This is a genomic window from Rahnella laticis, assembly GCF_015644585.1.
Taxonomy (GTDB): domain Bacteria; phylum Pseudomonadota; class Gammaproteobacteria; order Enterobacterales; family Enterobacteriaceae; genus Rahnella; species Rahnella laticis.
Genome location: NZ_JADOBI010000011.1, coordinates 115,344 through 173,014, shown reverse-complemented (window position 1 = coordinate 173,014; position 57,671 = coordinate 115,344). Strand labels below are relative to the sequence as shown.

55 protein-coding genes, 1 tRNA gene and 1 pseudogene (2 of these 57 cut by a window edge) are annotated in these 57,671 nt (G+C 53.6%); 24 read left to right on the top strand and 33 right to left on the bottom strand.

Annotated elements, in window-relative coordinates:
* From emrA to IV433_RS20960, 14 genes and pseudogenes are all read right to left on the bottom strand, one after another.
* Positions 1-955: the 5' portion of a multidrug efflux MFS transporter periplasmic adaptor subunit EmrA gene (emrA, locus tag IV433_RS21025; RefSeq protein WP_195815667.1), read on the bottom strand. 221 nt of this gene lie to the left of the window's left edge; only the first 955 of its 1,176 coding nucleotides appear in the window; it begins with the start codon at positions 953-955; its stop codon lies off the left edge, out of view.
* A 25-nt stretch (positions 956-980) separates the two neighbouring features.
* Positions 981-2,435: an efflux transporter outer membrane subunit gene (locus tag IV433_RS21020; protein ID WP_195815668.1), complete on the bottom strand. Its 1,455-nt coding sequence runs from the start codon at positions 2,433-2,435 to the stop codon at positions 981-983.
* 23 nt (positions 2,436-2,458) lie between these two features.
* Positions 2,459-2,980 carry a transcriptional repressor MprA gene (mprA, locus tag IV433_RS21015; protein ID WP_152324850.1) on the bottom strand — a complete coding sequence of 174 codons (522 nt, stop codon included), beginning with the start codon at positions 2,978-2,980 and terminating at the stop codon, positions 2,459-2,461.
* A 174-nt stretch (positions 2,981-3,154) separates the two neighbouring features.
* Positions 3,155-3,496 carry an L-valine transporter subunit YgaH gene (gene ygaH, locus IV433_RS21010; protein ID WP_195815669.1) on the bottom strand — a complete coding sequence of 114 codons (342 nt, stop codon included), beginning with the start codon at positions 3,494-3,496 and terminating at the stop codon, positions 3,155-3,157.
* On the bottom strand, positions 3,486-4,247 hold the full coding sequence (locus tag IV433_RS21005; RefSeq protein ID WP_195815670.1) for an AzlC family ABC transporter permease: 762 nt from the start codon (positions 4,245-4,247) through the stop codon (positions 3,486-3,488). The genes ygaH and IV433_RS21005 overlap by 11 nt, the downstream gene beginning before the upstream one ends.
* Positions 4,248-4,422: 175 nt before the next feature.
* On the bottom strand, positions 4,423-5,607 hold the full coding sequence (locus tag IV433_RS21000) for an MFS transporter (RefSeq protein WP_195815671.1): 1,185 nt from the start codon (positions 5,605-5,607) through the stop codon (positions 4,423-4,425).
* 168 nt (positions 5,608-5,775) lie between these two features.
* The gene (locus tag IV433_RS20995; RefSeq protein ID WP_195815672.1) at positions 5,776-6,207 is read right to left on the bottom strand and encodes a type II toxin-antitoxin system HicB family antitoxin; all 432 of its coding nucleotides are present in this window, start codon (positions 6,205-6,207) and stop codon (positions 5,776-5,778) included.
* 21 nt (positions 6,208-6,228) lie between these two features.
* Positions 6,229-6,411 (bottom strand): annotated as a pseudogene (locus IV433_RS20990) (type II toxin-antitoxin system HicA family toxin).
* A gap of 114 nt (positions 6,412-6,525) precedes the next feature.
* Positions 6,526-7,521, bottom strand: coding sequence for a glycine betaine/L-proline ABC transporter substrate-binding protein ProX (gene proX / locus IV433_RS20985; RefSeq protein WP_195815673.1), 996 nt, complete (start codon positions 7,519-7,521; stop codon positions 6,526-6,528).
* 24 nt (positions 7,522-7,545) lie between these two features.
* Entirely contained in the window at positions 7,546-8,550 is a 1,005-nt protein-coding gene (gene proX / locus IV433_RS20980; protein WP_195815674.1) for a glycine betaine/L-proline ABC transporter substrate-binding protein ProX, read from the bottom strand.
* 104 nt (positions 8,551-8,654) lie between these two features.
* Positions 8,655-9,851 (bottom strand): glycine betaine/L-proline ABC transporter permease ProW, encoded by a 1,197-nt coding sequence (gene proW / locus IV433_RS20975; protein WP_195815675.1) that lies wholly within the window; start codon positions 9,849-9,851, stop codon positions 8,655-8,657.
* Entirely contained in the window at positions 9,848-11,044 is a 1,197-nt protein-coding gene (proV, locus tag IV433_RS20970; protein WP_195815676.1) for a glycine betaine/L-proline ABC transporter ATP-binding protein ProV, read from the bottom strand. Before proV ends, proW begins: the two co-directional genes overlap by 4 nt.
* A gap of 589 nt (positions 11,045-11,633) precedes the next feature.
* Complete coding sequence (locus IV433_RS20965; RefSeq protein ID WP_195815677.1) at positions 11,634-12,347, bottom strand: response regulator; 714 nt, start codon at positions 12,345-12,347, stop codon at positions 11,634-11,636.
* A complete protein-coding gene (locus tag IV433_RS20960) occupies positions 12,340-13,992 on the bottom strand; it encodes an ATP-binding protein (RefSeq protein WP_195815678.1) in 1,653 nt (550 codons plus the stop codon). Before IV433_RS20960 ends, IV433_RS20965 begins: the two co-directional genes overlap by 8 nt.
* Before the next feature lie 319 nt (positions 13,993-14,311).
* On the opposite strand from IV433_RS20960, the gene IV433_RS20955 reads away from it, so the two are divergent.
* Complete coding sequence (locus IV433_RS20955; RefSeq protein ID WP_195815679.1) at positions 14,312-15,667, top strand: 2-hydroxycarboxylate transporter family protein; 1,356 nt, start codon at positions 14,312-14,314, stop codon at positions 15,665-15,667.
* Positions 15,668-15,857: 190 nt separating this feature from the next.
* Positions 15,858-16,418, top strand: coding sequence for an NlpC/P60 family protein (locus tag IV433_RS20950; protein WP_195815680.1), 561 nt, complete (start codon positions 15,858-15,860; stop codon positions 16,416-16,418).
* 63 nt (positions 16,419-16,481) lie between these two features.
* Here the strand turns inward: IV433_RS20950 and mgrA are convergent, their stop codons facing one another.
* From mgrA to IV433_RS20920, 6 genes are all read right to left on the bottom strand, one after another.
* Complete coding sequence (mgrA, locus tag IV433_RS20945) at positions 16,482-17,522, bottom strand: L-glyceraldehyde 3-phosphate reductase (RefSeq protein WP_195815681.1); 1,041 nt, start codon at positions 17,520-17,522, stop codon at positions 16,482-16,484.
* Positions 17,523-17,721: 199 nt separating this feature from the next.
* Positions 17,722-18,705 (bottom strand): class 1b ribonucleoside-diphosphate reductase subunit beta, encoded by a 984-nt coding sequence (gene nrdF / locus IV433_RS20940; RefSeq protein WP_013574094.1) that lies wholly within the window; start codon positions 18,703-18,705, stop codon positions 17,722-17,724.
* Positions 18,706-18,725: 20 nt separating this feature from the next.
* A complete protein-coding gene (nrdE, locus tag IV433_RS20935) occupies positions 18,726-20,888 on the bottom strand; it encodes a class 1b ribonucleoside-diphosphate reductase subunit alpha (protein ID WP_195815682.1) in 2,163 nt (720 codons plus the stop codon).
* Positions 20,870-21,274 (bottom strand): class Ib ribonucleoside-diphosphate reductase assembly flavoprotein NrdI, encoded by a 405-nt coding sequence (gene nrdI, locus IV433_RS20930; RefSeq protein WP_195815683.1) that lies wholly within the window; start codon positions 21,272-21,274, stop codon positions 20,870-20,872. The genes nrdE and nrdI overlap by 19 nt, the downstream gene beginning before the upstream one ends.
* Before the next feature lie 10 nt (positions 21,275-21,284).
* Positions 21,285-21,524 (bottom strand): glutaredoxin-like protein NrdH, encoded by a 240-nt coding sequence (gene nrdH, locus IV433_RS20925; RefSeq protein ID WP_195815684.1) that lies wholly within the window; start codon positions 21,522-21,524, stop codon positions 21,285-21,287.
* Positions 21,525-21,814: 290 nt separating this feature from the next.
* A complete protein-coding gene (locus IV433_RS20920; RefSeq protein ID WP_195815685.1) occupies positions 21,815-22,246 on the bottom strand; it encodes a carboxymuconolactone decarboxylase family protein in 432 nt (143 codons plus the stop codon).
* Between the two features lie 119 nt (positions 22,247-22,365).
* Between IV433_RS20920 and pdxR the strand changes: the two genes are divergently transcribed.
* Complete coding sequence (gene pdxR, locus IV433_RS20915) at positions 22,366-23,859, top strand: MocR-like pyridoxine biosynthesis transcription factor PdxR (protein ID WP_195815686.1); 1,494 nt, start codon at positions 22,366-22,368, stop codon at positions 23,857-23,859.
* 117 nt (positions 23,860-23,976) lie between these two features.
* Here the strand turns inward: pdxR and IV433_RS20910 are convergent, their stop codons facing one another.
* Positions 23,977-24,273 carry a DUF883 family protein gene (locus IV433_RS20910; protein WP_152324869.1) on the bottom strand — a complete coding sequence of 99 codons (297 nt, stop codon included), beginning with the start codon at positions 24,271-24,273 and terminating at the stop codon, positions 23,977-23,979.
* A 301-nt stretch (positions 24,274-24,574) separates the two neighbouring features.
* On the opposite strand from IV433_RS20910, the gene IV433_RS20905 reads away from it, so the two are divergent.
* The gene (locus IV433_RS20905; RefSeq protein WP_195815687.1) at positions 24,575-25,771 is read left to right on the top strand and encodes an MFS transporter; all 1,197 of its coding nucleotides are present in this window, start codon (positions 24,575-24,577) and stop codon (positions 25,769-25,771) included.
* 126 nt (positions 25,772-25,897) lie between these two features.
* Complete coding sequence (locus IV433_RS20900; RefSeq protein WP_152324871.1) at positions 25,898-26,233, top strand: DUF2002 family protein; 336 nt, start codon at positions 25,898-25,900, stop codon at positions 26,231-26,233.
* A gap of 62 nt (positions 26,234-26,295) precedes the next feature.
* On the opposite strand, the gene IV433_RS20895 is transcribed toward IV433_RS20900, so the two are convergent.
* The 3 genes from IV433_RS20895 to pfkB form a co-directional block, all read right to left on the bottom strand.
* Entirely contained in the window at positions 26,296-27,183 is an 888-nt protein-coding gene (locus tag IV433_RS20895; protein WP_195815688.1) for an AraC family transcriptional regulator, read from the bottom strand.
* A gap of 125 nt (positions 27,184-27,308) precedes the next feature.
* Positions 27,309-27,749, bottom strand: coding sequence for a DUF1198 domain-containing protein (locus IV433_RS20890; protein WP_152324873.1), 441 nt, complete (start codon positions 27,747-27,749; stop codon positions 27,309-27,311).
* A gap of 159 nt (positions 27,750-27,908) precedes the next feature.
* Positions 27,909-28,853 (bottom strand): 6-phosphofructokinase II, encoded by a 945-nt coding sequence (gene pfkB, locus IV433_RS20885; protein WP_195815780.1) that lies wholly within the window; start codon positions 28,851-28,853, stop codon positions 27,909-27,911.
* Between the two features lie 185 nt (positions 28,854-29,038).
* Between pfkB and IV433_RS20880 the strand changes: the two genes are divergently transcribed.
* Positions 29,039-29,569: a class IV adenylate cyclase gene (locus tag IV433_RS20880; protein WP_195815689.1), complete on the top strand. Its 531-nt coding sequence runs from the start codon at positions 29,039-29,041 to the stop codon at positions 29,567-29,569.
* A gap of 75 nt (positions 29,570-29,644) precedes the next feature.
* On the opposite strand, the gene ygfZ is transcribed toward IV433_RS20880, so the two are convergent.
* Entirely contained in the window at positions 29,645-30,637 is a 993-nt protein-coding gene (ygfZ, locus tag IV433_RS20875) for a tRNA-modifying protein YgfZ (RefSeq protein ID WP_195815690.1), read from the bottom strand.
* A gap of 279 nt (positions 30,638-30,916) precedes the next feature.
* Here ygfZ and sdhE point away from each other — a divergent pair, with 279 nt between their 5' ends.
* Together sdhE and IV433_RS20865 are read left to right on the top strand one after the other, a co-directional pair.
* The gene (gene sdhE, locus IV433_RS20870; protein WP_152324902.1) at positions 30,917-31,183 is read left to right on the top strand and encodes an FAD assembly factor SdhE; all 267 of its coding nucleotides are present in this window, start codon (positions 30,917-30,919) and stop codon (positions 31,181-31,183) included.
* A complete protein-coding gene (locus tag IV433_RS20865; protein WP_152324876.1) occupies positions 31,164-31,616 on the top strand; it encodes a protein YgfX in 453 nt (150 codons plus the stop codon). Before sdhE ends, IV433_RS20865 begins: the two co-directional genes overlap by 20 nt.
* Positions 31,617-31,643: 27 nt before the next feature.
* On the opposite strand, the gene fldB is transcribed toward IV433_RS20865, so the two are convergent.
* Positions 31,644-32,162 (bottom strand): flavodoxin FldB, encoded by a 519-nt coding sequence (gene fldB / locus IV433_RS20860; RefSeq protein ID WP_195815691.1) that lies wholly within the window; start codon positions 32,160-32,162, stop codon positions 31,644-31,646.
* Positions 32,163-32,272: 110 nt separating this feature from the next.
* Between fldB and xerD the strand changes: the two genes are divergently transcribed.
* The 9 genes from xerD to IV433_RS20815 all read left to right on the top strand — a co-directional run bounded on the left by xerD (position 32,273) and on the right by IV433_RS20815 (position 41,168).
* Complete coding sequence (gene xerD / locus IV433_RS20855) at positions 32,273-33,232, top strand: site-specific tyrosine recombinase XerD (protein ID WP_195815692.1); 960 nt, start codon at positions 32,273-32,275, stop codon at positions 33,230-33,232.
* 25 nt (positions 33,233-33,257) lie between these two features.
* Entirely contained in the window at positions 33,258-33,977 is a 720-nt protein-coding gene (gene dsbC, locus IV433_RS20850; RefSeq protein ID WP_195815693.1) for a bifunctional protein-disulfide isomerase/oxidoreductase DsbC, read from the top strand.
* 6 nt (positions 33,978-33,983) lie between these two features.
* Entirely contained in the window at positions 33,984-35,717 is a 1,734-nt protein-coding gene (gene recJ, locus IV433_RS20845) for a single-stranded-DNA-specific exonuclease RecJ (RefSeq protein ID WP_195815694.1), read from the top strand.
* A gap of 130 nt (positions 35,718-35,847) precedes the next feature.
* A protein-coding gene (prfB, locus tag IV433_RS20840; RefSeq protein WP_195815695.1) for a peptide chain release factor 2 occupies positions 35,848-36,946 on the top strand; the annotation gives its coding sequence in 2 pieces (ribosomal slippage) (positions 35,848-35,922 and positions 35,924-36,946; 1,098 coding nt in all).
* A 9-nt stretch (positions 36,947-36,955) separates the two neighbouring features.
* The gene (lysS, locus tag IV433_RS20835) at positions 36,956-38,488 is read left to right on the top strand and encodes a lysine--tRNA ligase (protein ID WP_195815696.1); all 1,533 of its coding nucleotides are present in this window, start codon (positions 36,956-36,958) and stop codon (positions 38,486-38,488) included.
* Positions 38,489-38,637: 149 nt separating this feature from the next.
* Positions 38,638-38,711: transfer RNA gene (locus IV433_RS20830), tRNA-Gly, on the top strand.
* A gap of 528 nt (positions 38,712-39,239) precedes the next feature.
* Entirely contained in the window at positions 39,240-40,742 is a 1,503-nt protein-coding gene (locus IV433_RS20825) for a colicin E3/pyocin S6 family cytotoxin (protein ID WP_195815697.1), read from the top strand.
* On the top strand, positions 40,742-40,999 hold the full coding sequence (locus IV433_RS20820; protein ID WP_104924547.1) for a DUF7683 domain-containing protein: 258 nt from the start codon (positions 40,742-40,744) through the stop codon (positions 40,997-40,999). Before IV433_RS20825 ends, IV433_RS20820 begins: the two co-directional genes overlap by 1 nt.
* On the top strand, positions 40,992-41,168 hold the full coding sequence (locus tag IV433_RS20815; RefSeq protein WP_195815698.1) for a CPCC family cysteine-rich protein: 177 nt from the start codon (positions 40,992-40,994) through the stop codon (positions 41,166-41,168). Before IV433_RS20820 ends, IV433_RS20815 begins: the two co-directional genes overlap by 8 nt.
* A 477-nt stretch (positions 41,169-41,645) precedes the next feature.
* Here IV433_RS20815 and argG read toward each other — a convergent pair whose 3' ends face one another.
* The 3 genes from argG to IV433_RS20800 form a co-directional block, all read right to left on the bottom strand.
* Positions 41,646-43,010 (bottom strand): argininosuccinate synthase, encoded by a 1,365-nt coding sequence (gene argG / locus IV433_RS20810; protein ID WP_195815699.1) that lies wholly within the window; start codon positions 43,008-43,010, stop codon positions 41,646-41,648.
* A gap of 341 nt (positions 43,011-43,351) precedes the next feature.
* The gene (locus IV433_RS20805) at positions 43,352-43,894 is read right to left on the bottom strand and encodes a cysteine hydrolase family protein (protein WP_255534122.1); all 543 of its coding nucleotides are present in this window, start codon (positions 43,892-43,894) and stop codon (positions 43,352-43,354) included.
* Positions 43,879-44,067: a hypothetical protein gene (locus IV433_RS20800; RefSeq protein WP_195815784.1), complete on the bottom strand. Its 189-nt coding sequence runs from the start codon at positions 44,065-44,067 to the stop codon at positions 43,879-43,881. The genes IV433_RS20805 and IV433_RS20800 overlap by 16 nt, the downstream gene beginning before the upstream one ends.
* 191 nt (positions 44,068-44,258) lie before the next feature.
* Between IV433_RS20800 and IV433_RS20795 the strand changes: the two genes are divergently transcribed.
* The 3 genes from IV433_RS20795 to IV433_RS20785 all read left to right on the top strand — a co-directional run bounded on the left by IV433_RS20795 (position 44,259) and on the right by IV433_RS20785 (position 45,898).
* Positions 44,259-44,612 (top strand): DUF1971 domain-containing protein, encoded by a 354-nt coding sequence (locus IV433_RS20795; RefSeq protein ID WP_195815701.1) that lies wholly within the window; start codon positions 44,259-44,261, stop codon positions 44,610-44,612.
* 3 nt (positions 44,613-44,615) lie between these two features.
* Positions 44,616-45,383 (top strand): class I SAM-dependent methyltransferase, encoded by a 768-nt coding sequence (locus tag IV433_RS20790; RefSeq protein WP_195815702.1) that lies wholly within the window; start codon positions 44,616-44,618, stop codon positions 45,381-45,383.
* Positions 45,384-45,469: 86 nt separating this feature from the next.
* Positions 45,470-45,898: a TOBE domain-containing protein gene (locus IV433_RS20785; protein ID WP_195815703.1), complete on the top strand. Its 429-nt coding sequence runs from the start codon at positions 45,470-45,472 to the stop codon at positions 45,896-45,898.
* Between the two features lie 34 nt (positions 45,899-45,932).
* On the opposite strand, the gene IV433_RS20780 is transcribed toward IV433_RS20785, so the two are convergent.
* Complete coding sequence (locus IV433_RS20780) at positions 45,933-46,409, bottom strand: Lrp/AsnC family transcriptional regulator (RefSeq protein ID WP_195815704.1); 477 nt, start codon at positions 46,407-46,409, stop codon at positions 45,933-45,935.
* Between the two features lie 131 nt (positions 46,410-46,540).
* On the opposite strand from IV433_RS20780, the gene IV433_RS20775 reads away from it, so the two are divergent.
* The gene (locus IV433_RS20775) at positions 46,541-46,957 is read left to right on the top strand and encodes a DUF2000 domain-containing protein (RefSeq protein ID WP_195815705.1); all 417 of its coding nucleotides are present in this window, start codon (positions 46,541-46,543) and stop codon (positions 46,955-46,957) included.
* 67 nt (positions 46,958-47,024) lie between these two features.
* Here IV433_RS20775 and IV433_RS20770 read toward each other — a convergent pair whose 3' ends face one another.
* The 3 genes from IV433_RS20770 to IV433_RS20760 all read right to left on the bottom strand — a co-directional run bounded on the left by IV433_RS20770 (position 47,025) and on the right by IV433_RS20760 (position 49,751).
* Complete coding sequence (locus IV433_RS20770) at positions 47,025-48,209, bottom strand: sugar transporter (protein ID WP_195815706.1); 1,185 nt, start codon at positions 48,207-48,209, stop codon at positions 47,025-47,027.
* A gap of 166 nt (positions 48,210-48,375) precedes the next feature.
* A complete protein-coding gene (locus IV433_RS20765; RefSeq protein WP_195815707.1) occupies positions 48,376-48,924 on the bottom strand; it encodes a M15 family metallopeptidase in 549 nt (182 codons plus the stop codon).
* Entirely contained in the window at positions 48,921-49,751 is an 831-nt protein-coding gene (locus IV433_RS20760) for a gamma-glutamyl-gamma-aminobutyrate hydrolase family protein (RefSeq protein ID WP_195815708.1), read from the bottom strand. Before IV433_RS20760 ends, IV433_RS20765 begins: the two co-directional genes overlap by 4 nt.
* Before the next feature lie 482 nt (positions 49,752-50,233).
* Here IV433_RS20760 and IV433_RS20755 point away from each other — a divergent pair, with 482 nt between their 5' ends.
* The 3 genes in view from IV433_RS20755 to IV433_RS20745 are tightly spaced (at most 3 nt apart) and all read left to right on the top strand, a layout consistent with a single transcriptional unit that may run on beyond the window.
* Positions 50,234-51,568, top strand: coding sequence for an MdtA/MuxA family multidrug efflux RND transporter periplasmic adaptor subunit (locus IV433_RS20755; RefSeq protein WP_165061679.1), 1,335 nt, complete (start codon positions 50,234-50,236; stop codon positions 51,566-51,568).
* Positions 51,565-54,759: an efflux RND transporter permease subunit gene (locus IV433_RS20750; protein WP_195815709.1), complete on the top strand. Its 3,195-nt coding sequence runs from the start codon at positions 51,565-51,567 to the stop codon at positions 54,757-54,759. The genes IV433_RS20755 and IV433_RS20750 overlap by 4 nt, the downstream gene beginning before the upstream one ends.
* A gap of 3 nt (positions 54,760-54,762) precedes the next feature.
* A protein-coding gene (locus IV433_RS20745) for an efflux RND transporter permease subunit (RefSeq protein WP_165061685.1) crosses the window boundary here: on the top strand, positions 54,763-57,671 show its 5' portion. It continues 217 nt past the right edge of the window; only the first 2,909 of its 3,126 coding nucleotides appear in the window; the start codon lies at positions 54,763-54,765; the stop codon falls past the right edge of the window.

Sequence of the window (57,671 nt, the reverse complement as noted above, 5' to 3'; positions counted from 1 at the left end):
GCTGAACCACTTTGATCCAGTTGCCGGTCGCATTTTGTGCCGGAAGCAGTGAGAACGCTCCGCCGGTGCCCATATCCATACCGACCACTTTGCCGTGATATTTCACGTCATCGCCGTACATATCGCTGACGACGGTGGCAACCTGACCAATACGCATATTCGCCAGCTGAGTTTCTTTAAAGTTGGCATCAACCCAGATGTGATGAGCAGGAACAACGGCCATCAGAGACGTGGTCGGGCTGATTTGCTGTCCGATCTGAACCGCGCGACGGGAAACAAAACCGTCAATCGGGCTGCGGATTTTGGTACGTTGCAGGGCGAGCCATGCGTCACGAACCTGCGCGGCGGCCTGCAAAACTTGTGGTTGCTGATCAACCGGCGTGTTCAGCACCATCGCCTGATTCGCGTTGTATTGCTGCACGGCGACATCATATTGCGCTTTCGCGGTATCCACGGCGTCACGGGCGTGTTGAAGTTCTTCACGGCCAATGGCGTCAACGTTGCCCAGCACGATACGGCGTTTCAGGTCAGACTGCGCCTGTTGCAGTTGCGTCGCACGCAGCGCGATATTTGCCTGATACTGTTTGCCGTTGATGATCAGCTGATGCGTCTGGCGCACGCTGTTAGCCAGCGCCGTTTTAGAACGTTCGAACGCCTGTTCCGCATCGGTCGGATCGATAGTCACCAGCACGTCGCCTTTTTTGACAAAGTCGGTGCTGTCGAAATTGACGTCAGTCACGCTACCTGACACCTGCGCCATAATCTGAACCTGATTACCGGCAACATACGCATCATCGGTAGACTGGAAATGACGTAACACCAGCAGCCAGTAAAACAGGTAGGCGATGGCGATAATAATGAAAATCCCGGTTAACAAGAGCATCGCGACTTTGCGCGTTTTCTTCTTATTTTTCGGAGCTTGCGGCGTTGCCTGAGTTTCGGCATTTGCGCTCATGGTCTTCTCCACACTGAGTCTTTTATTATGATTTTTGGTTCGCAGCCGGGGCCTGATAGCCACCCCCGAGCGCACGAATGAGACTGATTTTTGCCTGCATCAGCTGACTGCTGGCGGTAAGTTGCGCCTGTTGCTGTTGCAGGAGCGCTGACTGGCTGGTTAACAGCTCATCCCGTCCGATGACGCCAGCGTTGTATCTTGCATCCGAAACGCGATACACCTCTTCCAGCGATTTAGCGGCAGAAGAAGCCTGCTGCAATTGTTCAACGCTGCTTTTCGAGAGGGTAATGGCATCCGCAGTTTGCTGGATGGCGCTCAGGATGGTCTGGTTATATGACTCAACGGACTGGTCATATAACGCGGACTCTTCGCCCAGTTTGGAACGCAGTGCGCCCGCGTGGAATATCGGCAGCGAAATCGCTGGGGTGATATTCCAGGCCTTGCTGGCTGCTTCCAGAAGATTTGGGCTGGTGCCGCCGTAGTTGGTGGTCGTCAGACCGCCAAAGGCGCTGATGGAAAGGCTTGGGTAGAACTCTTTTTTGGCCGCACTGACTCGCTGGGAATAGGATTCCACCAGATCACGCTGTGCAGTGATGTCCGGGCGTTTACCCAGCAAATCCAGTGTCAGCTCGCCAATCGGTGCCAGCGCTTCAGCCGGTGGCAATGCCACGGCGTGCAGCCCGTTCATCGCGTCAGGCCCCTGACCCGCCAGCGCGGAAAGCTGATGTCTCAGCTGTTCGGTCTGGGCTTTCAGGTTGATGATTTGCTGTTTAGCACTGTCGGCCTGAGCCTGGGTTTGTTGCGGAATTTCAATGCCATAGACACCGGCCTGATACTGCGCTTTGCGCAAATCCGCCAGATGCTGATTGTTATCCACTTCGTGTTGCAGAACATCCTGCAAAGCCAGATTGGCCTGCAACTGATAATAGGCTGACGCTACCGAACTGGTCAGCGTCAGCGCAGCTTCTGCCTGCTCGGCGCGGGCGGAATCCACCTGTGCTTTCGCGGCATTCACCTGATTGCGGTATTTACCCCACCAGTCAAACTCATAGCTCAGATTCAGCCCGAGGCTGTTGCTGTTGTCGTAGATTGGCGCTTCGGGATAGCTGGTCAGGAACGGCGGGATCGTGTTTTTCGCCACACGTTCACGTCGCATCGAACCGTTCAAATCCAGATAGGGGCCATTGGCTGCATCTGCTTCGCCCATCACGCTCTGCGCTTCGCGCACGCGAGCCGCGGCCTGACGCAATGACGGCGAGTTTTGCAACGTCGTGGTCATCAGGTTATCAAGCTGCGGGTCATTAAGACTACGCCACCACTGTGGGCCGATGGTCAGAGAACTGACTTTTGCCTGCTGCAGATGAAGCTGTTGGGTATCCAGCAGCGACGACTGAGGAGCAATATTATTACTGGAGGCGCAGCCAGCCAAAATCAAAACGGCAAACAGCGGCGTAAGCCTCCAGCGAGCTTGGAGTGACATGTGTGGTTTACCTGAACAGAAATTTAGAATTGTTGTAGTGCTGTCGCATCCATCTGATCAAGGCGAGTTAACAGTTTGCGCGTCAGGGTTTCTAACTGCTTCTGCTCATCTGCGTCCAGGGTTGACCAGAGAAAATGCAGGCTCTTATGTTGAGGCGGCAGTAACTTCTGGATAAAAGCTTCACCATCGGCCGTCAGGTGCAAATGCAGACACCGGCGGTCATTGTCGCTCTCACGACGTTCAATCCATCCGCGTTTTTCCAATTCATCCGCAATACGGGTGGCATTGGTGCGGGAAGAACCCAGCGCTGAGCTTAGCTCCGAAGGCTGAATACTGTGGCTTTCCTGCGCATCAAGCGTGATCAGGGCCATAAACAGCGTTTCGTTGATGCCTTGCGCTTTCAGCATCTTATTGCGGTTTTCCAGCAATTTACTTTGCATGTGCATACACAGGCGGGTCAGCAGGATTTCCTGATAAGGGAAATCTTTTTGCTTTTTAGCCCGGAAATTTAACATGTGTTCAATTGGCGCGAACGAACTGTCCATATGAGAAGCCTCATTAGTTACAGATGACATAGTAACGATGGTAATTAATAATATCAATGTCATGAATCACCAATTCTTTAGCAATTAGTGTGTTTCATAACTCCAGTGAATTATTCGATGTTTAAAGTATTCGGCAAAGTTTGCCCGGTTGTTGCCTTACGGTAAAAAACGACCTCAGCCCGCCAGCAGCATTACCTTGAACACCAGGCCGTAGACCACGGCCCCCGTCAGTGTTGCGATAATAATGCTTTTGGTTCGCCAGAAAATCAGTGCGAGCAGCACAAAACCGGCCAGTGAAGGCAGCAGTTTTTGTTGGTCGCGGAGAATTTCCGGGGTGCTGGACACCACCAGTAACGCACAGATTGAGGCGATACCGATGCTGTCGAGCACGCGGGACAGCGGGCCGCTTTTCAGCGTCCCCGACTTCTGCCGTGCGCCCATGCGCAGTGGCAAATATCGAAAGAGGTAATTGACGGCGCCGACCAGCAGGCAAACCAGAATGACATCAGTGCTCATCCGGGGTGACCTCCGTCGCGCTCGCTGAGGCTGCGGGTTGCAGCAGGGCGGCCAGACATCCGGCGCCGAGGCCGCATCCGATAGCGGCAGGAATCGACCAGAACAACAGCCCGCTGAGTGCACCGGCCAGCGAGGCAACAAACACCCTACTTTGCTGGCGCTTAAAAGCGGCGAGCAGGAAACTCAGGAAAAGGGCGGGCAGCATGAATCCGAGCGCGGCTTCAATGGCAGGGTAATTTTCCAGCGGGCCATTGCCGAAAAGTGCGCCGACGGCGGTGCCGAAAACCCACGAGAGCCAGGAAGAAAGCGCGATGCCACACATCCAGTTCTCGCTCCAGCTGCGTTTATCACGGACGAGTTTGGCGGTGGCGGCAGCAAAAACTTCGTCGGTCAGGCCAAACGCCCAGAGTGCGGTTTTTTTACCGCTGAGTTTTCCCGCAATACGGTTGCGCAGCGAAGGGCCGTAGAGAACATGGCGAACGTCCATGGCCATCACGGTAAGAGCGGAAACCCAGAGAGACATCCCGGCGCTGAGCAGCGCGGTGATCACAAACTGACTGGCGCCAGCATAGATAAGTATGGAGAACAGCAGACTTTCAGCGGGCGTGAAACCGAGTTTGACTGCGCTGAGGCCGAACGCAAAAGCGATAGGAAGATAACCAATCACGATAGGAAGGCTATCGGTAATACCTTGTGCGAAAGTGGAAACGCGGACGGGGTCAGGCGCTTCGAGATCAGGGTTGCTGTGCATGGGTATTTAAAACATTGTGAAAACCGGGAGGATGCCGGCGAATAATTTATGGCGTAAACATTACCAGACTGTAAGTATTGTTAACACCCTTTGGTTCAAATAAATTTCCAATATGATTATTCGCAAGCTAATCAGGAGGGGTGATGATTCCCTCCTGATGTAATTTCGTACGTTATCAGGCGAGCTTGTGTTTATACCCTTTTAGCCAGACCAGTAAATTCAGTACGCACATGATGGTGCCTGCCACCGAGACCCCATACCAGCCCGCGGTTTGATAAGCCGAAGCCGACACCAGAGACCCTACCGCGCCGCCAATAAAGTACGTTGTCATGTAGCCTGCAGTCAGGCGGTTACGCGCTTCCGGCATCGATTTGTAAATCACACTTTGGTTGGTGATGTGCACGCCCTGAACCGAAAGGTCCAAAACGATGATGCCGACGATCAGCGAGATCACCGAATGCTGACCGTAAGCGATCGCCGCCCAGGACAGTAAAAGCAGCACCAGTCCCGCCGTTGTTGTCAGATGCGCTTTGCCTTTGTCGGCCAGATGTCCGGCGCGTGTAGCCGCCAGTGCGCCCGCTGCGCCGACCAGACCAAACAGGCCAATCACCCCTTCGGAATAGTGATACGCCGGGCCAGCCAGCAGGAACGCCATCGACGTCCACAAAATACTGAAGTTGGCAAAACAGAACATACCAATCAGCGCGCGGGTGCGTAAAACCGGCGTGTGGATAAACAGGGTGAAAATGGATTTGAGCAGTTGCGGATAATTAAGATCCGTATGCTGCTGATGTTTGGGCAGTTTGCGCCACAAGACCAGTGCCATGATAATCATCAGCGCACTGGCAACCCAGTACACCGTCCGCCAGCCGCCGAGTGTCGCCAGTGCACCGGCAACCGTCCGGGCCAGCAGAATACCCAGCAACAGACCGGACATAATCAGCCCGACCACTTTGCCGCGCCGTTCCGGTTCAGCCAGCGTCGCCGCCAGCGGCACCAGAATCTGCGCCACCACCGAGAACAGCCCGGTCAGCGCCGTCCCCACCAGCATGATAGTCAGCGTCGGTGCCATCGCAGTGATCAGCAACCCTGCGGCGGAAAGCAGTGTCATCAGCACAATCAGGTTACGACGTTCAAACATATCGCCCAGCGGAACGATAAACATCAGCCCGCAGGCATAACCCAGCTGAGCGACGGTGACGATAAAACCGGCCTGATTAACGGAAAGGCTGAACGCACGCGCAATGGTTTCCAGCAGCGGTTGAGGATAATAGTTACTGGCAACGGCAAGCCCGGTGGCCACCGCCATCAGCATGATCAGCGCCGGGCTGAGCGGGGAATGTGTTGTAGTTTTTTTCATAATGAGAATCAACGGATCTTATTGAAGGGCAGGGAAATGCGAAAAAACGATTATCGTTTTGGTTGAAATATTAAACCAATGAATAGTTTTAATGGCAACTATCGGGTTTTGTAATAGCCATAAAAACAGGATGATATGCAGCAGGAGAATGTTCCTGCTGCAAGGTATTCAGGCCAGCAATTCTTTCCGTGCCGCCATCGCCAGAAAATGGCTGCGATCGCGATAGGAAGGATGCTCTTTCACTTTGTTATCAATACGTTTGATCAGCGTATCGGGCAGAGAAATATTAATGCGATGGGCTTTTCCTTCAAATTCTGAGAGATCGATGTCAATCAGAAACCAGGTATCAAAGCCGGCATACTCAGGATTGGCCGCATAGACTAAATGCCCGGCATCGAAAATATCATCCACTACGTATCTTTCGCTTTCGAGCAGATCCTCCACCGTCATCAGGATTGCCTCACGCACCATTGGCGCAATTTCTTCACGCGTATCCGCCGCGGAAAAGCATCCATAGTCAAATGCGGTGAATGCGGGCACCACCATGCCGTAAGCTGTTTTGTCATCTTTAGGCGTTTCAAGACCGACTGAAAAGAACATGTTCAACCTCCCGTTGCAGGATCATATCCCTGCCATTTTCTTAATGGATTTGAGAGTTCCCATAGGTAAATCATTCTTAGGGTGTGGAACAGGAAAGGTTTTGTTGGTGATGGGCGACCACCAAATCTGATGACTTCCTCACCGGTGACGCTTGAGTTCACAACCCGCCGCAAGCAGCTCTTTAGTCAATTCCGTCGATTTCATGGGCTCTCCTTGATGATATGTAGTTATACACACTAATACACACACCAGCAATTGAGCATAAAAAACGGGCGGAGATTTCTCTCCGCCCGCGGGTTTTACTGCGTTATTTTTCGCTTACTTCGCGGCAGCAGCGGCTTCTTTCACCCAGCCATCGAACTCTTCCTGGTGGGCTTTAATCCAGCCGTCGGTCTGCGCATCGATATCAGCATCCGAGTTTTTACCGGCGTGCATCGCAGCATTCTGCGCATTGATGTCTTTCAGCGGTAATTTCATGATGGCAAACAGCTTCGCGGCGGCCGGGTTTTTCTCAGCCCAGGCTTTGTTTGCCACGATATGCATAGTGCTCACCGGGAAACCGTAGTTCTTGCCGTTTGGCAGTTTGGTATCGGCGTTTTTATCACCCGGCACGACGGAGAACGGCACCTGCATCCACAACACATCTTTGCCCGGGATCAGCACATTGCTGACCCAGTAAGGCGTCCAGGTGTAATAGAAAATCGGTTTGCCTTCTTTGTACCGCGTAATGGTGTCGGCGATCATCGCGGAATAGTTACCCTGATTATGTGTCACGGTTTTTTCCAGACCGTACGCTTTCAGCTGTTCGTTCAGTGCGGCTTCACAGCCCCAGCCCGGCGTACAACCGGTCAGATCAGCTTTGCCGTCGCCGTTGGTATCAAACAGCTTGGCAAGTTTCGGATCTTTAAGCTGTTCGATGTTGGTGATGTGATACTGCTCGGCGGTTTTCTTATCGATAAGCCAGCCTTGCGCTGCGCCGGTCACATACGTCCCTTCACGATAGAAAACTTTATCGCCACCGGCGGCTTTGTACATTTCATCATGCAGCGGTGACCAGTTCACGGCGGTAAACGTGGCGTCACCGGCGGCAATGGTGGTGTAGCCGACGTTGTAATCCACTTCACGGGTCGGCTGAACGTCGTAGCCCAGTTTTTCCAGCGCCTTATTCACCAGCTCCGTCTGGAAGGTTTCTTCGCTGATGGTGCTTTGAATCGGTGTCACGCTGACGCCTTTACCCGGAAGATCGGCGGCGAACGTTGTGGCTGTGGCAAATGTGGTGAGGGCGGCAACCGCCCAGATTCCTGTCTTTTTCATAAATTCCTCTGAGATTTTCATCGGTTATTTCGTGGCGGCTGCGGCGGCCGCTTCTTTGATCCAGCCATCAAACGTGGCCTGGTGTGCTTTGATCCAGCCGTCAACGTGCTGCTGGATATCATCAGAAGAGGATTCCCCTTCGTGCATCTTCAGGTTTTGCGCGTTCACGTCCGCCAGCGGCAGTTTCATGATGGCGAACAGTTTCGCGGCGGCCGGGTTTTTCTCAGCCCAGGCTTTGTTCGCCACGATGTGTTCGTTGTTGACCGGGAAACCGTAGTTTTTGCCGTTCGGCAGCGTGGTATCCATGTCTTTCAGCGAGCCCGGATTGGCCGAGAACGGCACGGTCAGCCAGACCACGTCTTTGCCCGGTTTCATCTCGTTGCTCACCCAGTAAGGCGTCCAGGTGAAATACAGCACTGGTTTGCCGGATTTATAGCGGGTCAGCGTATCGGCAATAATCGCCGAATAGTTGCCTTCGTTCTGTGTGACGGTGTCGCTCAGGCCGTAGGCTTTAATCTGCGTATTGATGACGGAGCCGCATACCCAGCCCGGATTACAGCCGGCCATATCGGCTTTGCCGTCACCGTCGGCGTCAAACAGCCTGGCGATTTTAGGGTCTTTCAGCTGCGACAAATCGTGAATGTGGTATTTGTCGGCGGTTTTTTTGTCGATCAGATAACCCTGCGCTGCGCCGCTGATATAGGTGCCCTGACGGTAGAATTTCTGGTCGCCACCGGCGGCGTTGTACATATCTTTTTGCAGCGGTTCCCAGTTCACCGCCATGTACGTCGAATCGCCGCTGGCGATGGCGGTGTACGCGACGTTGTAATCCACTTCACCGGTTTGCTGAACGTCATACCCCAGTTTTTGCAGGGCGCGGTTAACCAGTTCGGTCTGGAACGTTTCTTCCGCAATGGTGCTTTGCAGAGGTTTCACGACCACGCCTTTGCCCGGTAAATCAGCGGCGAAAGCGGCGGGTGTGGCGATCGATAATGCGAGGACGAGTGTTTTTAGTTGTGTTGTGCGCATGGTGAACCCTTATTCTTGCTGGTGAATACGTAAGAGTGGACTGCGTTGTTTTAGCTTTTGAGAGTTCCCGGCAGCGAACCGCCGGGAAAAGTGCAGTGTGTGAATCAGGCTTTTTTGACGAAAGGCTTCATCACCAGACCAACCGGTCCGCGGGTGAACCAGCGGTGGCCGCCTTTGCTGCGGCTGTCGCGGCCCATAGACTGCGTCAGGCGGTCGAGGATGATGGCGAGAATAACGATACCCGCACCACCGACCGACGCGAGGCCCATATCCAGACGGCCAATCCCGCGCAGAACCATCTGACCCAGACCACCGACGGCGATCATCGAGGCGATAACCACCATCGACAGCGCCAGCATCAGCGTCTGATTAATACCGGCCATGATGGTCGGCATCGCCAGCGGAAGCTGAACCTTAAACAGCATCTGGCTTGGGCTGGATCCGAAGGATTTCGCGGCTTCGATCAGATCTTCCGGTACCTGGTTGATCCCCAGAATCGTCAGACGCACGACCGGTGGCAGGGCGAAGATAATGGTGACCACAACCCCCGGCACGTTACCGATACCAAACAGCATCACGATCGGCACCAGATACACGAACGCCGGAGTGGTCTGCATGGCATCGAGCAGAGGCCGGATAATTTTTGCCGCCCGCTGACTGCGCGCCAGCCATATCCCCATCGGCAAACCGATCAGAATACAGAAGAACAGCGAGGTCAGAACCAGCGCCAGCGTCACCATGGCCTGTGACCACGCGCCGATTGCGCCGATCAGAACCAGAGAAACCAGCGTGGCGGCACCCATGCCTAAACCCGCCATCTGCCAGGCGAGCAGGGCGAAAATCAGAATCGCAATGGGCGCGGGTAGTGATTCCAGCCCGCTTTGAAAACCGCTCAGCACGAAATCGACCGGCACGCGGATCCCCTGGAATACCGGACGGAAGTTGCCAACCAGCCAGTCGATCCCGTTGGTTACCCAGTGGTCGAGCGGGATCAGCGTGCTGTGAAACGGATCCAGAATATTGAAATGCTGATGCTGTTCCGGTGCGACGCTCAGCCAGTCGTTGGCCTGTGCGGCGGCGTGGTGCGTGGTGTCCGGTGCGCTGGTTGCGGCATCGCTGCTGCCGCCCCACGGATCGCCACCGGCATCGGCGGGTGCGGAACTGGCTGCTGCGTCAGGCTGCGGCGCAACGCCACCGCTGGCGTTATCGGCACTCCACGGATCAACGGATGCATCCAGTGGCTGAGCCTGAGCCGCCTGCGCGTGCTGAAGAACTGTATGGTTTATGGTTGAGTTGCTCATTCGTTACCCCCTTCTTTATCCAGAGCCTGAAGCAGCATGGCTTTGGAAATAATGCCGATATAGTTATTGTCCTCATTGATCACCGGTACGGCGCAAGGCGCGGCGGCAACATGAGAAATCAGTTCGCTGAGCGGCATGTCTGCCTGCACCGGTGCCGGAGATTCCAGCAGTGCGCTTTCCAGCGGCTGATTAGCTTTCAGCGCGGTTTTCAGGGATTCAATCGACACGACGCCGATGAATTTCTGTCCGCGTTCCAGCACATAACCATATTCGCGGTCTTCGTCTTCGAGCAGCTTGAGCGCAGCACGCGGACCAAAACCGGGGGTTTTACGAATGAGCGCGCCACGACGGCGGGCAATGTCTTTGGCGCTGAAGACCTGACTGATATCGACACCACGGAAGAAGGTGCGGACATAGTCATTGGCCGGATTATTGAGGATATCTTCCGGCGTACCGACCTGAACCACTTCGCCGCCCTGCATAATCGCAATGCGGTCGCCGATGCGCATGGCTTCGTCGAGGTCATGGGAAATAAACACGATGGTGCGCTGATGCTGCGCTTGCAGCTTTACCAGCTCATCCTGCATTTCGGTACGGATTAACGGATCGAGCGCCGAGAAGGCTTCATCCATCAGCAGAATATCAGGGTTATTGGCCATCGCACGAGCTAAGCCGACGCGCTGGCGCATCCCCCCGGACAATTCATCCGGATAAGAATTGGCATAGTTTTCCAGCCCCACCTGGCGCAGCGCATCCAGCGCTTTGGCATTTCGCTCTTCCACCGGCACACCGGCCAGCTCCATACCAAACGCCGTATTATTCAACACGGTCAGGTGTGGCATCAGCGCAAACGACTGAAATACCATACTGATTTTACTGCGACGCACCTGGCGTAATTTTGATTCTGAGATTTTGGCGATGTCTTCGCCGTCAATCAGCACTTCGCCGCGGGTGGGCTCTATCAGACGATTGAGAAGGCGTACCATGGTGGATTTACCGGAACCGGATAACCCCATGATGACGAAAATCTCGCCTTCTTCAATGGCCAGACTGGCATCTTTAACGCCAAGTGACAGACCGGTTTTCTCAAAAATTTCTTCTTTACCCTTGCCTGCGTCAATCATCTTGAAAGCGCGATCCGGGTTCTCGCCAAACACCTTATAAAGATTTTTTACTTCGATTTTAATTGCCATGCAATATGCATTCCTTGGATATAAATAGCCGTATCGGCTTGATGTCTAATTTTTCTGTTGAAACGTATAGTTTTTTGCCTGTTACAAAATAGTGAACGCTTTATACCCTAACACACCAAAATTCTGAGACAAGTCTCAATGTTTCTCATGAATATTCATGGTTGTGTTTCTGGTGGCGTATTTTTATGTATTGTGCGCGTCTAATTTACGTCAGCTCGGGTTGACATTTAATGACAATTTCAATGGCGCTGTAATTATTGTTGTACACCTAATTATTTGATGCGTGCATTTTGCAGAATATATAATTAAAGCATTGATTTTGAATGGATTAATGACTTCTTGTTTTGTGTGGTTTTTGATGGTTTAAATAGTGTGGTGCAGGCGGATTTAATGCAAATTTCATGGCGGGATTTGCAATGTGTAAATAGTGATTTCAGCTTGCACTGAAAGCCCCGTATTTACCGGTTGTCTGAAAGGTGAATATTTGTGGAAATAATCGCACTGTGCGGGGTGAAATGTGGGAATTTGGCCAGCGGAACCGCTGGCCGTGAAGGCGAAATTCAGAGGGGCAGAACGCCATAATTCGGGTTCAGGAGGAGGATTTTTCCTCAGTCACTATTTTCCGGTACAGACGCCTTGGATGGCCGATATTTCCGTACTGCATCTCGACGCCGATAAAGCCCATTTCCACACAATATTCCAGATACCGGCGGCCGGTGGTTTTGCTGATCCCAACCTCTTCAACCACCTGTTCAACCGACCAGCTGACGTCGGGTTTTGCGGTGAAAACCCGCTGAACCAGTTCGAGCGTATTCGGCTCAATCCCTTTCGCAGAAGGGGCTGGCGGCGTGTCGCTGGCGGGGAGGTTAAACAGTTTGTCCAGCGCCCGCTGATCGACCACTTTTACATTGCGCAGGGTTTGCACCAGTTGCATGAATCGCTCGAGCGAGCTGCGCAGGCGGTGAAACGACACCGGCTTAATAATGTAGTCAAACGCGCCGCTGCGCATGGCGTGGCTGCACGTTTGCATATCGCTGGCTGCGGTAATGAAAATCACCGAACAGTCGAAGCTTTTAAGCAGCGGGCTGTCAATCAGATCCACGCCCTGGCCGTCTGGCAGGTAATTATCCAGCAGCACCAGCCTCGGCTGATGCAGCCGCAATAACGAACGGGCCTGTTCCAGCGTGGCGGCAATCCCGACCACGCGCAGGTTAAAGTTTTGCTCGATAAAATCACGGTGCAGACCGGCAAGGTGCGGCTCGTCTTCCACAATCACGACATCGAGTGCGCTGCTGTTATTCATGTTGCTGTCCTGTTGACCTCTCTGACGGATACGGGATAAACACTGAAAATATCGTACCCTGAGGCGCATTGTCTGAGATTTCGATGCTGCCGCCCGCCTGACGGACGTAACCGGCCACCAGATAAAGCCCGATGCCGTGTTCGGCGCCGGTCATCTCATCGCCGCCGGAAGGCTTTGAGGTGACGCCCTGCTCAAACAGATTCGGCTTCAGGGCGTCATCGACGCCGCCACCGCGATCGGCCACCTCAATCAGCAGCTCGCGGTTCCTGTCTGAAATATACAATTCTACCGGCGAAATCGGTGCGCCGGCTTTCAGCGTGGCGTCCACGGCGTTATCAAGCAGATTGCCGATCACTGACATCAGCTCGGTTTCGCCGATGACCGGCGGAATACGGATTAACTGGCAGGCCGGGTCAAACATCAGCTCCACGCCTTTCTCGCGCGCACTGACGAATTTTCCCAGCAGCAGCCCGCAAAGGGCAGGCGACGTGAAGCGTGCCGACACGAAATCCAGTACCGCCTGCGCACCTTCCGACTGCGCCTGAATGTAATGCATCGCGTCATCATAACGCTGCATTTGCAGTAAACCAGCCAGCGTCGCCGTCCAGTTCAGCTGTTCATGGCGCATGATGCGCAGACTATCGGCGTAGCGTTTCACCTGGCTCAGCTGGCTGCTCAGCGTATTAATGTCATTTTTATCGCGAAAGCTGAATACCCATCCGCTCTCTTTGCCCGGCTCCAGCTCAATCGGCACGCGGTTCATGATCACCTGACGCTGGTTGAGCACGGTTATCTGATCATGGCGGCTGTTATTGTCCTGAATGCCGCTTTGCGTAAAGAATGCGGGTGGCGTGTGGAGCACGTCTTCCAGCGGTTTGCCGATCAGCTCGTTTTCCGGCTGACGGATATCGAGTAACTCCCGGGCGGCGCGGTTAATGGAAATCAGCTGCTTATCAGCATTAATCGCAAATACGCCTTCGTACATGGCTTCCAGCAACGCTTTTTGCTGGCGAACCAGCAGCGCAATATCCTTGGGTTCGAGCCAGAACATCTGTTTTTTGACGTTGCGGGTAAACATCCACGAGAAAATAAACAGCAGTAATAAAAGAAGAAGACCGTATAAACCGGCCTGCGCCAGGCGGTGACCATTAATATTGTCGATGTAAGACGTGAGATAGCCGACCGACACAATGCCGATGACCTGGTTATTTTCGTCGAGTATCGGCGCTTTGCTGCGTAATGAAACGCCGATGCCGCCCTGACGCACCGATATAATGGTTTTCCCGGCCAGCACCTCCGCGTTATCGCCGCCAATCATCGGCAGATCTATTCTTTCCGGGGATTCCGAGTGATAAAGATGCCGCTCGCGGACGTCACCAATCACGATATAACTGGCATCACTCTTATCGCGTAACGGCTGGATAAGACGGGCAATTCCCGGCACATCGCGACGGGCAACTTTCTCCGCCAGCCCCGGCATCAGCGCGATTTCGCTGGCCTGAACTCTGGCGCGTTGCCCCAGATCGTGATGCAGCTGGCGGTCGATGATATGAAACAAAATAGCGCCCAGCAGCGCCAGCAACAGGCAGGAAAATACCACCAGAGATAAAAAGAGCTTTACCTGAAAAGGTAATCTTAATTTCATACATCCCGCCAAAAGCCAGCCCTGACACACACATCGAATAAGCCTATCACGGCGAAAACGCCGCCGTAATCTGGCATAAGCGAAGTTGTGAACGAAGAAGATAAATAGAATGTAATTCACGCAATGATTGCAGGGGTAATTGCGGGTTTTACTACTTATCTGATAATCCTTATAAATTTGGACGCATTAACTCCATAAACACCATAACAACCTTTATCCCTGCGGTTTTAATTTGAACAACCTCACATCCGCCCGACCGGCCATTTTCATATGCTCAGACCATCAATAAGAAAAGTATTACCAAGAAAGAGGCAATGTCATGAGCACAACCGACGATTCCTACATCGCTGTCAAAGAAACAAAAACTTCCGGTATGTCTGCCCGGCAAAAATGGTGGCACATTCTGGATAACTACAAGATAGGGATTATCCCGCTGCCGTTTTTCCTGCTGGCGGGCGTGCTGATCCTGCTCGATTGCCTGAACGGCAAACTGCCCAGCGATATCGTGGTGATGGTCGCGACGCTGGCGTTCTTCGGCTTTGCCTGCGGGGAATTCGGAAAACGTCTGCCGGTGGTCGGCAAACTCGGTGCGGCGGCGATTTGCGCCACCTTTATTCCATCCGCGATGGTGCATTACGGCCTGCTGCCGGACGTCGTGGTTGATTCCACGGTTAAATTCTACAAATCCACCAACATCCTCTATCTCTACATTTGCTGCATTATTGTCGGCAGCATTATGAGCATGAACCGTCAGGTGCTGATCCAGGGCTTTATGCGGATCTTCGTGCCGATGCTGTGCGGTGAAATCGTCGGGATGATCGCCGGAATGGCGATGGGTACCGCGCTGGGTTTACCGCCGATGCAAACCTTCTTCTTCCTGATCCTGCCGATCATGGCCGGTGGGGTCGGCGAAGGCGCGATCCCGCTGTCGATGGGCTACGCGACCATTCTGCATATGGAGCAAGGCGTGGCGCTCGGGCGGATCCTGCCGATAGTTATGCTGGGTGGTCTGACGGCAATTGTGCTGGCGGGCGTACTGAATCAGCTCGGAAAACGTTATCCGCATCTGACCGGCGAAGGTTCGCTGATGCCAGCCAAAGAAGGCAATATTGGCAGCGGAACCGATGAGTTTCAGGGCAATCCCGGCGTGAATGCCCTGGCTTGCGGCGCGCTGCTGGCGATCCTTCTGTATATGGTCGGGATGCTCGGGCAAAAATGGATTGGCCTGCCTGCGCCGGTCGGGATGTTGTTTGCCGCGGTGCTGGTGAAACTGGCGAACGGCATTTCGCCGACTATCCAGCACGGTTCGATGACGGTGTATAAATTCTTCCGCACGGCCGTCACCTATCCGGTGCTGTTTGCCGTTGGCGTGGCGATTACGCCGTGGCAGGAGCTGATCAACGCGTTTACCGTGCAAAATCTGCTGGTGATCGTCAACACCGTGCTGGCGCTGGTCGGCACCGGTTTTTACGTCGGAAAAAAAATCGGTATGCATCCGATTGATGTCGCGATTGTTTCCTGTTGCCAGAGCGGGCAGGGCGGGACCGGCGACGTGGCCATTCTGACCTCCGGCAACCGCATGACGCTGATGCCTTTCGCCCAAATCGCCACCCGCATCGGCGGTGCGATCAACGTTTCCGTCGGGCTTTTCGTGCTGGCGAAGTTCTTCTCCTGAGTTCCTTCCGCCCCCTTTTCCGGTAAAGGGGGCAAAAAGGCAAAAATTAGAAAGTCTTTTTTTGGACTCGTTTTCTGGTGGTTATTTTTTGCTCATCGGTTATTATTTGCGCACTCAACGACGAGTCACCCGCCCCGTACGCTGGTCTACAGGTAAGGATGAAATCTATTTCTGAAAAAAGAACGTTCGCATGTTTCGTATTAAAACCCCGGTTTATTTTTTATTACTGATAATCTCTTCTTTCTTTAGCATTAATTCCTTTGCCTTCGAATTGCCAAAGGAATTCACGTCACTCGGGAAAAAGAATTATTCCCATAAAGAAATTTTTAAATTACATAACGAAGCGCCTTTATCCGGTGATAATGGCAATCCTGACGAAATTAAAACAGCATTATTATCCCAGTATTCCCACTGGAAAGGCACTCAGTATCATCTGGGCGGCACGACACACAAAGGCGTGGACTGCTCAGCGCTGATGCAGCACCTGTTCAATGATTCCCTGCATCATCCGTTGCCACGCACGACGTTTGAACAAATTAAAAATGGCAAAAAGGTGAATAAAGATAACCTTCAGCCCGGCGATTTAGTCTTTTTTAAAACGACAGAGGCCGACCGCCATGTAGGTGTTTATATTGGCGATAATCAGTTTATTCATGCTTCTAAAATTGAAGGAGTGACAATATCGTCACTGGATAATCAGTACTGGGTCAATCATTATGAAACAGCGCGACGTCTGGAATTAATGAGTTAACACTTATTTATTAAAAAGGCGGATTAATACTCTCCGCCCTTTAAGGACTGATTATTTATCCGCTTATTTATCTGATGATGCCTGCCACAGATTTAACTGACCGTCTGAGACATGCTGATCAATCGCCGCCAGCTCTTCGGCGGTGAAGCGCAGGTTTTCCAGCGCCCTGACGTTTTCTTCAAGCTGTTCAGGACGGCTGGCGCCAATCAGCACGGACGTCACGCGATCGTCTTTCAACAACCAGCTTAACGCCATCTGCGCCATGCTCTGGCCGCGCTTGTGCGCCATTTCATTGAGCAAACGCAGGCTGTTGAGGTTTTCATCCGTCAGCATTTTTTCATTCAGCCCGCGCACTTTATTGCCTTCCACCTGCATGCGCGAACCGTCCGGGATCCCGTTCAGATACTTACCGGTCAGCAGCCCCTGAGCCAGCGGCGTGAACGCGATGCAGCCCGCGCCGTTTTGTTTCAGCGTATCCAGCAGGCCGCTTTTATCCACCCAGCGGTTCAGCAGATTGTAAGACGGCTGGTGGATTAGCAGCGGCACTTTCAGCTCGCGCAGCAGTTCCGCCATTTTCTGCGTACGTTCCGGCGAATAAGACGAAATCCCGACATACAGCGCCTTACCGCTTTGCACGGCGTAAGCCAGCGCGGCGGCGGTTTCTTCCATTGGCGTTTCTTCATCCACGCGGTGGGAATAGAAGATATCGACGTAATCCAGCCCCATGCGTTGCAGGCTTTGATCCAGACTTGCCAGCAGATATTTGCGCGAGCCGCCGGAGCCGTAAGGGCCGGGCCACATGTCGTAACCGGCTTTGGTGGAGATAATCAGCTCATCGCGGTAAGACGAAAAATCCTGACGCAGCAACTTGCCAAAATTCTCTTCGGCGGAACCCGGAGGTGGCCCGTAGTTATTCGCCAGATCGAAATGCGTGATGCCTAAATCAAAGGCTTTTTGCAGCAGGGCGCGCTGGGATCCCAGCGGGCTGACATGGCCGAAGCTGTGCCATAAACCGAGAGAAAGTGCAGGGAGTTTTAAACCACTCTGACCGCAGCGGCGGAATTGCATGGTTTCATAGCGTGAAGGTGAGGCAGCGTAAAGCATGATGTTTCCTTCTTTGTTTCCTCGTCATATTTCAAGTTGCAGATGCGTTGGCTGCGCTCACTCACCCCGGTCACATAGTTCACTATGCTCCCGGGATGAGTAAAATTGCCGCCTTCCTGCCACTCGAACTATTTAGAGGAAGTAGGGTTATTTTTGAAACACTGTTTCTATTGTAACCCCTGAAGAAATTACAGCAACATCAGAAATCCCAGTCCTCGTCTTCGGTGTTGACCGCTTTACCGATCACGTAGGAAGAGCCGGATCCTGAGAAGAAGTCGTGGTTTTCGTCGGCGTTTGGCGATAATGCCGATAGGATCGCCGGATTGACGTCTGCCATGCTGGCCGGGAACAGCGCTTCGTAGCCGAGATTCATCAGCGCTTTGTTAGCGTTGTAGTGCAGGAATTTCTTCACATCTTCGCTCCAGCCTACGCCGTCGTACAATTCTTCGGTGTAGCGGATCTCGTTGTCGTATAAATCCTGAATCAGATCAAACGCCTGCTCTTTGATCTGCCGCTGACGTTCTTCACTTTCCAGCGCCAGTGCTTTCTGGAATTTATAGCCGATGTAGTACCCGTGGACCGCTTCGTCGCGAATGATCAGGCGGATCAGATCCGCGGTATTGGTCAGTTTGGCGCGGCTCGACCAGTACATTGGCAGATAAAAACCGGAATAGAACAGGAACGATTCGAGGAACACGCTGGCGACTTTCTTCATCAGCGGATCTTCGCCGTCGTAATACGACAAAATGATCGCGGCTTTATTTTGCAGTGCGACGTTTTCCTCGCTCCAGCGATAGGCTTCATCCACGTCCACGGTGGCGCACAGCGTCGAGAAAATCGAGCTGTAAGAACGCGCATGCACCGCTTCCATAAAGCAGATATTCGAGTAAACCGCTTCTTCGTGCGGCGTCACGGCGTCTTTCATCAGCGTCGGTGCTCCGACCACGTTTTGCACGGTATCAAGCAGCGTCAGGCCGGTAAATACGCGGATCGTCAGCTGTTTCTCTTTCGCACTCAGCGTCGCCCAGGACGGAATATCGTTGGATAACGGCACTTTTTCCGGCAGCCAGAAGTTGGACGTCAGACGGTTCCAGACTTCCAGATCTTTATCGTCCTGGATTTTGTTCCAGTTGATCGCTTTACTGACCGGCTGCGGCACTAACAATTGTTTTACTGCGCTCATCTTTAAGTCCTTTCAATCGGTTACAGCGTGCAGGAAACGCAGCCCTGAACTTCGGTGCCTTCCAGCGCCATCTGACGCAGACGGATGTAATAAATGGTTTTGATGCCTTTACGCCACGCGTAGATCTGCGCTTTGTTGATGTCGCGCGTGGTGGCGGTATCGCGGAAGAACAGCGTCAGCGACAGCCCCTGATCGACGTGCTGCGTGGCTTCGGCGTAGGTATCAATAATTTTTTCCGGGCCGATTTCGTACGCATCCTGGTAGTAATCCAGATTGTCGTTGGTCATAAACGCCGCCGGATAATACACACGGCCAATCTTGCCCTCTTTGCGGATTTCCACGCGGGACACGATAGGGTGAATACTTGACGTCGAATTATTGATGTAAGAAATCGAACCGGTCGGTGGCACCGCCTGTAAGTTCTGGTTATACAAGCCGTGCTGCATTACCGAGGCTTTCAGCTCCGCCCAGTCTGCAAGCGTCGGAATGTGAATGCCGCTGTCTGCAAACAGCTCACGAACGCGCGCAGTTTTCGGCTGCCATTTCGTGGCCAGCGCGTCATCGACGTATTTATCAAAATAGGCGCCGCTGGCGTAGGTCGAATCGGCAAACCCTTTGAAGGATTGCTGACGTTCGATGGCAATCTGGTTCGAGGCACGGATCGCATGGAAAGCGACGGTGCAGAAATAGATATTGGTGAAATCCAGCCCTTCCTCCGAGCCGTAATAAATCCGCTCGCGGCACAGATAACCGTGCAGATTCATCTGCCCGAGGCCGATGGCGTGGGAATCCTGATTTCCCTGATCGATAGACGGTACCGAGCGGATATTGCTCATATCCGATACCGCCGTCAGTGCGCGAACCGCCATTTCCACCGTATTCCCGAAGTCCGGGGAATCCATCGCCGAGGCGATATTCAGTGAGCCGAGGTTACAGGAAATGTCTTTGCCAACTTCCTGATAAGACAGGTCTTCGCCGTACACCGTCGGCGAGTTCACCTGCAAAATCTCCGAACACAGGTTGCTCATATTGATGCGACCTTTGATCGGATTGGCGCGGTTTACCGTGTCCTCAAACATCATGTACGGATAGCCGGATTCAAACTGAATTTCCGCCAGTACCTGGAAGAATTCGCGCGCGTTGATTTTGCTTTTGTGAATGCGTTTGTCATTCACCATCTCGCGGTATTTCTCGGTGATGCTGATTTCGGACATCGGCACGCCGTAAACTTTCTCGACGTGATACGGCGAGAACAGGTACATATCTTCGTTGTTTTTCGCCAGCTCGAACGTGATATCCGGAATGACCACGCCAAGAGACAGCGTTTTGATACGGATTTTTTCGTCGGCGTTTTCACGTTTGGTATCGAGGAACCGCAGAATGTCCGGGTGATGCGCGTTCAGATACACCGCGCCTGCGCCCTGACGCGCGCCGAGCTGATTGGCGTATGAGAACGCATCTTCCAGCATTTTCATGATGGGGATCACGCCGGAAGACTGATTTTCGATGCGCTTAATGGGCGCGCCGACTTCGCGGATATTGGTCAGCATAAACGCCACGCCGCCGCCGCGTTTTGACAATTGCAGTGCCGAGTTCACCGAACGGCCAATAGATTCCATGTTGTCTTCGATGCGCAACAGGAAACACGACACCAGCTCGCCGCGCTGTTTCTTGCCGCAGTTCAGGAAAGTTGGCGTGGCAGGCTGGAAGCGGCCGGAAATAATTTCATCGACAAACTGCCCGGCGAGCTGAATATCCCCGCGCGCCAGCGTCATCGCGACCATACACACGCGGTCTTCGTAACGCTCGAGATAGCGCTTGCCGTCGAAAGTTTTCAGCGTGTAGCTGGTGTAATACTTGAACGCGCCCAGAAAGGTCTGGAAGCGGAATTTATGGGCGTAAGCCCGTTTGAAAAGACGCTTGATATCTTCGAATTCGTAAAGGTTCAGCACGTCGGCTTCGTAATAGCCTTCTTCCACCAGATAACGCAGTTTCTCCGCCAGATTGTGGAAGAAAACCGTGTTCTGATTGACGTGCTGCAGGAAGTAATGGCGCGCGGCCAGGCGGTCTTTATCAAACTGGATCTGGCCGTTAGCGTCGAACAGATTCAGCATCGCGTTAAGCGCGTGATAGTCCGGGCTGCGGGTGCCGGGGTCGGTGATTGCTAGTTCTGTCGCTGCCAAAATTCTGTTACTCCCTGTTTAACCTTTGCAACGTCTTCCGGCGTTCCCAGCAACTCAAAACGGTACAGGTAAGGGACCTGACACTTCTGGGAAATAATGTCGCCGGCAATGCAATACGCTGCGCCGAAGTTGGTGTTGCCAGCGGCGATAACACCGCGGATCAACGAACGGTTATGTTCGTCATTGAGGAATCGGATCACCTGCGTGGGCACCGCACCTTTTGCCGAACCGCCGCCGTAGCTCGGGACCAGCAAAATATAGGGTTCATCGACACGCAGTTTTGCGCCTGCTCCGCCAATCGGAATGCGAATTGCCGGCAAATCCAGCTTGCCGACAAAACGGTGAGTGTTTTCCGAAGAACTGGAGAAATACACTAACGGATGCATCCGTCAGGCCTCAGAAGGCGGTTTGCAGCTGACGCAGGGCGGAGATTTTGTCCGGACGGAAACCAGACCAGTGGTCGTCGCCGGCCACAATCACCGGAACCTGCTGATACCCCATCGCACGAATCTGCCAGAGCGCCTGCTCATCCTGAGTCAAATCGACCACTTCATAAGCGATGCCTTGTTTATCTAATGCACGGTACGTCGCGTTGCACTGGACACAGTCTGGTTTACTGTAAATAATAATGCTCATGATTCGTATTTCCATCTAGTAAGAAATCAGAGACAATTTTTGCCTCACCCGCTGTGCCACTGCTTCAGCCGGGAAGAGGCGCGAGATTCGGTGCCATCGTGGCGTCCCGATGCATTGAATACTAGATGTGGTGATTATAATTTTCAACCACACAATATGTAGATTTTCTAAAAATGCTTATTGCAAAAACGACAAAGCCCGCAGGAAGCGGGCTGGCGGGGAGAAACTTTTTTGGTTCTGATTTTCGAGCAGAGATGTGTTTAAAAAATGCACTGCACAAAGTGTGAAACTTACTGGCGCATACCCACAGCCAGACGGTTAAACGCATTCATCAGGCCGATTGCAAAAGTCAGTTCTGAAATTTCCACATCGCTGAAATGTGCTTTCAGCGGTTCAAACGCGCTGTCCGGTGCGCCGGTGGCGGCAATCAGCGTCAGCGATTCTGACCAGGCCAGAGCGGCACGTTCGCGCTCAGAATACGCATGGCTGACCTGCCATCCCGCCAGCTGATCCAGTTTGGTCTGATTCACGTCCATTTTGCGCAGCGCTTTGGAATGCATATCCAGGCAATACGCGCAGCCGTTGATTTGTGAAACGCGCAGGAACGCCAGCTCGATAATCACGTTATCCAGCGGGCCGTTTTCCAGTGCGCCGAGCGCGGCTTTCATGGGTTCCATGACGGAAGAAGACAGAGAGTAGTAAGGCAAACGAAGCGTATTCATGGTGATTTCCTGTGGTGAAATTGGGTGACAAATGGATGCGCCGTGCATCTCAATGACGGCTACTTTACGCAGTATATGGTCTATACTACAGGGCCATAAAAACTCTCTTTAAGCAGGTCATGATGAGCCGCTTCAGCCTCGTTTTTTCCCTCGATCCGCAACACAAAGAACCGCTTTACCGCCAGATTTATCAGCGTGTCAAACGGGCGATCATGGAAGGGCAACTCAGGCGCGGCAGCCGCGTGCCTTCCGTGCGCGCACTGGCCAGTGAGCTGGGCGTGGCGCGTGCGACCGTCGAAAACGCCTACGGCCTGCTGACGGCGGAGGGGTTTCTGCAAAGCCGCGGGCAGGCGGGAACGGTGGTCAGCGCGCCGGACAGTTTATCCGCGCCTGCGCCGTCGCCAGCCGCGAAATCCGCTCCGCGCAAACCGATTAACCCGATGCTGCCTTCCGTCTCGTCGTTACCTTTCCAGCTTGGGTTGCCTGCGCTCGATGCTTTTCCACGTGCAATCTGGTCGCGCATTGTGGCTCGTCAGGGTCGCCATACCGCGATGAGCGATCTGGGCCATCCGCCGCTGACCGGCATTGACGCACTGCGGGCGTCGGTGGCGCGATACCTTCAGCTTTCCCGTGGCTTTACCTGCCGTCCCGAACAAATTTTTATCTGTGGCGGTTATGCGCCGGTGCTGGATCTGATAATAGGCAGCCTGCTGCAACCGGGCGACGGCGTCTGGCTGGAAGATCCAGGCTATCCGGTCACGCAGGCATTTTTCCGCGCCGCCGGTGCCGTGCCGGTTGCGGTGAATGTCGATGAGGAAGGCATGAACGTTCCGCAGGCCGTGGCGAACAATCCGCACGCACGATTTGCCGTGGTAACGCCTGCCCATCAAAGCCCGCTTGGCGTGACAATGAGCCTCTCGCGGCGCATGGCGCTGCTGGACTGGGCTGCAAAACAACAGGCGTGGATTATCGAAGATGATTACGACAGCGAGTTCCGCTATCACGGTCAGCCGTTACCGTCGCTGAAAAGTCTCGATACGCAGGGACGCGTGATTTATGCCGGGACATTCAGCAAAGTCATGTTTCCGGCGCTGCGTTGCGGCTATGTCGTGGTGCCGGAAAGTCTGGTGGAAAAAATCGAGGCCTATTGCCCGCTGCGGATCTGTGGCACGCCGCCGCTGATTCAGGCGAGCATCACCGAGTTTATCGATCAGGGGCATTTTTACCGGCATCTGAAACGGATGCGCCAGCTTTACGCCGAACGGCGCGGTTATCTGGAACAGGCACTGACAGCGGCATTTTCACCGGACGTATTACAGGTTAATCAGCAGGCTGGCGGGATCCAGCTTTGCGCAACGCTCAGCCGCAAACTTGATGACGCACTGATTGCCAAAAATGCGCGGGAACAGGGACTGGCGGTGCAGGCGCTTTCTGACTGGCAGGTTCAGCACCGCGAAACTGAAGATGCGCTGCGGCCTAACGGTTTACTGATGGGCTTTCCCAATATCAGCTCGCAGGACATGGCTGAAAAGCTGGTGGTGCGGCTGGCGCAGATTGTTTCCGCTTCCGTCGCCGCGGCACCAACATTTTCAAAGCCATCATCCACAAAATAGAAAACGGAGCCCGAGGGCTCCGTCATCTTTTTAGCAATCGCGCGGCAATGAGGGAGCCACACGGGTGTTTCAGATAATCCCGACACAGGAATGAAACACCGCAAATTGCCTCTTGCGTTACCGACGTCCCAGCAGGACACCGATAACAATACCGATAGCTGCACCGGCACCCACGCCATACCATGGGTTATCTTTTACGTAGTCGTTCGCTGACGCGGCGGCGTCACGGGCATGCTTCGTCAGTGTTTCACCGTTGAAACGTGAACGGGCATCGCGTAACACGCCTTCAGCTTTGCTGCGGAGTTTATCCAGTTCGTCCTTGGATTTATTTCCGGCAGACTGAAGCACTTCATCCAGCGTGTCAGCCAGCAGGGTTACGTCCTGATCAATTGTCTGTTCTGATTTTTTAGCCATTCTGTCTCTCCTTGTTGTGAACTTTAGCTTTCGTTTTGCTGATGACTAAAGCATAGACCAAAATGTTGTACCGGATGGTTCTTTGAGAACATCGGGCTATGATCCGGGGTGTTTTCAGGCCATGTGGCTGTCAGGAGAAATCAGGCGGGGCGCGGCTTTGCGTGACGCGGCTCAGATTTCTCTGCAAATGCTTTTGAGCGTTACAGCCAATAACATTTTTTGCGCCGTTTTACATTTGATCCTCCCCGAAACCTGTTTATGCTATTGATTCCACTCGCAGCTTTTCATCCCGGTTCTGCCCATGTCTTTAAGTACGTTTCGCTCTAACGCAATGCTCAATAAACGCATTCTGTCGTTCATGCTGTTTACTTTCGTCGTCTATCTGACCATCGGTTTGCCGCTCGCGGTATTGCCAGGTTTTGTGCATAACACGCTGGGGTATAACTCCGTGCTGGCCGGTCTGGTCATCAGTGTTCAGTATTTTTCGACCCTGATCAGCCGTCCGCACGCCGGGCGCTATGCCGATCTTCTGGGGCCAAAACGGGTGGTGATTTTCGGTCTGATTTGCTGCGCAATGAGCGGCGTTTTTTACGCTGCGGCGTTCTTTCTGACGGACTGGCCGTTGGCGAGCCTGCTTTTACTGTGTCTGGCGCGCGTTTTTCTCGGTGTCGGCGAAAGCTTTGGCAGCACCGGCACCACGCTGTGGGGCATTGGTGCGGTGGGCGCGAAGCACACCGCACGGGTGATTTCATGGAACGGCGTTGCGACCTACGGCGCGATGGCCGTGGGTGCGCCGCTCGGCGTCATGCTCAATCATGCGTTTGGCCTGATGGGCGTGGCCGTGCTGATTGTGGTTGCCGCCGCCATTGCCGCCGTTCTGGCCTGTCTGAAAGCCGCGATTTCTGTCACCGCCGGTAAACGCATTGCCTTCAAGGCGGTGGTCGGGCGCATCTGGCTTTACGGCCTCGGGCTCGGTTTTGGCACCATCGGATTCGGCGTTATCGCCACCTTTATCACGCTCTATTACGCGGACAAAGGCTGGAGCGGCGCGGCGTTTACTCTCACATTATTCAGCCTCGGGTTTGTCGGTGCGCGTCTGGTTTTCGGCAACATGATCAACCGCTTTGGCGGCCTGCGGGTTTCGCTGGTGTCTTTCGTCTTTGAAATCGCAGGCTTACTGATGATCTGGCAGGGGCACGATCCGCTGTCTGTTCAGCTTGGTGCGTTCCTCACCGGTTCGGGTTTTTCACTGGTTTTCCCGGCGCTGGGGGTCGAGGCGGTGAAACAAGTTCCGCCGCAGAATCAGGGCACGGCGCTGGGGCTGTATTCCGCGTTTTTGGATCTCGGATTGGGCATCACCGGGCCGGTTGCCGGCCTGATTATTTCCCATCTCGGCACGCCTTCTATTTATCTGGCGGCGGCCTTTATGGTGGTAGTGGCGTGGCTGCTCACCCTCAAATTATGGATGCAAACCGCCACGCAAAAGCCCGCCGAATAGCCTTTTACAGAGCAGGGTTTTGAGGTTTAGATAAATCCTAAATACGCCAAAACTCAGGATTTAGGCATTGTTTGGCAGAGTTATTGCGGTAAGGTCGCCTTGCGGTTAAAGAAGCGAGGAGCAACCATGTATTTACGGCCAGATGAAGTGGCACGCGTTTTAGAAACATCCGGATTTGAACGCGATTATATTGATGATAAAGCTTACGGTTATCGCCGTGGCGAACACTATGTGTATGTAAACCGGGAAGCGCGGTTTGGCCGGACTGCCCTGGTAATACACCCGGCGCTGAAAGAGCGCAGCGAACGTTTTGCCGAACCGACGGCGTCGTTTCGCAGCAGTGATGCGTATAAAAACTTCCCTCTGGATGTCTCGAGCGACAACGAAACGTATTACGGCATCTGCCACGGTTTCAGCTCGCGGCAGATCCTGGCCAGTTATCTGGATAACGTGTTCAGATAATCCGGGAAAACAGCGCTGCCGTTCAGTATCAGCCGGGGCAGCGCTGCCTGATGTTCCTTTCCTTATTTCAACGGCAGCAAAATATCGGTTTGCTGCGCATGTTCCGGTAATTCCTGATCAAGATGCAGATAGCGGAAATACACCGGAAAATCCCGTAATTCCTCTCCGCTTTGCGGCAACCATTCCCGGTAAAGGTAATACACGCTGTCGCTGATGCGGTCATATGCCCCGACGTGCCGGATCACGGCGCAACGCCCGCCCGGCAGGCTTTTCGCCACCACGCCTTGTGGATTTTCGGGCACACGCCCGCCCGATTCTGGGTTTAACTCCCCGCAAACGTCAAAGCGAAAATCTTCACCCGGCGTCACCAGCGGATCGTTGTAGGGAATACCGTATGTCCCGCGCACGGTGTAATCTGACAGCCCCGACGCTTTTCGCCATTCAATGAATTTCGCGACGGTATTGTTCACCGTCATCGGATCACCGCGATGCTCCAGCACCGCAATGCTCACTGGCGCAACCTCAATAATTTTCACATCCATATTTTCCAGCCTCTGCTGATTTTCCCTGCCGGGAAATTGAAAATGCACATGCCAGTCAACCCAGACGGGAGCTTTGCGGAACTCGCTGGGCGTCAGGCCGAAAGTGTTCCTGAAGGCGCGGGAAAACGACTCCGGATTTTCAAATCCGGCATCAAACGCAATCTCAATGATCTTCTCCTGCGGGTTTTGCACCAGCCGGAAAGAGGCTCTTTTCAGCCGCATCAGCGTGATATAACGGCTGACGCTGACGCCGCAAAACTGGCTGAACTGGCGGTGAAAGTGAAACTGCGAAAAGCAGGCCACTTCACTTAACTGTTCAACCGTCATCGGGCTGTCCAGATGCGCCTCTATATAAGCAAACACCTGCTGAAAACGCCGCTGATAAAGATGAGTTTTCTCGTGATTCATTTCCGCTCCTTCAAGGCACTTACTTTGCACGGGTTGCCGCGGGCTTTCCTGACTGAGATTGCTCTTTCATCGTTAAGGCAAAAAAAATGGCCCCGCCAGGGCCATGGGTGAAACACTTCTGAACATCAGACCAGATGGATCTGATTGTAGGTTTCGTTGTAATCGCGACGAAACTGCGCCAGTTCAAAAGGCTCGATGTCCAGTTCAGCAAAGTAGAACAGCGCCAGTTCGGCGTGCTCACTGCTGAGCTGCGGCGGCAGGTGCGCGCGCACCAGAATGTTCCGCCAGCGGACAATATTTTCCGGCGAAGCATCTTTGATAAATGTCTGATAAATAAAAACAACGTAGGCCGCTTTGCGGATCTCTTCAGCATAGCCACCGCTGATGGAGCGGATAAACATCTGGCTCTGTCTTTTGCCCATTTCCAGCAGCATTGAATCAATGTAAACCGGCTTAATTTTCAACAGACTGGCGAGAGAAGCGTTCGCTTTACGGGTGTCTGCCGTCATAAACCAATAACCCACAATAAAAACCACAACAATTGCAGCAAGCATAATCCATATCATTCTGGACTCTGGCCTCCGGCCTTTTCTGGCGTGATGTGAAAGGTGCATGCAACACCCGATGCTGCGAGTTTATCTGCTAATGAAAGGAAATACGTGAAGGTGTGACAAAGAATTTACGCTCCGCGACGCCGGGAGACCTCGCGGAACGTATTCAGGGCATTAATGTGCCAATGTTTGCTGGCATAAATACTGATAAATCTGCTGGGTATCTTTATCCGAACACAACCGCGTGCCGATGTTCAGCGTCGCTGCGCTGCCCGCAGCAACACCGAAGCGCACGATGTCGTGCAGATCAGCACCGGCGGCGAGTTTGAGCGTCATCGCGCCCACCATGCTGTCACCCGCACCGACGGTACTCATTTTTTTCACCGGCGGCGGAACCACCTGGAATGCACCTTGCGCATCAACGGCCAGTGCACCCTGCGGCCCGAGTGAAACCACGACGCGCTCGGCTCCGCCTTCGCGGATAATTTTCTGCGCCGCGGTCAGCACGTCGCCCGGATTTTCCAGAGGCCGCCCGACCAGCGCAGAAAGCTCATTCTGGTTTGGTTTCACCAGCGCCAGACCGCCCAGTTTCAGGCCCGCAGCCAGTGCATCACCGGAACTGTCGAGAATGCAGCGCAAACCGGCGTCCTGCGCTTTGCGGATAAGATCGGTGAGCGCGTTAATGTGCGTACCGGGTGGCAAGCTACCGCTGATCACCAGAATTGAACCGGCAGGAATATTTTCAATTTTTTCACTCAGGCTGGCGAATTCAGATTCCGTCAGCCGCGCACCGGGCATGACAAACCGGTATTGCTCACCGGTATTTTCGGTATGAACATGCAGGTTTTGCCGCGTCCAGTCCTGGGTTTCAACTGTTTCGGTGGCGATCCCTTCATCAAGAAGTAACTGCTTCAGATGCTCCCCGGTCGGGCCGCCAATCGGGAACAGCGCCGTCGCCTGCCCGCCGAGGTGGACAATGGCGCGGGCAACGTTAATGCCGCCTCCGCCCGGCTCAAAGACCGGCGCGGTACAACGCAGTTTCCCTTCGGGATAAATCTTGGGTGTCAGTGTGGCACTGTCGAGTGAAGGTGCCAGAGTCAGCGTAAAAATTTTGGTCATCATCGTTCCCTCAGTTTTCCAAAAACTCCCCTGAGATTAGCATCCTGATCTGATTTTGCAGCCTCTGATTGCGTATTTAGTAAGCGAGATCAAACCTCCTTGCCGCAGAGCATTCTGTCACGGTATGGTCAACGGATGTTCATCAAAGACACGTAAAAAAGAGTCAACTTTTAAGGGAGTAAGCGATGGCCAGAAATATTGAGATTAAAGCGAAGGTTGATGATTTTTCCGCACTGTACGAAAAGATTGCGCTGATATCCGACGGACTGCCGGACATTATTGAGCAGGATGATACCTTTTTTATCTGCCCGCACGGACGCCTGAAACTGCGCACGCTGGCGGTGGATCGTGGCGAACTGATTTTCTATCAGCGACCGGATCAGGCAGGGCCGAAAACCAGCTTCTATATGCTTTCTGAAACTCACGACCCTGACAGTCTGCGCGAAACGCTCACACTGGCCTACGGTGCGGCTGGCAGGGTTATCAAACAGCGAACGCTTTTCATGCTCGGCCAAACCCGTCTGCATCTCGACCGCGTAAAAGGGTTGGGCGATTATCTGGAGTTTGAAGTGGTGCTCGAAGATAGCGAAACACCGGAGCAGGGCATTGCGATTGCTGAGGATTTGCTTGAACGGCTGGGGATCGACCGGCAGGAACTGGTGGATCAGGCGTATCTCGATTTGCTTAATCAGAAAGGCAAACATCACCACGCGTAAGCCGGATATCACGTTGAGAATTGCCGCCTTCTTTTAACCGTTCGGTCATGAAGAGGGCGGCAGCGAGCTTTCGGATTACTTCGTCTCTTCCAGCGAATACGGCAGCGGCTGGATACTTAAATGGCTGGTTGTATCATCGCGAACGCGCAGGCTGGCGTCGGCTTCCAGGTCGTTGTTAAGAACGGCCTGAACCCAGACGGTGCCATCACTGAGCTGAACTGCCGCCAGCACGGTGCCGGTTCGACGCCAGTTTTCACCAAGTTGCAGTTCGAGATCGTCAGCCGGAGCCGGTACTTTTGAGGCTTTACCGGATAACCAGTACAGCGCGCGCTTGTTCGCGCCACGGTATTTTGCCCGTGCGACCATCTCCTGACCGGCGTAGCAACCTTTGGTGAAACTGATCCCGTCCAGCGCCTGAATATTGGTGGCTTGCGGGATAAACTGCGCAGTATTGGCGGTATCAATAACCGGGAAACCGGCTTCAATATCCAGCGCCAGCCACTGCTGGCTGTCGTTGCGCTGCGCCTGCTCCCCCAGTTCTTCCACTACCTGACGGGCTTTTTCCGGGCTGGTGACAATCAGAAAACGTTCAGCGGGCAGGGAGAAATGCAACAGAGTCGTTTCATCCTGCTGTACGACCGGCTGTTCTGCTGTTGGCAGCGTCGAGAATAACCCCGTCAGCGCAGCGCTGGCCTGAAAACCGGCCACACCGAGCAGCACCACGTCATCATCGGCGGTAAACGTAATTTTCGAAAACACGGCGTATTTCTTTATTTCATTCAGCTGCGTGTCGCGCAGATTGCGGCGCTCGATATAGGCCATGCCATCGCCACGTGTGAACAGACGCAGGTTGCTCCACATTTTCCCTTTGGCGTCACAGTGGGCGCAAAGAATGTGGTGATCGACCGGCAGGGCATCGATATCTGCCGTCACCTGACCTTGCAGGTATTTCACCGTATCGGCGCCGGTCATGGTCACCAAAGCCCAGTCTTCCAGTGAAATCAGGGTCAGCGGCAAATGCGAAGACGCTGAAGGTTTTTGCGGTGGAAAGGGGAATGCGTTAGCCATTTTCTTATCCCGGTCAATGAAATGTGACTGATGGCTCATGGTAAAAGAGCCCACCGCCTTTGAAAACAGTTATTGGTGCCTTTTACGGGATGCCTTCCAGAGAATGTAAAGCCAGTGACAGGTTTGCAGCAGGTTTTACGGCACATCACGTAGATTGACAAAACAGGGCACTGAAAAGTTACTTATGACGGCTGACGGCTGATAGAATCGCTTTCTATATAAAAGAATTCTCATTCTGTATCCCAAAAAAAGAGTCTCATTATGGAAAGCAAAAACCAACTGGATATCAATAATCGTTCCCGTATTCACTGGGCCTGTCGTCGCGGTATGCGCGAGCTGGATATCTCCATCATGCCGTTTTTTGAACATGAATATGATTCGCTGCCCGATGCCGACAAAGAACTGTTTGCCCGTCTGCTGACTTGTGACGATCCGGATTTGTTCAACTGGCTGATGAATCACGGCGAGCCGCAAGACACAGAATTGCAGCGCATGGTGGCCCTCATTCAGACTCGAAACAAAGCCCGTGGCCCTGTGGCGATGTGATCTCAGGGTGTCCTGGCGCAGTCAGCTCATTTCACTGGGGTCTTACGGTGGTGTGATGTTACTGATTTTGCTGGCACCCTGGCCTGCCGGCTACTGGCCGGTATGGATGACATTACTTTTGCTGGTGCTGTTTGAATGCATCCGTAGCCAGCGCCGTATTACGGCCCGCACCGGCGAAATTGTCCTGCTTGAGGATAACCGCCTGCTATGGCGTGGCCATGAATGGCAAATTAAGCAGCCGGTCTGGATGATAAGCAGCGGGGTGCTGCTGACATTGCGTCGTGAAAAACGTAAAGGCGGGCTGGCGCAGGCGATGCGCAGCTCAAGACAGCGGCTATGGCTGGCGTCTGACAGTATGGGGCCGGATGAATGGCGGCACTTGCGCCAGATCTTGCTGAGCGGAGATCCCCGTAGCCCGGCTGAACCGGGCTGAGGTCATGACTGGTTCGTTGGCGAACGGCTACAGCAGGGCGTCCATTTCCAGCAGGATCTGCTCGCACCACTGTTGCAGGCGCTCGTCGGTGAGATCAAACTGGTTTACGTCGTCGAGCGCGAGGCCGACAAAATGTTTACCGTCGGCGCTGAGCGGTTTCGGGCTGGTGAATTCGAAACCTTCCGTTGGCCAGAATCCGATGAAGCGAACGCCCATCGGGAGCAACTGATGGTAAAGCATGCCGAGCGCGTCGAGAAACCACTCGCTGTAACCGAGCTGATCGCCCATGCCGTACATGGCGACAATTTTACCGCGCAATTTTAGTGTAGGCAGCTCATTCCAGACGGCTTCCCAGTCTTCCTGAATTTCGCCGAAATCCCATGTCGGGATGCCGAGGATCAGGATGCTGTAGTCTTCCATCTTATCGGGATCAACATCTTTAATGTTGTGCAAATCAACCAGCTCTTCGCCCAAAATATCGCGAATTTTCTCCGCGGCCATTTCGGTGTAACAGGTGCTGGAACCGTAGAAAAGTCCAATTTTCATGCTTGCTGCCATAACGTCATCAGAATACGAATGGCAAGCAGTGTAGCAGATTTGGGCGAATGAAAGGCATAATGGCGGGTGTAGTCTGCACGCAAGCAAAAGGAGTCGGGATGCCAAAACAAGATAATGCAGGCCATCAGGAGATAACGCCTGAACAGGCTGCGCAAGCCGTCAATCAGGCCGATCAGGGCCTGACGGAACAGTTTCTCGATATGCTCTGGATTGAGCGCAATCTCGCAGAAAACACGCTCTCGTCTTATCGTCAGGACCTGAAATCATTGCTGGGCTGGCTGCATCACAACGAAACAGATTTGCTGCACGTCAGCGCCGAAGATTTACAATCTTTTCTGTCTGAGCGCATTGAAGGCGGCTATAAAGCGACCAGCTCCGCACGTTTGCTCAGTGCGATGCGTCGCCTGTTTCAGTACATGAACCGCGAATCGGTGCGGCAGGATGACCCGACGGCGCTGTTGTCCTCGCCGAAACTTCCGCAGCGTTTACCCAAAGATCTGAGTGAAGCGCAGGTTGATGCGCTGCTGGCCTCGCCGGTGGTGGATGTCCCGCTTGAGCTGCGTGATAAAGCCATGCTCGAATTGCTCTACGCCACCGGTTTGCGTGTCTCCGAACTGGTCGGGCTGACGCTCAGCGATATCAGCCTGCGGCAGGGTGTGGTGCGGGTTATCGGTAAAGGTAATAAAGAACGGCTGGTGCCGATGGGCGAAGAAGCGGTGTACTGGCTTGAGAATTATTTCGAGCACGGAAGGCCGTGGCTGCTGAACGGCCAGTCTCTGGATATTGTGTTCCCCAGCAACCGGGCGCAGAAAATGACGCGGCAGACATTCTGGCATCGCATCAAACACTATGCGATCCTTGCCGGTATTGATGCGGAGCGGTTATCCCCCCACGTGTTGCGCCACGCATTTGCCACCCACTTGTTAAACCACGGTGCAGATCTCCGCGTTGTGCAAATGTTGTTAGGCCACAGTGACTTATCAACAACTCAAATTTATACCCATGTAGCGACTGAACGACTCAAACTGCTACATCAACAACATCATCCCCGCGCGTGACGTGCCAGGGAAAAAGGACGAAATGATGAAAAAAGGTTTAATGCTGCTGACCCTTCTGGCTGCGTGTATAAGCTCCGCGGCGCAGGCTGACGATGCTGCAATCAAAGCCACGCTGAACAAGCTGGGAATGAACAATGCCGAAATTCAGACGACGCCGGTCGCCGGCCTGAGCGCGGTTTCCACCGACAGCGGCGTCATTTACATCACTAATGATGGTAAACACGTTTTGCAGGGCCCGATGTACGACGTCAGCGGCAGCCAGCCGGTCAATGTGACCAATAAAGCGCTGGTGAAAAAGCTCGATGCGCTGCAAAACGAGATGATTATCTACAAGGCCAAAAACGAGAAGCACGTGATCACCGTCTTTACGGACATCACCTGCGGCTATTGCCATAAGCTGCATCAGCAAATGCAGGACTATAACGACCTCGGCATTACCGTGCGTTATCTGGCGTTCCCGCGTCAGGGGCTGAATTCAAAAACTGAAAAAGATATGCAATCCATCTGGTGTACCGGCAACCGCAAAACCAGTTTTGATGCGGCGATGCGTGGCGATGACATTACGCAGGCGACATGCAAAAGCAGTGATATTGCGAAACATTTCGAGCTGGGCGTGCAGTTTGGCGTGACAGGCACTCCGGCCATCGTGCTGGAAGACGGTACTTTGATCCCGGGTTATCAGCCGCCAAAAGAAATGGCCGCGATGCTTGACCAGCGTGATCCCTCACATAAAACCGGTGGTTGATTTTTCGTGACCTTGCAGACTCAACTTCGCCGCCGTGAGGTGGCGACTGGCGTGGATCTTCCCGCTGAACTTTCCCCGTTATTGCGCCGGTTATATCTGGCCCGTGGCGTTAAGCAGAGCAAAGAGCTGGAGCGCAGTGCGGCAGGTTTGCTGCCGTATCAGCAACTTGATGGCATCGATACTGCGGTGAAATTGCTGCAAAAAGCCCTGAGCGAGCGGATGCGCATTATTATCGTCGGTGATTTTGATGCCGATGGCGCAACCAGCACGGCGCTCACGCTGCTTTCTTTACGCAGTATGGGCTGCGGTAATCTGGATTATCTGGTGCCGAACCGTTTTGAAGACGGCTACGGCCTCAGCCCGGAAGTGGTGGAACAGGCGGCATCGCGCGGTGCGGAGCTGATCCTGACCGTCGATAACGGGATTTCATCGCACGCCGGTGTGGAGCTTGCCCACGCCAAAGGCATTCAGGTGCTGGTTACCGACCATCACCTGCCGGGCGAAACGTTGCCGGATGCCGAAGCGATCATTAACCCCAATCTGCACGGTTGTGAGTTCCCGTCGAAATCTCTGGCGGGCGTTGGCGTCGCGTTTTACCTGATGCTGGCGCTGCGCAGTGCGTTGCGCGAAAGCGGCTGGTTTGAGCAAAACAATCTGACGGTGCCGAATCTGGCGGAGCATCTGGATCTGGTGGCGCTGGGCACGGTGGCGGACGTTGTGCCGCTCGATGCCAATAACCGCATCATGGTTTATCAGGGTCTGAACCGCATTCGCGCGGGAAAATGCCGTGCGGGTATCCGTGCGCTGCTGGAAGTCGCCGGTCGTGAAGCCCGTACGCTTTGTGCCAGTGATCTGGGTTTCGCGCTCGGGCCACGGCTGAATGCTGCCGGTCGCCTCGATGATATGTCCGTCGGCGTGGCGTTATTGCTCAGCGAAGATATCGGTCAGGCACGTGCGCTGGCCAGCGATCTGGATGCGCTGAACCAGACGCGTCGCGAGATAGAGCAGGGGATGCAGGTCGAGGCGCTGGCGCTGTGCGAAAAACTTGAGCGCAGCACCGACGCATTACCGTTCGGGCTGGCGATGTACCATCCGGAATGGCATCAGGGCGTCGTGGGTATTCTGGCTTCGCGCCTGAAAGAACGGTTTAACCGGCCAGTGATCGCGTTCGCGCCAGCGGGCGACGGTATTCTCAAAGGTTCTGGTCGCTCAATTGCGGGTTTGCACATGCGTGATGCGCTCGAGCGCCTGGATACGCTCAACCCCGGTCTGATGTTGAAGTTTGGTGGTCACGCGATGGCGGCAGGTTTGTCACTCGAAGAAGGTAAATTCGACGAGTTTCGCGATCGTTTCGCTGAACTGGTGGGGGAATGGCTGGATCCGTCACATCTTGAAGGTGTGGTCTGGTCGGACGGCGAACTTTCAGGGCATGAGCTGACGATTGATACCGCAGAAATGCTGCGCAATGGCGGCCCGTGGGGGCAGGCATTCCCGGAACCGACGTTTGACGGCACTTTCCGTATCCTTCAGCAAAAGCTTCTGAAAGAGCGCCACCTGAAACTGATGATTGAACCGCTGGGTGGGGGGCCCCTGCTCGACGGCATCGCGTTTAATATTGATCCGACGTTCTGGCCGGACAGCAGCATTCGCGAAGTACAGCTGGCATACCGTCTGGATATCAATGAATTTCGGGGAAATCGCAGCGTTCAGCTGATCATCGAACATTTGTGGCCGAAATAAGCGGTTTTCATCCCGAATAAACCCTGCAAAAAAACGGCTCGTTGCTATAAAAAGACCGCTAATTCCGTTAGAATCGGCGGTTCGAATGGCATTGGGCCAACTCCGAATCTAACGTAAGACGCGAAAAATCATGTTTGAAATTAATCCGGTTAAAAACCGCATTCAGGACCTGTCCGAGCGGACAGTCGTTCTTCGGGGGTATCTTTGACTATGATGCCAAGAAAGAACGCCTCGAAGAAGTAAACGCCGAGCTGGAACAGCCGGACGTCTGGAACGAACCTGAACGTGCACAGGCGCTGGGTAAAGAACGTTCCTCTCTGGAAGCTATCGTTGAAACCATCGATGAGTTGTTGCAGGGTGCCGAAGATGTGACCGGCCTGCTGGAACTGGCGGTTGAAGCCGACGATGAAGACACTTTCAACGAAACCATCGCTGAACTCGATGTGCTGACCGGCAAGCTGGAACAGCTTGAATTCCGTCGCATGTTCTCCGGCGAATACGACAGCGCCAGTTGCTATCTCGACATTCAGGCGGGTTCCGGCGGTACGGAAGCGCAGGACTGGGCAAGCATGCTGCTGCGTATGTATTTACGCTGGGCTGAAGCCAAGGGCTTCAAAACGGAAGTGATTGAAGAGTCTGACGGCGAAGTCGCAGGCCTGAAATCCGCGACCATCAAAATTATCGGCGACTATGCGTTTGGCTGGCTGCGTACTGAAACCGGCGTTCACCGCCTGGTGCGTAAGAGCCCGTTTGACTCCGGTGGCCGTCGTCACACCTCTTTCAGTTCCGCGTTTGTGTATCCGGAAGTGGACGATGACATCGCCATCGAAATTAACCCGGCAGACCTGCGTATCGACGTATACCGCGCGTCCGGCGCGGGTGGTCAGCACGTCAACAAAACGGAATCTGCGGTACGTATTACCCACCTTCCGACCAACATTGTGACTCAGTGTCAGAACGACCGCTCCCAGCATAAAAACAAAGATCAGGCCATGAAGCAGATGAAAGCGAAGCTTTATGAGTATGAGATGCAAAAGAAAAATGCGGATAAACAGCAGCTGGAAGACAACAAGTCTGACATCGGCTGGGGCAGCCAGATTCGTTCTTACGTGCTGGATGATTCCCGAATTAAAGATTTGCGTACGGGCGTCGAAACACGAAATACGCAGGCCGTGTTGGATGGCGACCTGGATAAATTCATCGAAGCCAGTTTGAAAGCCGGGTTATAAGGAACCAACATGTCTGAACAACAACAAGCCGCTCAAGGCGCAGAAAACGTACCAGATCTTAATAACGAGCTGAAAGCGCGTCGTGAGAAGCTGGCTTTACTGCGCGAATCCGGTATCGCTTTCCCTAACGATTTCCGTCGTGACAGCATTTCTGATGAACTGCATGCGAAATACGGCGAGAAGACCAACGAAGAACTGGAAGCCTTAAACGTCGAAGTCACCGTGGGTGGCCGTATGATGACCCGCCGTATCATGGGCAAGGCGTCTTTCGTGACCCTGCAAGATGTCGGCGGCCGTATCCAGCTTTACGTTGCGCGTGATGACCTCGCGGAAGGCATCTACAACGAGCAATTCAAAAAATGGGATCTGGGCGATATTCTGGGCGCGACCGGTAAACTGTTCAAAACCAAGACCGGCGAGCTGTCGATCCACTGTTCCGAACTGCGTTTGCTGACCAAAGCGCTGCGTCCGTTGCCGGATAAATTCCACGGTTTGCAGGATCAGGAAGCGCGTTACCGTCAGCGTTATTTAGATCTGATCGCCAACGACGATTCCCGTAAAACCTTCAAGATCCGTTCTCAGATCATGTCTGGTATCCGCAGCTTCATGGTGGAAAACGGCTTCATGGAAGTCGAAACCCCGATGATGCAGGTGATCCCTGGCGGTGCAGCGGCGCGTCCGTTCATCACGCACCACAATGCACTTGATATCGATATGTACCTGCGTATCGCGCCGGAACTGTATCTGAAACGTCTGGTTGTCGGTGGTTTTGATCGCGTATTCGAAATCAACCGTAACTTCCGCAACGAAGGCGTTTCTCCGCGTCACAACCCTGAGTTCACCATGATGGAACTCTACATGGCGTACGCGGATTACAAAGACCTGATCGTGTTGACCGAAACCCTGTTCCGCACGCTTGCTGAGCAAGTGTTCGACGGAAAAACTGAAGTTCCTTATGGTGATCAGGTGTTCGATTTCGGTAAGCCTTTCGCCAAGCTGACCATGCGTGAAGCTATCTGCAAATACCGTCCTGAAACCAACGTCGCCGATCTCGACGACCTGGCGAAAGCGACCGCGATTGCAGAATCTATCGGTATCAAAATCGAGAAAAGCTGGGGTCTGGGCCGTATCGTGACTGAGATCTTCGAAGAAACCGCCGAAGCTCAGCTGATTCAGCCAACCTTTATTACTGAATACCCGGCAGAAGTTTCTCCGCTGGCGCGCCGTAATGATGAAAACCCTGAAATCACTGACCGTTTCGAATTCTTCATCGGTGGTCGTGAAATCGGTAACGGCTTCTCCGAGCTGAATGACGCAGAAGACCAGGCGCAGCGCTTTGCTGACCAGGTTTCTGCGAAAGATGCAGGTGATGACGAAGCGATGTTCTATGACGAAGACTACTTGACAGCGCTGGAACACGGCCTGCCACCGACTGCGGGTCTGGGCATCGGTATCGACCGTATGGTGATGTTGTTCACGAACAGCCACACCATCCGCGACGTGATCCTGTTCCCGGCAATGCGTCCACAAACGCAAAAATAAGCTTCGCCGGAAACAACAAAGGGCGCTCCGGCGCCCTTTTTCGTGTCTGAGATCACGCCAGATGCTAACTGCTTAAAACTCCAGCGCTTATCCGCAATCACGCCTTGCTCCGCCGTCGTAACCGGTTATAATGCCAGTCGCACACCTTAGCGGGTGTAGTTCAATGGTAGAACGGCAGCTTCCCAAGCTGCATACGAGGGTTCGATTCCCTTCACCCGCTCCAAAATCTCCTCCAGCAGTATCTCAGAAAGTCCTCTAAACCCAGTAAATACGCGCCTTAAGCCACTTTATCGCTCTAGCCTTGTCCTCTGCTATCTATTGAAATCTACCCTTGTCTGGGGGTATATATGGGGGTATCAGGTTGTTCACCCTGTAAAAATACCCCCAGCAGAGCGATGCTTTCCCCACGAGATACCCCCAAATGAAACTCAACGCCAGACAGGTAGAGACTTCCAAGCCGAAACAGAGCGGTTGCGCCTCGGCCCTAATGGCGGTGACGTGATCGTTGTTCATCATGCGCTGGCGGTGCCTGGTGCCCTCAACGATTCAAGCGAAGTTTAAGCGCTTAACCGTTCACGCCTTCTGTTACTTACCCTCGGCTATCGCCATTTTTAGCCCTGAACTGAATTCAGAGCTTGAAGATGAAAAATCCCAAAATACTAAATGCGTGGCTCTTATTGGCTAAAAAATTTGGCTTAAGAATTCATGACTATAAGATAGCCGCTCTTATCCATTGGTTTCATGAGGGATTATGGCTAGAGCATTAGTTTGTCTGGGAGATAAAACCACGTATGGGGCGGTTTTGTCTGCGTCGTCGTCATGTTACGAAGGTAACCGGGCGCTGGCACTCACGGGGGATATGGCCTCATGCAGCAAGTGTGGCGGGGTTTATCAGATAATAGGAACCGTCTTCGATATGTCGGAGGATGGTAAGGCGTTTGTGGCGACCGGTGACCGCGTTCTCTGCGGATGCCCGAACAATGTCGTTTTTGGCTCCACGACCCAATATGTTTCCCCTGCGGGTGAGGCTTTTAGCCAGAACGCGCCAACCGGGACCGCAGCACTAAAAACCGCCGCGCCGGTTTCCCCTCCTGCGCCTCCGGCTGCCCCTGTACCGGTATTTGCAAAATCTGGCGAGCGTGGCGCGGGTAACACCGACGCGGGCACGACAGATGAATCTCACTATAATTTCGGTCATCTGTCTTTTGGTACTCCTGCCCAGCTCGAGACGGCGAAACCAGAACCAGTGCAACACGCACAGGCGGCGAAACGTAAACCAGCCAGCGGTAGCCAGAAACCGGATACCGGCTTACCCTGGTACAAACGGATGTTTGGCGCTAAACCTGACGCACCGGCGCAGGCTGGTATGCCGCTGGTAATTCCGGTGGCAACTGGCGGCGGGGCAGAACTTGCAGCGGCCGGAATGAACGCCTTGCGCGGGCTGAGTCACTTTATCGGCTCTGGCGCCGTGTTTGTTAACCCTGTCACGGTTGGCGTGGTCGGAACGTTCTATTCCAGCAAACTGAATGCCGGAGAAGACGACATACTGGCGGATAGCCAACTGGCAGCGCTGGCGGGTAAATCGGCACCGACACGTATCCGGTTTCAGTGGGTGAATGATAACTACGGGCGCTTAAAGCCGGTGGCGTATCACACTGGCGCTCATAGCGGTCTGGATCAGGTGCGTGTACGCTCGATGGAGCGAAACCGTTTTACCGGAAACTATGAGTTCTGGGCAGATGGCGCCGATAAGCCAACGATAGTCTGGACGCCGGACGAAGTGGAGTTTAAAGCGCCAGCCAATACCGGCAACCGGGACGAACCGTATTTACCCTCGACTATTACAGTATTGCCGCTACCAAGCGTTGGGGAAGTAGGCAGCACGTCAACCTCACTGCCGATCCTGGATGAAAAATCGTTTGATGATTACATCCTGGTGAACCTGCCTCACGGTATGCCGCCGATTTATATTTATCTGAGTAATGACCATAAATATTATACTCCACCAAAAGGGACTCCTCCTTTAGCTGCATTCCCAGACGCCAAAAAAGCGGTAAGTAAGACACCTATAAAGGGTGGGGGGAAGCTTCGTTATCGTTGGAAAGACTCAAAAAGCAGAATTTATGAATGGGATTCTCAACATGGAACCGTTGAAGTTTATGATAAAAGTGGGCGTAATCATTTAGGTGAATTTGATCCCGTAACTGGCAAGCAAACTAAACCTGCGGATCCCACAAGAAAGGTAGAAAAATAATGATTATTTACACTATTGATCTGTTTGATAAAAAAACAGAAGACTTAGCTTTAGAGGTTAATATTCCAGAGCATAATTTAGAGCCTATTGCAAAAATAATGAAATGGAACGAGGAGGATAAAATGGATTTTATCAATGGCATTGCTGTTTTTAGCGTAAATAAGGAGCAGGCCGAATCCCTAAGTAAGCTATTTGACACAATCTTTGATACTGATAATTACATCGTCCAGATGTCCGCAGGGGAAAACAATGAGTGATGAATCCCTGTGCCCGTGCTGTGGTGAAAAAGTATTTGAAACTTTAGGTGAGCATGACATCTGCCCGAACTGTAATTGGGAGGATGATCCCTTTCAGTCAAGAAATCCAAATCGAGGCGGAGGGGCTAACAAAATGAGTCTTAGCGAAGCCCGAGAGGCTTTTAAGTAAGGCAGGAAAGTAAAGTAGGCATAAGCCAACGTCACCAAGCCCCTGACCGAATGGTAGGGGTTTTTCATTTTCCCTGTCTGAAAGAAGATAGTTCAGTGTGCATAAATTAGTGCAAAAAACATACAAAAAGGATTCAAGCAGAAATATTCGTGTATAGAAATGTGTATAGAATTGTATTTTAAAACCCTTGGTTTCCCATTTTATATGGTTTTTTTTGTGTTGGTTCTACTCCCTTCACCCGCTCCAAAAGCTTCTTCCTCTAAATCTAGTCATTACCAAAAAATTCACTACTCAATCACTTTTATTCGTATTTTCTGTACGTTACTTTTGCCTGTCGAAAATTTGATTAAATAATAGAAAATAGAATAAAAACAGGTGATTACTATGCTGGAGTGTAAGCGAAGGGAGGGGAATTTGGTTTTAATCAAGCAGGCTCAGGCGAGTCACCCAAACCTGCTTCATTTAAGCTAACAACAATTACTTGTTCTTATCCTGTAATCCGCGCGCTGGCAGATTATTGTTATCGACCTGCGGTAAACCGGTAGAGGCAGAAGATTTCAGCAGCCCTGTCTCAAGATAGTCTTGCAGCTTCTCGCGGGTATCGGTGATATCCAGGTTACGCATGGTCAGCTGGCCGATACGATCGTCTGGTGAGAACACTGAATCACCTTTCTCCATAGTCAGGCGCTCTGGTTTGTACGTCAGATTCTCAGACACCGTATTCATGATGGTGTAGTCATTGCCACGACGCAGTTCCAGAGTCACTTCACCAGTGATTTCGCTGGCGACCCAACGCTGAGCGGAGTCACGCAGCATCAGCGCCTGTGGATCGAACCAACGGCCCTGATACAGCAGGCGTCCCAGAACACGGCCATTCGCATGATATTGCTCGATGGTATCTTCGTTATGAATACCGGTCAGCAGGCGTTCGTAGGCGATGTGCAGAAGTGCCATCCCCGGGGCTTCGTAAATGCCGCGGCTTTTGGCTTCGATAATACGGTTTTCAATCTGATCGCTCATGCCTAAACCGTGACGGCCGCCGATGCGGTTAGCTTCCATCATCAGCTCAACGCTGTCGTCAAAGGTCACGCCATTCAGGGCAACAGGGTAGCCGCGCTCGAAACGGACGGACACTTCTTCCGCTTTCACGACAACATTCTCGTCCCAGAATTTCACGCCCATAATCGGGTTAACGATTTTGACGCCGGAATCGAGGAATTCCAAATCTTTGGCTTCGTGTGTCGCGCCCAGCATGTTGGAGTCGGTTGAATAGGCTTTTTCGGTCGACATTTTGTAATCGAAACCGGATTCAATCATAAACTCTGACATTTCATGACGGCCACCGAGTTCATCGATAAAGTCGGTATCCAGCCACGGCTTATAAATTTTCAGCTCTGCATTGGTCAGCAGGCCATAACGATAGAAACGCTCGATATCGTTACCTTTGTAAGTACTGCCGTCACCCCAGATGTTCACACCGTCTTCTTTCATCGCGGCAACCAGCATGGTTCCGGTAACGGCACGGCCCAGCGGGGTGGTGTTGAAATAAGTGACACCCGCCGTGGTGTTATGGAATGCACCACATTGAATGGCCGCGATCCCTTCCGCAACCAGTTGTTTACGGCAATCAATCAGGCGAGCTTTCTCTGCACCGTACTCCATCGCTTTACGCGGAATGGCATCGTAATCTTCTTCATCAGGCTGGCCCAGGTTTGCCGTGTAGGCATAAGGAATCGCCCCTTTCTTCTGCATCCAAAGCAGCGCGGCACTGGTGTCCAGACCGCCGGAGAATGCAATACCCACACGCTGATTGATAGGAAGGTGCTTAAGAATAGTTGTCATCGATAAAATCCTGTATGAATTAGGTCAGTCTGGTAAAGGTCTCAATGCCTATATTAATATCGCAAAACCGGCGTCGGGTAAAAGACATTTTGCATATTTATGCGCATTTTATTGCATGACTATTTAGTAATCACGCATGGGGAGCGTTGTTTCATTCAAAATCTCTTAAAATGCTGATGCGACATCTTTACCGGCTCTGCCTCGTGGATAGCAGGTTAAAATCTAAAGCGGGAAGCTATCAAAGTAAACTGGCGTTTAGACGTGGGTTTTACTCTGATGGCAGACCCGTCACTTCTGCCAAATGTCTTCAATAGATTGAATGTGAAGGCTATTTACTGGCGTCAGAATTCATATTCATCGGTTGAAATCAGCTTAACGAACGGGCCGTTTAGCGTCCGGTTGTGGTGAGCAATAATTGCCGGGGCGGGCAAAATGGGCGTATCCATCGTGGTATGCGCATCTGAAATCAGAACAGGGCTAAATCCCAGATCGGCTGCCGCACGGCAGGTTGTATCGATACAAAATTCGGTCTTCATCCCCGCAATAACCAGCTCATCAATTGATTTTTGATGCAACCAGTCTCCTAACCCGGTTCCCGCAAAGCAGCTTGGACGGGTTTTATCGAAAATTTTATCGTGTGAGTCATCAATTTTGAGCTCCGGCACTAATTGTGTCAGTGGTGTGCCCGGCGCAAAGGGGGAGTCTGCGGGCCCGGTATGGCGTGCAGCAAAAATGGGGATTTGTGACTGGCGGGCTTTTTCAATCAGGCCATTGATATTGGCGAGCACCTGCACGCCTTCGTGGGGTTTATCCGGGCCGTTAAACAGGCCGACCTGCATATCGATAATTAATAATGCACGTTTTTTTATCAGGGGATCAGACAAGGTATTTCTCCTTTTAATTGCCATTTTGGCCAGGAGAAAAAATCATAACCCGGCCATTGCGAGCGGGTTGTTGGATTAAGTTTTTCTAATGCACTGCATCCAGACAACCCGTTAACAGGGTTGTGGTCGTTGTTGTCTGGGTGACGCGCAGGAATTTTTTCATCACCTGACAATATAAAAGCGCCTGTTGTGCGTCAATGTTTTTGCCTGAGGAAAGTGTCTCATAGGGCAATTTATAAAATAATACATTGATATAACAGCAAAAACTAAAAACATGCATTATAAATACATGTTTTTAAGGAAACACATTTCTGAAAGTGGTTTAATACTGACAGACCCTGAATTGTTTGATTAAGGAGAAACGATGCTTCGTATCCCGCAAAACTTTATTCATACACGTTCTACGCCGTTCTGGAACAAAGAAACCGCGCCTAAACCACTGTTTACGCACCACAATACCAAGTCCGGTGTTTACGGACGCCTGTCGGTTATACAGGGGGTCGTGAAGTACTTTGGTTTCCCTGACGCCGAAGCCACCGAGCCGGACATGGAAGTGATCATTGAGGCCGGAACTTTTGGTATCTCTCCGCCGCAGAAATGGCACCGTATCGAGTTGCTGACGGAAAACACTTATTTCAATATCGATTTCTTCGCCGATCCGCAGATTCAGCTCGAAGGCGCTGGTCTCGGGGAAGTGGTGAATACGCATAAGGGCTGAATTATGTCTGACAGCACAAGGGCCGGGCATACATTCCTGGCCAGTCTGGGCAAAACGCGGTTGCGCCCCGGGGGTAAAGAAGCGACGGAATGGTTCATCTCCCGTGCCGGATTAGACCCGCATTCACGCGTACTCGAAGTGGCCTGTAACCGGGCCACGACGTCCACGGAACTGGCGGCGCGTTTTGGTTGCAGCATCTATGCCGTTGATATGGATAAAGAAGCGCTGCACGTTGCCCGGCAAAGGATCCGCACCGCCGGGCTGAGTGACAAAATTCAGCTGATAGAAGCCAACGCCACGCGCCTGCCTTTTCCCGATAACTGCTTTGATGTCGTGATCAACGAAGCCATGCTGACCATGTATGCGGATAAGGCCAAAACAAAGCTAGTCCGTGAATATTGCCGGGTACTCAAACCCGGCGGCATCTTACTGACGCACGACATTATGCTGACCGATAAAAAGCTCAGTAAAACGGTGGATGACGATTTGCAAAAAGTCGTGAAATCCAACGTCAGCCCGATGAGCCGGCAGGAATGGAAAGCGTTGTTTCTGAATGCAGGGTTTGATTCCGTTCAGACGCAGCACGGCGCGATGTCCCTGATGTCACCACAAGGGCTCGTCAGAGATGAAGGTATTCTGGGGGCCGCGAGAATACTTTTTAACGGGCTGAAAAACCGTGAGAACCGGTCGCGTTTTCTCGGGATGTTCCGCTATTTTCACGCGCAGCGGCACAGGCTGAATTACATCGCCTGCTGTTCGCAGAAGAAATAAAGCCTGCGGCCTTCAACCTTGCCATTCATTAAGCCATGACACCATAATGGATATTCCCGCTACAAAGGACTTATCAAGGAGTGAAGATGAAAGTTTCAGCGCGTAATCAGTTGTCTGGCACCGTTTCGGAAATTCTCGAAGGTGCAGTGAATGATGAAGTGATTCTGTCACTTGATACCGGTGAAAATCTGGTGACCGTTGTGACCAAAAACAGTGTGAAAACGCTGGGTCTGGTCGTCGGGAAAAAGGCTATCGCGATTATTAAAGCGCCGTGGGTGGTGCTTGCATCGCCGGATTGTGGCCTGAATTTCTCCGCGCGTAATCAGTTCGTTGGTAAAATCGACAACGTGAATCTGGGCGCGGTGAACTCCTCCGTCAGCCTGACTTCGGAGAAAGGTCTGGCGCTGACCGCGATGGTCACCAATGACAGCGTGAACGAACTGAGCCTGAAACCGGGCGATACCGTTCTGGCGCTGGTCAAAGCGTCCAGCGTGATTTTAGCGACACAAAAGTAAGCCTGAATATGCCCGGCGCCCGCCGGGCATAAGGTTATAAACCTTCCAGCGGCAACGCATCCAGCGGTTTGACTTCCCGCAGTACGAACGAAGTCTGCATCTCTTTAATCCCCGGTAAACGCCGAACGACTTCCATCGCAAAACTGGAAAAACTGTCGAGATCTTTCGCCACCACCTGCAACAAAAAATCTGCGTCTCCGGCAATTGCATAACAGGCGATTACCGATGGTAACGCGCCGACCTGCTGCTCAAAACGCTGTGCATCTTCCTCGCTATGGCTGTCGATTTTCACACGGATAAACGCCAGCAGCCCAAGGCCGATTTTCTTTCTGTCGATATTGGCCTGATAACCGGTAATCACGCCGTTCTCTTCCAGTTGTTTCATCCGCCGCCAGCAGGGCGACGCCGCCATGCCGACTTTTTCGGCCAGTTCCTGATTGGTCATGCGCCCCGAATTTTGAAGTTGCCTGAGGATGCGAAGGTCTGCCGGTAAAATTTCTGATGTGGACATAATCTGCCTGTCATAGGGTTTTTTCAGAAAGGAATTACCGAATTAGGGCATTTTACAGTGATAAAAGAAAGCACCTTTCAGGCGCAGGTGGTTATTATTTTTGCATCAATAACGATGAAAAGGGCGCAAATATGGCAGACATTCTCCGGGTTGCAATTATCCTCAACCCTGATCTTCCACCCGGTTTACTGGCGAATACCGCGGGAGTGATTGGTATCGGTCTGGCGGCAAAATTCCCGATGCTGGCAGGCCATGCGCTGTGTGATGCAAAAGGGGTGAGCACTGACGTTATCTCGAAATATCCGCTGCCAATTTTACAGGCGACGCCGGATCACATTAAGGCGCTGATGTTTAAAGGACTTGAGGCACAAGGAGAGCGCAGCGTGGTGCCCTTCCCTGTGTTTGCCCGCACGATGCATACGTTTGAAGAATACGAACATGCTTTCCCGTTGTGGGATTTATACGATGAAGTGCTGGATGGCGTCGGTTTGGTCGGGCCGGAAAAGTGGATTAAATCGCTGACAGGAAATCTGAAATTGTTACGTTAAAACCATTAACAAAAAAGCCCGAATGCAGGGATCGCATTCGGGCTTTTTTTGAAACAAACTTTCCGAATCAGCTCGTAATTTTCAGTTGCGGGTAACGTTTGAAAATCGTCAGACACCAGACCAGCGCGATACACCCGAGAAGGCCGCCGGCATAACCGACGTTGCTCATTTCCAGATGCAGACTCACCTGATTACCAATCAGCGCGCCCGCGCCGATGCCGATATTGTAGATGCCGGAAAGCAGTGACATCGAAACGTCGGTGGCGTCGGTCGCCAGTGCCAGCACGCGCACCTGCATCGCCAGGCCGATAATCATCATTGCCAGCCCCCAGACGACGCAAAGTATTGAAATAGCGACCGGATTCATCACCGCGACAAAAAGTAACAACATGCTGAGCGTCACCATCAGAATCGGGCCGCTGAGCATGGCGGCCGGGAATCGGTTGCCGAGCACACTGAACAGGATACTGCCGAAAATCCCTGCGCCACCGAAGATCAGCAGCAGGAACGTGGTGAAGTTTTCGCCCATATTCGCGACGGTCTGGATAAACGGCTCGATATAGCTGTACGCCGTATAGTGAGCGGTCACTATCAGCGCAGTCAGGACATACATCCCTACCAGCGCCGGACGGCGGAACAGCATCGGCACGCTTTTCAGCGAACCGGTATGTTCACTTGGCAGCGGCGGCAGCAATTTAATCAGGCAAATCAGCGTCAGCAGCGCGACGACGCCGATGCTCATGAACGTGGTGCGCCAGCCGAGATACTGACCAATCAGACGCCCGAGCGGCAGCCCGAGCACCATCGCCAGCGCGGTGCCGGTGGCTAACATACTCAGCGCCTGCGTTTTTTTACCGGCCGGGGCGACACGGATTGCCAGCGAGGCCGTAATCGACCAAAAAATGGCGTGGGCGAGGGCGATACCGACGCGTGACGCGACCAGACTCCAGAAATCCCAGGCGACGACCGATAAAATGTGGCTGACGATAAACAGGACAAAAATCGCGATCAGTAAGCGCTTTCGCTCAACATTGCGGGTCAGCAGCATCAGTGGCAGCGACATCAGCGCGACGACCCATGCATAGATGGTGAGCATCAGGCCGACCTGCGCCGTCTGCATATTGAAACTGGCGGCGATGTCGGAGAGCAGCCCGACAGGCACAAATTCAGTGGTGTTGAAGATGAACGCGGCAATAGCCATCATCACAACGCGAAGCCATGCTGTCCTGCGCGAAACGGTATCTGATTGCATTGAAATTTATGACTTTTTAAGAAGGTGTAAAGATCAGGCCTTCGAAGCGGAAGGCCTTCTGAGGGCATAGTGTGTTTTATTTGTTCTAAAAATGAAACAGAAAATTGGCCTAACAGATAAATGTTTTGGGGACAATTTTAGTTATGGCAGATGTGACGGGCGTCACTCACTTTTTTGCCGGATGCCAGCACCAGTGCCACGGCTCATATATGAATCCCCACGGATTATCCGGCGGAAAGGACATCACAAAACCAAAGCGCGCGGCGTTAGCTTCAAGCCAGCGGAAAGCGTCGGTTTCGCCGAAGATGCCGGTGACTTCGTCGCAGCCGGGAGTGTTGATGTCCACGGCGCAGCCGGTGTGATGTTCACTGCATCCGGGCGGAGCCAGCGACGTGAAAAAGTCTTCCGGCGCAATCCCGGCGGTTTGTTTGGTGCGGATTAAACCGGCCTGATAATCGAGGCTGCGCCAGGCGGAAACCAGATAAATGCCCACGCCGTCGGCGGTGGCCTGCCGTTTCATCTCGCGCCATGCCTGTGTGGCGGGCGCGATCAGCCGGTAGATTTTACCGGTATCAGCATCCGTTTCTGCGTCCACCAGTAAGTGCTCACTGACTTCTTCAAAGTACGGCAGCGTGCGGTGCGCGATAACGGCCGGGTCGATATTCAGCTCGCGCAACTTCTGATCGGTTCTGGCTTTCAGCGCCGCCTGATTCATGCCTTTTCATTTCCGGTACGTGCAATCACGTCGGTCATTACTTCTGTCATCGCTTTACCGGCGGAGCGCATCGCCTGCTGATAGCGCGACGCGGCCACGACAAACGCGTTAAGCAACTGCGTATCCTGCTGATGTTGCAGATATTCCGGGTGCCATTGCACGCCAAGGCAGAAATCATACCCTTCGCACTCAATGCCTTCGATCACGCCGTCCGGCGCATACGCGTTGACGATGCTGCCCGGCCCGACGGTTTTCACCGCCTGATGATGTGAGCTGTTCACTTCATAATGATCACGGTCGACCGAACGGCTCAGCAATGTGCCTTCAACAATTTCAACCGGATGCCGCGCGCGTTTCTTGCCACCGGCATTTTCGGTATCCACCGTCGTGCTGTGTTCCAGCGCGTCAGGCAATGCATCGGGAATGTGCTGATGCAGCGTGCCGCCGGTTAAAACGGCCAGCAGTTGCTGACCGCCGCAAATGCCCAGCAGCGGCATATTGCGCTGCATGGCGCCTTTGACGATGGCTTTTTCGAATTCAGTGCGGCCCGGTTTCAGGCGAACCTGATCGCTGTTTTGCGTTTCGTTAAACAACTCCGGCGGGACATCAAACGCGCCTCCGGTCACGACAATTCCGTCGCACAGCGCCAGATATTCGTCGGCCAGTTCTGCGTGATGCGGTAATGCCAGCGGCACCGCGCCCAGCCCGGCCAGGCTGCTCATGTAATTCTGACGTAACGCATACCAGGGAAAATCGGCGTAACCACCGGCGTCTTCACTGTCCAATGTGACACCGATGACCGGTCTGGATTGAAATTTTGTCTGCATTCTTCTGAATTCCTGCCATGAAGATGAAAAACAATCAGAAAAATCACCATATCAAGTCGGGGTCAGCGCAAACAATATAAATTATCAATAGGTCTAATTTTCAGGATTTACCTCTGGTTTTATCACCCGTTCAGGTGGTACAGCAGGTCATTTTCTATCCTAACCCTGCGTTTTCCTGACAAAATTTCGAGATGACCTGACACTTCCTGATACTTTTCTGTCGGCGTCTTCAATATTCATTCTCATTTACCTCTTAACATTGTGGATGCCTGGAGGCAAAATTAGCGCGTATAATTCACGCGGGCGATTGAAATGGAATTTCTTAATTGCTAACGAAATCTTTACGTTGTCCTAAAAACAGCCACCTGCACTTTTAGGGATAATGCGCTGTCACTTTTGAATGAAGTACATAAGAAAATCTCTGGTTGAAGGTCTTATTTCAGCTGTTTTCTCCTCATTAATACTGCGAAACCAAGAAATTTATGCTGCCGACTGCCTCTTCTCGTTCCAAAAAACGCACCCTTGTGTGGGTTATCGTCGCCATTATCGTTGCTGCGATCCTGGTCTGGTTTTTTGCTTTCCACCAAAGCGCGTCTGATCATACGGCAAAAAAAGGGGCGGGCGGCCGCGGTGGTATGCGGGCGATGCGCGGTCAGATGATGATGGGCATGGATACGCCGGTGCAGGCAGGAAAAGCCACGCAGGCGGATGTCCCTGTTTATCTGCGCGCGCTGGGCACGGTGGTGGCGAATGCGACCGTGACGGTGACCAGCCGGGTTGATGGCCAGTTAATGAAGGTGTATTTCACCGAAGGGCAGAAAGTCGCGCAAGGGCAGTTGCTGGCGCAGATTGACCCGCGCAGCTATCAGGCGACGCTGGAACAATATCAGGGCGATCTGGCGCAGAATCAGGCGCTGTCGAAAAGTGCTGAACTGACGTTAGCGCGTTACCGCAAACTGTATGCGCAGGATTCCTTAGCGCGTCAGGATCTGGAAAGCCAGATTGCGACCGCCGGTCAGTATGCGGGCGCTGTGAAAGCCGATCTGGCACAAATCGCGGCAGCCAAGCTGAATCTTGAATTCGCGAAAATCACCGCGCCGGTCAGCGGGCATGTCGGTTTGCGTCTGGTTGATCCGGGCAATATGGTCACCAGCAGTTCTACCACCGGTATCGTCACGATCACCCAAACTCAGCCGATTGCCGTCACCTTCAGCGTGCCGCAGAGCAATCTGCAAACCTTACTTAAAGCGCTGCGCGGCGGAAATCAGTTGCCGACCACGGCGTTTAATCAGGATGGCAGCGAAGTCCTCGATCAGGGCAAACTCCAGTTTATCAGTAACGAAATTGACACCAGCACTGGCAGCATCAAGCTGAAAGCGCTGTTTGATAATGCCGATGAAAAGCTGTATCCGAACCAGTTTGTGAATGCCCGTTTGCAGGTTTCCGTGCTGAAAGACGCCACGGTGATCCCGGCGGCGGCATTGCAGCTGAGCAGCGATGGCGATTTCGTTTACGTGGTGAAAGCTGATAACACCATTGAGCGCCGTTCAGTGAAATCCGGCCCGGACTTCGGTGATGATAAGGTCGCGATTTTGTCGGGTGTGAATCCGGGCGAACAGGTGGTGACGACGGGGATTGACCGCCTGACCAACGGCGCGAAAGTACAGATCGTGACGGCGAATTCTCTGGATGCGGCCGCAGCGGGCGGTTCTTCAAAAGAACGTCAGCAAAGCGGCGGCGTGGATAAAGCGACCACCGGCGCAGACAACGCCGTCGCGGGTAAAAACGAAGCCGGTAAAGACAGCGGGTCTAAATGAATCCTTCACGCCTCTTTATTCTCCGGCCGGTTGCGACCATTTTGCTGATGGTCGCCGTGCTGTTGTCGGGGATTTTTGCCTACAACATGCTTTCGACCTCGGCGCTGCCGCAGGTCGATTATCCGACCATTCAGGTGACCACGCTGTATCCGGGTGCCAGCCCGGACGTTATGGCGTCGGGCATCACCGCTCCGCTTGAACGCCAGCTCGGCCAGATGGCGGGTCTGAGCCAGATGTATTCCACCAGCGCCAGCGGTTCTTCAATAATCACGCTGAAATTCTCGCTGGATCTCTCGCTCGACGTCGCCGAACAGGAAGTGCAGGCGGCGATCAACGCCGCCGACAGCCTGCTGCCTAACGATCTGCCCAATCCGCCGACCTATAAAAAGGTTAACCCGGCGGATGCCGCGGTACTGACGCTGGCGGCCACCTCCGAATCGCTGCCGCTGACCAAAGTGCAGGATCTGGTGAATACCCGCGTGGCGCTGAAACTGTCGCAGATTTCCGGCGTCGGTATGGTGACACTCGCGGGCGGGCATCAGCCGGCTATCCGCGTGCAGGCCGATCCGCGCAAACTGGCGGCGCACAACATCAGCCTGGAAACCATTAATACGCTGATCGGTAACAGCAACGTTAACGGTTCTAAAGGCGGGTTCGACGGCCCGCATCACTCGATCACCATCGATGCCAACGATCAGCTGCGCACGGCAGATGAGTACGGCAATCTGATTGTGAATTATGAAAACGGCGCGGCGCTGCGTTTACGCGATGTGGCAACGTTGTCTGAAGCGCCGGAAAACCAGTATTTATCTGCCTGGGCCAACAAACAGCCGGCGATCATTATCAGCGTTCAGCGTCAGCCGGGCGCGAACGTGATTCAGGTTGTGGATGCGATTAAAGCGCAGTTGCCGAAATTGCAGGAAGCCCTGCCGGAATCGGTCAAAGTCAGCATTCTGTCTGACCGGACGCAAACCATTCGTGCGTCGATCAGCGACGTCCAGTTCGAATTGCTGTTGTCGATTGCGCTGGTTGTGATGGTCACTTTCCTGTTCCTGCGCAATGTCGCGGCAACCCTCATCCCAAGCGTTGCCGTGCCGCTCTCGCTGGTCGGCACTTTTGGCGTGATGTACCTGTGTGGTTTCAGCCTCAACAACCTTTCGCTGATGGCGCTGACCATCGCCACCGGTTTCGTTATCGATGACGCCATCGTGGTGGTGGAAAACATTTCACGGCGGCTGGAAGAGGGCGAAACGCCGATGCAGGCGGCGCTGAAAGGCTCGCAGCAAATCGGCTTCACCATTATTTCCCTGACATTCTCGCTGATCGCCGTACTGATCCCGCTGCTGTTTATGGGCGATGTGGTCGGGCGTCTGTTCCGTGAATTTGCGATCACGCTGGCTGTGTCGATTCTGGTGTCGATGATTGTTTCCCTGACGCTGACTCCGATGCTGTGCGCCTATTTACTGCGCCACACGCCGGAAGAAAAACAGAGTAAGTTTTACCGCAAAGGCGGCGAGTTCTTCGACAAAATGATTGCCGCTTACGACCGCATGCTGATCGTCGTGCTCAATCACCAGAAGCTCACGCTGCTGGTGGCGGCCGCGACGTTGGTCTTCACTGCGCTGTTGTATGTGATTGTGCCGAAAGGGTTCTTCCCGTCGCAGGATACCGGAATGATCCAGGGCATCACGCAGGCTTCGCAGGACGTCTCTTTCAGTGAAATGGGGCGTCGCCAGCAGTTACTGACGGCGGCAATTCTCAACGATCCGGACGTCGAAAGTGTGGCCTCCACCATCGGCGTGGACGGCAATAATACCAGCCTGAACAGCGGACGTTTGCAGATCAGCCTGAAATCTTTTGATGAGCGCAGCGAGCGCGCACCGGCGATTATCGAACGCCTGAAACAGGAAACCGCAGGTGTGCCGGGCATTGAGCTTTATATGCAGGCCTCGCAGGATCTGACCGTTGACGACCAGGTCACGCCAAGCCAGTACCAGTTCACGCTCGACGACGCCGACAGCGAAAATCTGGTGGAATGGACGCCGAAGTTGCTGGAAAAACTCAGCGCGCTGCCGGAGTTCAGCGACGTGGTCAGCAACCTGCAAAATCAGGGGCAGATTGCGTATGTCGAACTCGACCGCGACGCCGCTGCGCGTTACGGCATTACGGCGTCAGACGTCGATACCGCGCTGTATAACGCGTTCGGCCAGCGTCTGGTTTCCACTATCTTTACCCAGGCAAACCAGTACCGCGTCGTGCTCGAAGTGGCACCGCAGTTCCAGCAGTCTCCGGCTTCGTTTGATGATGTGTATCTGGCGACCAACAACAGCACGTCCACGTCCGGCACGGTGGCGACCACGGCGACCACGGCCTCAACGACGACGTCCGACAGCGGCGCGACCACCACCAATTCCGGCGCGACCAACGGCATGATCAAGCTGACGTCGATTGCGCAAATTCATATGCGCACCGGCGCGCTGTTGCAGGCGCGTCTGAATCAGTTCCCGGCGGTAACCGTATCGTTCAACCTGAAAGACGGCTATTCGCTGGAACAGGCGCAGCAGGCCATCAAAACGACCGTGGCGGATATCGCCATGCCGGACAGCATCACCCTGCGTTATCAGGGTGCGGCGGCGTCGTTTGAAAGCGCCACCGGCAATACGCTGTGGCTGATTCTGGCTGCGCTGCTGACTATGTATGTGGTGCTGGGCATTCTGTACGAAAGCTTTATTCACCCGGTGACGATCCTGTCCACGCTGCCGTCGGCGGCCGTCGGCGCGTTGCTGTCGCTGATCTTCGCCGGAACGGAATTCAGCCTGATCGCCCTGATCGGGGTGATCCTGTTGATCGGTATTGTGAAAAAGAACGCCATTATGATGATCGACTTTGCGCTCGACGCCGAAAACCGGCAGGGCTTATCGCCGCGCGAAGCCATTCATCAGGCGTGTTTACTGCGTTTTCGTCCGATCATGATGACGACTATGGCGGCATTGCTGGGCGCACTGCCGCTGATGCTGGCGAGCGGATCCGGTGCCGAGCTGCGTCAGCCGCTGGGGCTGGTGATCGTCGGGGGGTTAATCTTCAGCCAGATCCTGACGCTGTTCTCCACGCCGGTGATCTACCTGATGTTTGACCGTTTATCTCACCGCCTTAACCCACGTCACCGGCGTGCAGCACAGCGGGCGGAATAACCGATGAACATCTCGCGCTTCTTCATCTTCCGCCCGGTCGCAACACTGCTTCTGACGCTGGCGATCCTCCTGCTCGGTTTGCTGGGGTATCGCCTGCTGCCGGTCGCGCCGCTGCCGCAGGTGGATTTCCCGACCATTCTGGTGAGCGCCAGCCTGCCGGGTGCCAGCCCTGAAACCATGGCGGCCACCGTCGCCACGCCGCTGGAAAGGGCGCTCGGGCAAATCGCCGGTGTGACGGAAATGACCTCGCGCAGCTCGCAAAGCTCCACCAGTGTCATTTTGCAGTTCGATTTAGACCGCGATATTAACGGTGCCGCCCGCGATGTGCAGGCGGCGATCAACGCCTCGCGTTCGCTATTACCCAGCAGCATGCCGTCGCTGCCGACGTACCGCAAAGCGAACCCGTCGGATGCGCCCATCATCATGCTGGCGCTGACGTCGGCCACGCGCAGCAAGGGCGAGCTGTACGACATTGCCTCCAGCCAGCTGCAACAGAAAATCGCACAGGTCAACGGCGTCGGGCAGGTTTCTCTGGTCGGTTCCGCGCTGCCGGGCGTGCGTATTGATTTGCGCCCGGAGGCGGTGACGTCTTACGGCATTTCACTCGATACCATCCGCACCGCGATTGCCAACAGCACCAGCAATCTGCCGAAAGGGTTGCTGCAAGGCGCGAATCAGTCGTGGATGATTGAAGGCAACGGCCAGCAAAGTACCGCCGCGCAGTACAAAACGCTGATTATTACTTACATCAACGGTTCGGCGATCCGCCTCAGTGATATCGCTAATGTTTATGATTCCGTTGAAGATAAATACAACGTCGGCTATTACAACAGCACGCCGTCGGTGATGATAGGCGTGACGCGTCAGGCTGGCGCGAACATGCTGGAAACCATCGAAGCCATTAAAGCTGCGCTGCCGCTGATGAAAGAAAGCCTGCCGGGCGACGTTCAGCTCAATCTGGCGCTCGACCGCTCGCCGAACGTTTCCGCTTCCCTGCGCGACACCGAAATGACCCTGCTGGAAGCCACGCTGCTGGTGATCGCGGTGGTTTTCGTGTTCCTGCGCAACTGGAATGCAGTGCTGATCCCCGCGCTGGCGCTGCCGGTGTCATTAATCGGCACCTGCGCGGTGATGTATTTACTCGGCTACAGCCTCGATAACCTCTCGCTGATGGCGCTGATCATCTCGACCGGTTTCGTGGTCGATGACGCCATCGTGGTGCTGGAAAATATTACGCGGCACATCGAGGAAGGCATGGGGCCGGTGCGTGCGGCGCTGAAAGGCGCGCAGGAAGTCAGTTTTACCGTGCTCTCGATGACGCTTTCGCTGATCGCCGTTTTCATCCCGATCCTGCTGATGGGCAGTATTGTCGGGCGTCTGTTCCGCGAATTTGCGGTCACGCTCAGCGTTTCGCTGATCATCTCGATGCTGGTGTCGCTGAGCCTGACGCCGATGCTGTGCGCCCGTTTCCTGAAACGTAAACCGCCGGTGGAAAAACGTCAGCCGCGCATTTACCGGATGATCGAACGTGGCCTGAACCGGCTGCTGGCGGCCTATTCTGCCGCGCTCGGTTGGGTAATGCGCCATCAGCTGATCACGCTGGTCGGCCTGTTCCTCACCGTGATCCTCAATTTCTATCTGTATACCGTGGTGGAAAAAGGCTTCTTCCCGGATCAGGACACCGGCATGCTGATGGGCATGTTGCGTGCGGATCAGAACACCTCATTCCAGTCGATCCAGCCGCAGGTGCTGAAATACAGCAAGATTATTCAGGACGATCCGGCCGTTGAGGCGGTGATGAGTTCGGCGGGCAGCGGCGGGTTTGGTGCGCGTAACACCGCCACCTTCTTCGTGCGCCTGAAAGATTTCGACAAACGCACCGCGACTGCCAATCAGGTGGCTAACCGTCTGATGATGGCGACCGCCAAAGTGCCGGGCTCGCAGCTGTTCCTGATGGCCGCGCAGGATCTGCATATCGGCGGACGCAGCGCGAACGCGCAATATCAGTACAGTTTGCAGGCTGACGATCTTTCCCTGTTACGCGAATGGGCACCGAAAGTGCAGAAAGCGCTGGCGAAGCTGCCACAGCTGACCGGTGTGGATTCGGACTCGCAGACCGGCGGGCAGGAAATCATGCTCAACATCGACCGCGATCGTGCCACACGTCTCGGCGTGAACGTGAAAATGATCGACGCCCTGCTCAACAACTCCTTCAGCCAGCGGCAGATCGCCACTATCTACAAAACGCTGAACCAGTATCACGTGGTCATGAACCTGACGTCGGATTACACCAGCAACCCGGATGTGCTGCACCAGCTTTACGTGGTGACCGATGCGGGCGCGCAGGTGCCGTTATCCGCTTTTGCGACGTTCAGCGGGGCGAATTCGCCGCTGTCGGTTTCGCATCAGGGCCAGACGGCGACCACGACCATTGCCTTCAACCTGGCGGACGGTTATGCGCTGGAAGATGCGCAGGCCGCGCTGAAAACCGCCATGGCGCAGATTGGTTTGCCGGACACCATTCACGGGAGTTACGCCGGTACGGCGCAGGCATTCGAAGCGCTGACCAAAACCATGCCGTGGCTGATTCTGGCGGCGCTGGCGGCGGTGTATATCGTGCTCGGCGTGCTGTATGAAAGTTACATTCATCCGCTGACCATTCTTTCGACGCTGCCGTCGGCCGGTCTGGGCGCGTTGTTGCTGATGTTGCTGACCAATACTCAACTGACGGTCATCGCACTGATCGGGATCCTGCTGCTGATCGGCATCGTGAAAAAGAATGCGATCATGATGATCGACTTCGCGCTGGATGCCGAACGACGGCTCGGGTTATCGCCGCAACAGGCGATCACCCAGGCCTGTCTGATGCGTTTCCGTCCGATCCTGATGACCACGCTGGCGGCCTTCTTCGG

Coding starts and splice junctions, on each gene's coding strand:
- proW (WP_195815675.1), bottom strand. CDS start 9,851: ATGAGCAACTCAACCATAAACCATACAGTTCTTCAGCACGCGCAGGCG.
- IV433_RS20890 (WP_152324873.1), bottom strand. CDS start 27,749: ATGATATGGATTATGCTTGCTGCAATTGTTGTGGTTTTTATTGTGGGT.
- IV433_RS20780 (WP_195815704.1), bottom strand. CDS start 46,409: ATGTCCACATCAGAAATTTTACCGGCAGACCTTCGCATCCTCAGGCAA.
- argG (WP_195815699.1), bottom strand. CDS start 43,010: ATGACAACTATTCTTAAGCACCTTCCTATCAATCAGCGTGTGGGTATT.
- IV433_RS20965 (WP_195815677.1), bottom strand. CDS start 12,347: ATGAATAACAGCAGCGCACTCGATGTCGTGATTGTGGAAGACGAGCCG.
- IV433_RS20785 (WP_195815703.1), top strand. CDS start 45,470: ATGAAAGTTTCAGCGCGTAATCAGTTGTCTGGCACCGTTTCGGAAATT.
- lysS (WP_195815696.1), top strand. CDS start 36,956: ATGTCTGAACAACAACAAGCCGCTCAAGGCGCAGAAAACGTACCAGAT.
- dsbC (WP_195815693.1), top strand. CDS start 33,258: ATGAAAAAAGGTTTAATGCTGCTGACCCTTCTGGCTGCGTGTATAAGC.
- IV433_RS21000 (WP_195815671.1), bottom strand. CDS start 5,607: ATGAAAAAAACTACAACACATTCCCCGCTCAGCCCGGCGCTGATCATG.
- IV433_RS20795 (WP_195815701.1), top strand. CDS start 44,259: ATGCTTCGTATCCCGCAAAACTTTATTCATACACGTTCTACGCCGTTC.
- proV (WP_195815676.1), bottom strand. CDS start 11,044: ATGGCAATTAAAATCGAAGTAAAAAATCTTTATAAGGTGTTTGGCGAG.
- IV433_RS20815 (WP_195815698.1), top strand. CDS start 40,992: ATGAGTGATGAATCCCTGTGCCCGTGCTGTGGTGAAAAAGTATTTGAA.
- mprA (WP_152324850.1), bottom strand. CDS start 2,980: ATGGACAGTTCGTTCGCGCCAATTGAACACATGTTAAATTTCCGGGCT.
- IV433_RS20760 (WP_195815708.1), bottom strand. CDS start 49,751: ATGCAGACAAAATTTCAATCCAGACCGGTCATCGGTGTCACATTGGAC.
- ygfZ (WP_195815690.1), bottom strand. CDS start 30,637: ATGGCTAACGCATTCCCCTTTCCACCGCAAAAACCTTCAGCGTCTTCG.
- nrdF (WP_013574094.1), bottom strand. CDS start 18,705: ATGAGCGCAGTAAAACAATTGTTAGTGCCGCAGCCGGTCAGTAAAGCG.
- IV433_RS20920 (WP_195815685.1), bottom strand. CDS start 22,246: ATGAATACGCTTCGTTTGCCTTACTACTCTCTGTCTTCTTCCGTCATG.
- IV433_RS21005 (WP_195815670.1), bottom strand. CDS start 4,247: ATGCACAGCAACCCTGATCTCGAAGCGCCTGACCCCGTCCGCGTTTCC.
- pdxR (WP_195815686.1), top strand. CDS start 22,366: ATGATGAGCCGCTTCAGCCTCGTTTTTTCCCTCGATCCGCAACACAAA.
- nrdH (WP_195815684.1), bottom strand. CDS start 21,524: ATGAGCATTATTATTTACAGTAAACCAGACTGTGTCCAGTGCAACGCG.
- proX (WP_195815673.1), bottom strand. CDS start 7,521: ATGAAAAAGACAGGAATCTGGGCGGTTGCCGCCCTCACCACATTTGCC.
- IV433_RS20895 (WP_195815688.1), bottom strand. CDS start 27,183: ATGAATCACGAGAAAACTCATCTTTATCAGCGGCGTTTTCAGCAGGTG.
- IV433_RS20955 (WP_195815679.1), top strand. CDS start 14,312: ATGAGCACAACCGACGATTCCTACATCGCTGTCAAAGAAACAAAAACT.
- IV433_RS20900 (WP_152324871.1), top strand. CDS start 25,898: ATGTATTTACGGCCAGATGAAGTGGCACGCGTTTTAGAAACATCCGGA.
- IV433_RS20755 (WP_165061679.1), top strand. CDS start 50,234: ATGCTGCCGACTGCCTCTTCTCGTTCCAAAAAACGCACCCTTGTGTGG.
- IV433_RS20820 (WP_104924547.1), top strand. CDS start 40,742: ATGATTATTTACACTATTGATCTGTTTGATAAAAAAACAGAAGACTTA.
- pfkB (WP_195815780.1), bottom strand. CDS start 28,853: ATGACCAAAATTTTTACGCTGACTCTGGCACCTTCACTCGACAGTGCC.
- IV433_RS20880 (WP_195815689.1), top strand. CDS start 29,039: ATGGCCAGAAATATTGAGATTAAAGCGAAGGTTGATGATTTTTCCGCA.
- mgrA (WP_195815681.1), bottom strand. CDS start 17,522: ATGCTTTACGCTGCCTCACCTTCACGCTATGAAACCATGCAATTCCGC.
- xerD (WP_195815692.1), top strand. CDS start 32,273: ATGCCAAAACAAGATAATGCAGGCCATCAGGAGATAACGCCTGAACAG.
- IV433_RS20960 (WP_195815678.1), bottom strand. CDS start 13,992: ATGAAATTAAGATTACCTTTTCAGGTAAAGCTCTTTTTATCTCTGGTG.
- proX (WP_195815674.1), bottom strand. CDS start 8,550: ATGCGCACAACACAACTAAAAACACTCGTCCTCGCATTATCGATCGCC.
- IV433_RS20790 (WP_195815702.1), top strand. CDS start 44,616: ATGTCTGACAGCACAAGGGCCGGGCATACATTCCTGGCCAGTCTGGGC.
- fldB (WP_195815691.1), bottom strand. CDS start 32,162: ATGAAAATTGGACTTTTCTACGGTTCCAGCACCTGTTACACCGAAATG.
- IV433_RS21020 (WP_195815668.1), bottom strand. CDS start 2,435: ATGTCACTCCAAGCTCGCTGGAGGCTTACGCCGCTGTTTGCCGTTTTG.
- nrdI (WP_195815683.1), bottom strand. CDS start 21,274: ATGCATCCGTTAGTGTATTTCTCCAGTTCTTCGGAAAACACTCACCGT.
- IV433_RS20995 (WP_195815672.1), bottom strand. CDS start 6,207: ATGTTCTTTTCAGTCGGTCTTGAAACGCCTAAAGATGACAAAACAGCT.
- ygaH (WP_195815669.1), bottom strand. CDS start 3,496: ATGAGCACTGATGTCATTCTGGTTTGCCTGCTGGTCGGCGCCGTCAAT.
- IV433_RS20775 (WP_195815705.1), top strand. CDS start 46,541: ATGGCAGACATTCTCCGGGTTGCAATTATCCTCAACCCTGATCTTCCA.
- IV433_RS20770 (WP_195815706.1), bottom strand. CDS start 48,209: ATGCAATCAGATACCGTTTCGCGCAGGACAGCATGGCTTCGCGTTGTG.
- IV433_RS20825 (WP_195815697.1), top strand. CDS start 39,240: ATGGCTAGAGCATTAGTTTGTCTGGGAGATAAAACCACGTATGGGGCG.
- IV433_RS20910 (WP_152324869.1), bottom strand. CDS start 24,273: ATGGCTAAAAAATCAGAACAGACAATTGATCAGGACGTAACCCTGCTG.
- IV433_RS20750 (WP_195815709.1), top strand. CDS start 51,565: ATGAATCCTTCACGCCTCTTTATTCTCCGGCCGGTTGCGACCATTTTG.
- IV433_RS20950 (WP_195815680.1), top strand. CDS start 15,858: ATGTTTCGTATTAAAACCCCGGTTTATTTTTTATTACTGATAATCTCT.
- IV433_RS20905 (WP_195815687.1), top strand. CDS start 24,575: ATGTCTTTAAGTACGTTTCGCTCTAACGCAATGCTCAATAAACGCATT.
- IV433_RS20765 (WP_195815707.1), bottom strand. CDS start 48,924: ATGAATCAGGCGGCGCTGAAAGCCAGAACCGATCAGAAGTTGCGCGAG.